At 70.9% G+C, this 56,138-nt stretch carries 65 protein-coding genes and 4 pseudogenes; 45 read left to right on the top strand and 24 right to left on the bottom strand.

Annotated features, from left to right (window positions below; all coding sequences use genetic code 11):
* The first annotated feature begins 14 nt into the window (after nt 1–14).
* Nucleotides 15–362 carry a MarR family transcriptional regulator gene (locus ACFZB3_RS48580; RefSeq protein WP_391390027.1) on the top strand — a complete coding sequence of 116 codons (348 nt, stop codon included), beginning with the start codon at nt 15–17 and terminating at the stop codon, nt 360–362.
* A gap of 261 nt (nt 363–623) precedes the next feature.
* Here the strand turns inward: ACFZB3_RS48580 and ACFZB3_RS48575 are convergent, their stop codons facing one another.
* The 19 genes and pseudogenes from ACFZB3_RS48575 to ACFZB3_RS48485 all read right to left on the bottom strand — a co-directional run bounded on the left by ACFZB3_RS48575 (nt 624) and on the right by ACFZB3_RS48485 (nt 15,136).
* Entirely contained in the window at nt 624–1,646 is a 1,023-nt protein-coding gene (locus ACFZB3_RS48575; protein WP_391390025.1) for a SpaA isopeptide-forming pilin-related protein, read from the bottom strand.
* 37 nt (nt 1,647–1,683) lie between these two features.
* On the bottom strand, nt 1,684–2,469 hold the full coding sequence (locus ACFZB3_RS48570; RefSeq protein ID WP_391390023.1) for a DUF317 domain-containing protein: 786 nt from the start codon (nt 2,467–2,469) through the stop codon (nt 1,684–1,686).
* 59 nt (nt 2,470–2,528) lie between these two features.
* Nucleotides 2,529–3,017: a hypothetical protein gene (locus ACFZB3_RS48565; RefSeq protein WP_391390022.1), complete on the bottom strand. Its 489-nt coding sequence runs from the start codon at nt 3,015–3,017 to the stop codon at nt 2,529–2,531.
* Nucleotides 3,018–3,048: 31 nt separating this feature from the next.
* Nucleotides 3,049–3,918 (bottom strand): DUF317 domain-containing protein, encoded by an 870-nt coding sequence (locus tag ACFZB3_RS48560; RefSeq protein WP_391390020.1) that lies wholly within the window; start codon nt 3,916–3,918, stop codon nt 3,049–3,051.
* A 29-nt stretch (nt 3,919–3,947) separates the two neighbouring features.
* On the bottom strand, nt 3,948–4,568 hold the full coding sequence (locus ACFZB3_RS48555; protein ID WP_391390018.1) for an HAD-IA family hydrolase: 621 nt from the start codon (nt 4,566–4,568) through the stop codon (nt 3,948–3,950).
* Entirely contained in the window at nt 4,565–5,707 is a 1,143-nt protein-coding gene (locus ACFZB3_RS48550; protein WP_391390016.1) for an MFS transporter, read from the bottom strand. Before ACFZB3_RS48550 ends, ACFZB3_RS48555 begins: the two co-directional genes overlap by 4 nt.
* Nucleotides 5,704–6,927, bottom strand: a complete 1,224-nt coding sequence (locus ACFZB3_RS48545; RefSeq protein ID WP_391390046.1) for an ATP-grasp domain-containing protein — start codon at nt 6,925–6,927, stop codon at nt 5,704–5,706. Before ACFZB3_RS48545 ends, ACFZB3_RS48550 begins: the two co-directional genes overlap by 4 nt.
* Before the next feature lie 215 nt (nt 6,928–7,142).
* Nucleotides 7,143–7,444: pseudogene (locus ACFZB3_RS48540) on the bottom strand (hypothetical protein).
* A gap of 31 nt (nt 7,445–7,475) precedes the next feature.
* Nucleotides 7,476–8,711 (bottom strand): MFS transporter, encoded by a 1,236-nt coding sequence (locus ACFZB3_RS48535; protein ID WP_391390014.1) that lies wholly within the window; start codon nt 8,709–8,711, stop codon nt 7,476–7,478.
* On the bottom strand, nt 8,708–9,211 hold the full coding sequence (locus ACFZB3_RS48530) for a regulator (RefSeq protein ID WP_391390012.1): 504 nt from the start codon (nt 9,209–9,211) through the stop codon (nt 8,708–8,710). The genes ACFZB3_RS48535 and ACFZB3_RS48530 overlap by 4 nt, the downstream gene beginning before the upstream one ends.
* Nucleotides 9,208–10,050: a winged helix-turn-helix transcriptional regulator gene (locus ACFZB3_RS48525; RefSeq protein WP_391390010.1), complete on the bottom strand. Its 843-nt coding sequence runs from the start codon at nt 10,048–10,050 to the stop codon at nt 9,208–9,210. The genes ACFZB3_RS48530 and ACFZB3_RS48525 overlap by 4 nt, the downstream gene beginning before the upstream one ends.
* Nucleotides 10,051–10,092: 42 nt before the next feature.
* On the bottom strand, nt 10,093–10,506 hold the full coding sequence (locus ACFZB3_RS48520) for a hypothetical protein (protein ID WP_391390008.1): 414 nt from the start codon (nt 10,504–10,506) through the stop codon (nt 10,093–10,095).
* Between the two features lie 10 nt (nt 10,507–10,516).
* On the bottom strand, nt 10,517–10,960 hold the full coding sequence (locus ACFZB3_RS48515; protein ID WP_391390007.1) for a hypothetical protein: 444 nt from the start codon (nt 10,958–10,960) through the stop codon (nt 10,517–10,519).
* Nucleotides 10,957–11,439 (bottom strand): hypothetical protein, encoded by a 483-nt coding sequence (locus tag ACFZB3_RS48510; protein ID WP_391390005.1) that lies wholly within the window; start codon nt 11,437–11,439, stop codon nt 10,957–10,959. The genes ACFZB3_RS48515 and ACFZB3_RS48510 overlap by 4 nt, the downstream gene beginning before the upstream one ends.
* A gap of 187 nt (nt 11,440–11,626) precedes the next feature.
* A complete protein-coding gene (locus ACFZB3_RS48505) occupies nt 11,627–12,373 on the bottom strand; it encodes a hypothetical protein (RefSeq protein WP_391390003.1) in 747 nt (248 codons plus the stop codon).
* A 17-nt stretch (nt 12,374–12,390) separates the two neighbouring features.
* A complete protein-coding gene (locus ACFZB3_RS48500; RefSeq protein WP_391390001.1) occupies nt 12,391–13,080 on the bottom strand; it encodes a hypothetical protein in 690 nt (229 codons plus the stop codon).
* Nucleotides 13,081–13,099: 19 nt separating this feature from the next.
* On the bottom strand, nt 13,100–13,585 hold the full coding sequence (locus tag ACFZB3_RS48495) for a hypothetical protein (RefSeq protein WP_391389999.1): 486 nt from the start codon (nt 13,583–13,585) through the stop codon (nt 13,100–13,102).
* Entirely contained in the window at nt 13,582–14,133 is a 552-nt protein-coding gene (locus ACFZB3_RS48490; RefSeq protein WP_391390043.1) for a DUF4913 domain-containing protein, read from the bottom strand. The genes ACFZB3_RS48495 and ACFZB3_RS48490 overlap by 4 nt, the downstream gene beginning before the upstream one ends.
* Nucleotides 14,134–14,380: 247 nt before the next feature.
* Nucleotides 14,381–15,136, bottom strand: a complete 756-nt coding sequence (locus ACFZB3_RS48485) for a DNA methyltransferase (RefSeq protein WP_391389997.1) — start codon at nt 15,134–15,136, stop codon at nt 14,381–14,383.
* 519 nt (nt 15,137–15,655) lie between these two features.
* Between ACFZB3_RS48485 and ACFZB3_RS48480 the strand changes: the two genes are divergently transcribed.
* From ACFZB3_RS48480 to ACFZB3_RS48365, 24 genes and pseudogenes are all read left to right on the top strand, one after another.
* Nucleotides 15,656–16,786: an NlpC/P60 family protein gene (locus ACFZB3_RS48480; RefSeq protein ID WP_391389995.1), complete on the top strand. Its 1,131-nt coding sequence runs from the start codon at nt 15,656–15,658 to the stop codon at nt 16,784–16,786.
* A 125-nt stretch (nt 16,787–16,911) separates the two neighbouring features.
* A complete protein-coding gene (locus ACFZB3_RS48475; RefSeq protein ID WP_391389993.1) occupies nt 16,912–17,277 on the top strand; it encodes a hypothetical protein in 366 nt (121 codons plus the stop codon).
* Between the two features lie 265 nt (nt 17,278–17,542).
* A complete protein-coding gene (locus ACFZB3_RS48470) occupies nt 17,543–17,857 on the top strand; it encodes a DUF6112 family protein (protein ID WP_391389991.1) in 315 nt (104 codons plus the stop codon).
* The gene (locus tag ACFZB3_RS48465) at nt 17,857–18,552 is read left to right on the top strand and encodes a hypothetical protein (protein ID WP_391389989.1); all 696 of its coding nucleotides are present in this window, start codon (nt 17,857–17,859) and stop codon (nt 18,550–18,552) included. The genes ACFZB3_RS48470 and ACFZB3_RS48465 overlap by 1 nt, the downstream gene beginning before the upstream one ends.
* Before the next feature lie 37 nt (nt 18,553–18,589).
* Entirely contained in the window at nt 18,590–19,960 is a 1,371-nt protein-coding gene (locus ACFZB3_RS48460) for an ATP-binding protein (protein ID WP_391389987.1), read from the top strand.
* Nucleotides 19,961–20,040: 80 nt separating this feature from the next.
* Nucleotides 20,041–21,513, top strand: a complete 1,473-nt coding sequence (locus tag ACFZB3_RS48455) for an SCO6880 family protein (protein WP_391389985.1) — start codon at nt 20,041–20,043, stop codon at nt 21,511–21,513.
* A 63-nt stretch (nt 21,514–21,576) separates the two neighbouring features.
* Nucleotides 21,577–22,076: pseudogene (locus ACFZB3_RS48450) on the top strand (DUF6238 family protein).
* Nucleotides 22,077–22,104: 28 nt separating this feature from the next.
* On the top strand, nt 22,105–23,640 hold the full coding sequence (locus tag ACFZB3_RS48445) for a VirB4 family type IV secretion system protein (RefSeq protein WP_391389983.1): 1,536 nt from the start codon (nt 22,105–22,107) through the stop codon (nt 23,638–23,640).
* On the top strand, nt 23,637–24,203 hold the full coding sequence (locus ACFZB3_RS48440) for a hypothetical protein (RefSeq protein WP_391389981.1): 567 nt from the start codon (nt 23,637–23,639) through the stop codon (nt 24,201–24,203). The genes ACFZB3_RS48445 and ACFZB3_RS48440 overlap by 4 nt, the downstream gene beginning before the upstream one ends.
* Before the next feature lie 268 nt (nt 24,204–24,471).
* Complete coding sequence (locus ACFZB3_RS48435) at nt 24,472–25,041, top strand: hypothetical protein (RefSeq protein ID WP_391389979.1); 570 nt, start codon at nt 24,472–24,474, stop codon at nt 25,039–25,041.
* Between the two features lie 96 nt (nt 25,042–25,137).
* Nucleotides 25,138–25,629, top strand: a complete 492-nt coding sequence (locus ACFZB3_RS48430; protein ID WP_391389977.1) for a hypothetical protein — start codon at nt 25,138–25,140, stop codon at nt 25,627–25,629.
* A 94-nt stretch (nt 25,630–25,723) separates the two neighbouring features.
* Nucleotides 25,724–25,969: a hypothetical protein gene (locus tag ACFZB3_RS48425; RefSeq protein WP_391389975.1), complete on the top strand. Its 246-nt coding sequence runs from the start codon at nt 25,724–25,726 to the stop codon at nt 25,967–25,969.
* Nucleotides 25,970–25,976: 7 nt separating this feature from the next.
* Nucleotides 25,977–26,519 (top strand): hypothetical protein, encoded by a 543-nt coding sequence (locus ACFZB3_RS48420; protein WP_391389973.1) that lies wholly within the window; start codon nt 25,977–25,979, stop codon nt 26,517–26,519.
* 73 nt (nt 26,520–26,592) lie between these two features.
* A complete protein-coding gene (locus tag ACFZB3_RS48415) occupies nt 26,593–27,594 on the top strand; it encodes a hypothetical protein (RefSeq protein ID WP_391389971.1) in 1,002 nt (333 codons plus the stop codon).
* A complete protein-coding gene (locus ACFZB3_RS48410; protein ID WP_391389969.1) occupies nt 27,591–28,325 on the top strand; it encodes a hypothetical protein in 735 nt (244 codons plus the stop codon). The genes ACFZB3_RS48415 and ACFZB3_RS48410 overlap by 4 nt, the downstream gene beginning before the upstream one ends.
* Entirely contained in the window at nt 28,322–28,849 is a 528-nt protein-coding gene (locus ACFZB3_RS48405; protein ID WP_391389967.1) for a hypothetical protein, read from the top strand. Before ACFZB3_RS48410 ends, ACFZB3_RS48405 begins: the two co-directional genes overlap by 4 nt.
* A gap of 187 nt (nt 28,850–29,036) precedes the next feature.
* Nucleotides 29,037–29,483 (top strand): hypothetical protein, encoded by a 447-nt coding sequence (locus ACFZB3_RS48400; RefSeq protein ID WP_391389965.1) that lies wholly within the window; start codon nt 29,037–29,039, stop codon nt 29,481–29,483.
* A 106-nt stretch (nt 29,484–29,589) separates the two neighbouring features.
* A pseudogene (locus ACFZB3_RS48395) lies at nt 29,590–29,732 on the top strand (glycosyltransferase); the annotation flags it as partial.
* 949 nt (nt 29,733–30,681) lie between these two features.
* Nucleotides 30,682–31,785: a hypothetical protein gene (locus ACFZB3_RS48390; RefSeq protein WP_391389963.1), complete on the top strand. Its 1,104-nt coding sequence runs from the start codon at nt 30,682–30,684 to the stop codon at nt 31,783–31,785.
* 321 nt (nt 31,786–32,106) lie between these two features.
* Nucleotides 32,107–32,328, top strand: a complete 222-nt coding sequence (locus ACFZB3_RS48385; RefSeq protein WP_391390041.1) for a hypothetical protein — start codon at nt 32,107–32,109, stop codon at nt 32,326–32,328.
* A gap of 193 nt (nt 32,329–32,521) precedes the next feature.
* Complete coding sequence (locus tag ACFZB3_RS48380) at nt 32,522–33,664, top strand: AAA family ATPase (protein WP_391390039.1); 1,143 nt, start codon at nt 32,522–32,524, stop codon at nt 33,662–33,664.
* Entirely contained in the window at nt 33,661–35,460 is a 1,800-nt protein-coding gene (locus ACFZB3_RS48375; protein WP_391389961.1) for a hypothetical protein, read from the top strand. Before ACFZB3_RS48380 ends, ACFZB3_RS48375 begins: the two co-directional genes overlap by 4 nt.
* 34 nt (nt 35,461–35,494) lie before the next feature.
* Entirely contained in the window at nt 35,495–35,992 is a 498-nt protein-coding gene (locus ACFZB3_RS48370) for a hypothetical protein (protein ID WP_391389959.1), read from the top strand.
* A gap of 99 nt (nt 35,993–36,091) precedes the next feature.
* A complete protein-coding gene (locus tag ACFZB3_RS48365) occupies nt 36,092–36,517 on the top strand; it encodes a hypothetical protein (RefSeq protein WP_391389957.1) in 426 nt (141 codons plus the stop codon).
* Here the strand turns inward: ACFZB3_RS48365 and ACFZB3_RS48360 are convergent, their stop codons facing one another.
* On the bottom strand, nt 36,518–37,168 hold the full coding sequence (locus ACFZB3_RS48360) for a hypothetical protein (protein ID WP_391389955.1): 651 nt from the start codon (nt 37,166–37,168) through the stop codon (nt 36,518–36,520).
* Between the two features lie 124 nt (nt 37,169–37,292).
* On the opposite strand from ACFZB3_RS48360, the gene ACFZB3_RS48355 reads away from it, so the two are divergent.
* The 8 genes from ACFZB3_RS48355 (at nt 37,293) to ACFZB3_RS48320 (ending at nt 42,043) form a co-directional block, all read left to right on the top strand.
* Nucleotides 37,293–38,051, top strand: coding sequence for a hypothetical protein (locus tag ACFZB3_RS48355; RefSeq protein ID WP_391389953.1), 759 nt, complete (start codon nt 37,293–37,295; stop codon nt 38,049–38,051).
* A 182-nt stretch (nt 38,052–38,233) separates the two neighbouring features.
* Nucleotides 38,234–38,701: a hypothetical protein gene (locus ACFZB3_RS48350; protein ID WP_391389951.1), complete on the top strand. Its 468-nt coding sequence runs from the start codon at nt 38,234–38,236 to the stop codon at nt 38,699–38,701.
* Nucleotides 38,698–38,823 (top strand): hypothetical protein, encoded by a 126-nt coding sequence (locus ACFZB3_RS48345; RefSeq protein ID WP_391389949.1) that lies wholly within the window; start codon nt 38,698–38,700, stop codon nt 38,821–38,823. The genes ACFZB3_RS48350 and ACFZB3_RS48345 overlap by 4 nt, the downstream gene beginning before the upstream one ends.
* Before the next feature lie 265 nt (nt 38,824–39,088).
* On the top strand, nt 39,089–39,463 hold the full coding sequence (locus tag ACFZB3_RS48340; protein WP_391389947.1) for a hypothetical protein: 375 nt from the start codon (nt 39,089–39,091) through the stop codon (nt 39,461–39,463).
* The gene (locus ACFZB3_RS48335) at nt 39,460–40,263 is read left to right on the top strand and encodes a DUF317 domain-containing protein (protein ID WP_391389945.1); all 804 of its coding nucleotides are present in this window, start codon (nt 39,460–39,462) and stop codon (nt 40,261–40,263) included. Before ACFZB3_RS48340 ends, ACFZB3_RS48335 begins: the two co-directional genes overlap by 4 nt.
* A 28-nt stretch (nt 40,264–40,291) precedes the next feature.
* Entirely contained in the window at nt 40,292–40,648 is a 357-nt protein-coding gene (locus ACFZB3_RS48330; protein ID WP_391389943.1) for a hypothetical protein, read from the top strand.
* Nucleotides 40,639–41,457 carry a DUF317 domain-containing protein gene (locus ACFZB3_RS48325; RefSeq protein ID WP_391389941.1) on the top strand — a complete coding sequence of 273 codons (819 nt, stop codon included), beginning with the start codon at nt 40,639–40,641 and terminating at the stop codon, nt 41,455–41,457. Before ACFZB3_RS48330 ends, ACFZB3_RS48325 begins: the two co-directional genes overlap by 10 nt.
* Before the next feature lie 73 nt (nt 41,458–41,530).
* A complete protein-coding gene (locus ACFZB3_RS48320) occupies nt 41,531–42,043 on the top strand; it encodes a hypothetical protein (RefSeq protein ID WP_391389939.1) in 513 nt (170 codons plus the stop codon).
* A 392-nt stretch (nt 42,044–42,435) separates the two neighbouring features.
* Here the strand turns inward: ACFZB3_RS48320 and ACFZB3_RS48315 are convergent, their stop codons facing one another.
* Entirely contained in the window at nt 42,436–42,858 is a 423-nt protein-coding gene (locus tag ACFZB3_RS48315; RefSeq protein WP_391389936.1) for a BrxA/BrxB family bacilliredoxin, read from the bottom strand.
* Nucleotides 42,859–42,909: 51 nt separating this feature from the next.
* Here ACFZB3_RS48315 and ACFZB3_RS48310 point away from each other — a divergent pair, with 51 nt between their 5' ends.
* From ACFZB3_RS48310 to ACFZB3_RS48285, 6 genes are all read left to right on the top strand, one after another.
* On the top strand, nt 42,910–43,410 hold the full coding sequence (locus ACFZB3_RS48310; protein WP_391389935.1) for a DUF317 domain-containing protein: 501 nt from the start codon (nt 42,910–42,912) through the stop codon (nt 43,408–43,410).
* A gap of 30 nt (nt 43,411–43,440) precedes the next feature.
* Nucleotides 43,441–45,231, top strand: coding sequence for a TraM recognition domain-containing protein (locus ACFZB3_RS48305; protein WP_391389933.1), 1,791 nt, complete (start codon nt 43,441–43,443; stop codon nt 45,229–45,231).
* Complete coding sequence (locus ACFZB3_RS48300; RefSeq protein WP_391389931.1) at nt 45,228–45,686, top strand: XF1762 family protein; 459 nt, start codon at nt 45,228–45,230, stop codon at nt 45,684–45,686. The genes ACFZB3_RS48305 and ACFZB3_RS48300 overlap by 4 nt, the downstream gene beginning before the upstream one ends.
* Before the next feature lie 117 nt (nt 45,687–45,803).
* Nucleotides 45,804–46,565: a hypothetical protein gene (locus tag ACFZB3_RS48295; protein ID WP_391389929.1), complete on the top strand. Its 762-nt coding sequence runs from the start codon at nt 45,804–45,806 to the stop codon at nt 46,563–46,565.
* A gap of 26 nt (nt 46,566–46,591) precedes the next feature.
* A complete protein-coding gene (locus ACFZB3_RS48290) occupies nt 46,592–47,437 on the top strand; it encodes a hypothetical protein (RefSeq protein ID WP_391389927.1) in 846 nt (281 codons plus the stop codon).
* A 165-nt stretch (nt 47,438–47,602) separates the two neighbouring features.
* The gene (locus tag ACFZB3_RS48285) at nt 47,603–47,803 is read left to right on the top strand and encodes a hypothetical protein (protein WP_391389925.1); all 201 of its coding nucleotides are present in this window, start codon (nt 47,603–47,605) and stop codon (nt 47,801–47,803) included.
* A gap of 49 nt (nt 47,804–47,852) precedes the next feature.
* On the opposite strand, the gene ACFZB3_RS48280 is transcribed toward ACFZB3_RS48285, so the two are convergent.
* Nucleotides 47,853–48,227 (bottom strand): hypothetical protein, encoded by a 375-nt coding sequence (locus ACFZB3_RS48280; protein WP_391389923.1) that lies wholly within the window; start codon nt 48,225–48,227, stop codon nt 47,853–47,855.
* Between the two features lie 5 nt (nt 48,228–48,232).
* Here ACFZB3_RS48280 and ACFZB3_RS48275 point away from each other — a divergent pair, with 5 nt between their 5' ends.
* From ACFZB3_RS48275 to phoU, 5 genes and pseudogenes are all read left to right on the top strand, one after another.
* Nucleotides 48,233–48,670, top strand: a complete 438-nt coding sequence (locus ACFZB3_RS48275; protein ID WP_391389921.1) for a hypothetical protein — start codon at nt 48,233–48,235, stop codon at nt 48,668–48,670.
* Complete coding sequence (locus ACFZB3_RS48270) at nt 48,667–49,926, top strand: DNA cytosine methyltransferase (RefSeq protein WP_391389919.1); 1,260 nt, start codon at nt 48,667–48,669, stop codon at nt 49,924–49,926. Before ACFZB3_RS48275 ends, ACFZB3_RS48270 begins: the two co-directional genes overlap by 4 nt.
* Nucleotides 49,926–51,044: a DnaB-like helicase N-terminal domain-containing protein gene (locus ACFZB3_RS48265; protein ID WP_391389917.1), complete on the top strand. Its 1,119-nt coding sequence runs from the start codon at nt 49,926–49,928 to the stop codon at nt 51,042–51,044. The genes ACFZB3_RS48270 and ACFZB3_RS48265 overlap by 1 nt, the downstream gene beginning before the upstream one ends.
* 272 nt (nt 51,045–51,316) lie before the next feature.
* Nucleotides 51,317–51,418 (top strand): annotated as a pseudogene (locus ACFZB3_RS48260) (IS5/IS1182 family transposase); the annotation flags it as partial.
* 291 nt (nt 51,419–51,709) lie between these two features.
* Nucleotides 51,710–52,375, top strand: coding sequence for a phosphate signaling complex protein PhoU (phoU, locus tag ACFZB3_RS48255; protein WP_391389915.1), 666 nt, complete (start codon nt 51,710–51,712; stop codon nt 52,373–52,375).
* Nucleotides 52,376–52,510: 135 nt separating this feature from the next.
* Here the strand turns inward: phoU and ACFZB3_RS48250 are convergent, their stop codons facing one another.
* Complete coding sequence (locus tag ACFZB3_RS48250) at nt 52,511–53,713, bottom strand: IS110 family transposase (RefSeq protein ID WP_391389913.1); 1,203 nt, start codon at nt 53,711–53,713, stop codon at nt 52,511–52,513.
* Between the two features lie 406 nt (nt 53,714–54,119).
* Between ACFZB3_RS48250 and ACFZB3_RS48245 the strand changes: the two genes are divergently transcribed.
* Nucleotides 54,120–55,196, top strand: a complete 1,077-nt coding sequence (locus ACFZB3_RS48245) for a DUF317 domain-containing protein (RefSeq protein WP_391389911.1) — start codon at nt 54,120–54,122, stop codon at nt 55,194–55,196.
* 179 nt (nt 55,197–55,375) lie between these two features.
* Here the strand turns inward: ACFZB3_RS48245 and ACFZB3_RS48240 are convergent, their stop codons facing one another.
* Nucleotides 55,376–56,095 (bottom strand): DUF5655 domain-containing protein, encoded by a 720-nt coding sequence (locus ACFZB3_RS48240; protein ID WP_391390037.1) that lies wholly within the window; start codon nt 56,093–56,095, stop codon nt 55,376–55,378.
* Nucleotides 56,096–56,138: the final 43 nt, after the last annotated feature.

The following is a 56,138-nucleotide window of genomic DNA, read 5'->3' as shown; positions in this document are numbered from 1 at the left end:
CGATACAGACGGCTGTGCTCCGCCGCGACCTGCACGTACTGAGCGCCCGGCTGGCCACTCACCCCTTCTGGCGCTCGGCGGCCGGCCGGTCGCCGGCGGCCCGGGTCGACCTCCGGCGGCACGTCTGGGCCCTGGAGGAGGCGATGGACAACCTGACGGATCAGCAGGAGCGCATCGTCGAGTGCATCAGGGGCCACGAGGGGACGCCGTCGATGAGGGAGATCGGCGAGAGCGTAGGGCTGGCCAGCACGGCGTCGGTCGCCTACCAGCTGGAGCGTCTGGCCGAACTCGGCGTCATCAAGCGCGGCCCGGAGGAGCGTGATGGCCGGATCCGCCGCCGCCCCATCACTCTCTGCTGGTGACCAACGCGTCCCCAGATGCACCCATAGCACCGCAATACGCCCCAGTGCTCCAACGCCTCCTCCGGAGCCGAAGACCGTACGGCCGTGGCAGGCAGCGACTGGCGGCTGCCCTCGGGGTTGGCGGGCTTCCTGGCGCGCCGGTCTCACCCGTCGGCAAAGCCGATCATGACGGACCAGCCCGCCAGGACTTGGACGACAGAGCCCCGGATTCCGGGCTGTGGAATCCGGGGCTCTGAGTCATGGAGCGGGGTGGAGTGCGGGTCAGCTCTCGGTGGAGTCATCTGTGGGGCTCTCCGTGTGGGGGTGGCGTGCCAGGAGGAGAGCGCCTCCGCCTGCTGCTGTCAGTACGGCTGCGCCGCCGATCAGCCACGGTGTGGCGTCGGCTCCGGTGTGGGCGAGGGAACCTGTCGGCGCCTTCGGCGTCGAGTCGCCGACCGACGTCGCCGCGACGGATGAGGAGTCGGGCTCCGGTGTGTCGCTGCCCGAGGCCGACGGCGTGGTGCTTCCGGTACCGCTTCTTGGCCTATCCGGACTCGGCGGGGAGTCGGTGGGCTGGTGCGTCGGCTTGTCTGAGGGATCGGGCTTCGGATCGGTGGCCGTCTTGGCGTTGGTGACGGTCACGGTCACCGGGGCTCCGGGACCTGCGGTGAACGTCTTCGTCGGCTTGTGTAGGCCGTAGCCGGCGGGGGCCTTGATCTCCTTGACCCAGAACTGCGTCCTGCGGCTCGACACGGGCAGTTCGCCGGGGGCCGTGCCCTTGGCGCCGGTGGTCAGGGTGAGCAGCGTGGAGGTGCCGGTGCCGATGTTCACGGTCGCGCCGGGCAGGAGCTTCCCCGTCTCGTCGTCCTTGGCCTGCAGGAGGACCTTGGCGGTCTTGAACGGGTCGGTGATCGTCAGCCGGGTGGTCGCGCCCGGGGTGACGATGACGTCCTGGTCGGCGACGACCTCGTGGAGCGGGCTGCCGGTGGCCGTCTGCTTGAGCCGGTAGACGCCCGGCGCGAGGCCGGGGAAGGTCAGCTTCCCCTGGGCGTCGCTGTGTCCGCGTCCGGCTTCCTGGCCGGTGGAGCCGAGCAGCTGGAACACCGCACCGGGTACAACGTCGCCGGCCGTGTCCTTCGTGGTGATCTCGACGCTGCCCGCGTCCAGGGCCGGGGTCTCGGCGGGAGCGGCGGAGACCGAGGGGGTCGCCTCGGAGGGCTCGGCGCTCGCGGCCGGCGCCCAGTTCAGGATGCCGGCCGCCGCGACGGCGACGCCAGCAGCGGATCGGGCGCGGCGTGCGTGCACGAGGAAGAGGACTCCTTGGGACTGGGGACGGGGAAGGTCATCGAGTGTGGCCGGAGACCGGGGCAGGAAGCGGCGGGGCGACAGGGGTGGTGCCGTTCGGCTGCTTGCCTGTCGGGGTGGCGACGTAGAGGGCGCGTCGGGTCTGGACGGGGACGTCCTGGACGGTGCGGTGCAGTGGGTCGGTGGAGATGAGCGAGGCGGTGAAGGCCGCGACGAGCGTGGTGGGCGTCCGGAAGGAGAAGTCGGCCTTCCAGTGCGGTTCGCTGGGGTGTCCGCCCCAGGCTCGCCAGGCCGGCCCGTTGGAGCCGCTGATGTCGTAGCGGTGGCGCACGCCGCCGAGTCCTTCCGGAGTGAGGAAGGTCTGTGTGCCGTCGGTCTTGACGTCGTGGCTCCAACCACGGGTGAGCAGCGGTGCGTACACCTCGTGTAGCGCCGTCTCGTCCTGGAACAGCCGGTCCTGGTCGCTGTGCCGGTCTTCGAGGTAGAGGTCGAGCAGCTCGGTGTGGACGTCGTGGACCAGCTCGGCGGGGATGGTGGCGTCGAAGGTAATCCACCAGTCCGATGGGAGGGACGGGGCCCTGTGGGCGGTGATCATCCACGTGCCCTTGCCGGGCTTGTCGGGCTGGGGGTCGTAGGTGGTCTGCAATCGCAGGCACGGGCTGAACGCGGCTGCCGGACCGTGCTCGGTCTGGGCGAACGGCCAGCCCTCGTCGTAGGGGAAGGCCCACGTGGTGCGCGGGTCGACGACGCCGGGCCCGGCAAGGTGGCGGGGAAGGACCTGCACAGGGTGGGCCGGGTCGAGGTTCTCGAAGGGGTGGGTCATCACGGGCAGGGCTCCTGCTGAAAGGTACGGAACGGCTGGGCCGGTGGTGTGGGCCCGGCTCAGCGGGCGCGGGTGCCGTTGCGGGTGGCCAGCGCGGCGGGAGCCGGTTGCGCAGATCGACCTGCGGCGCGGCTCGGGGCGGAGGTGTTCCAGGCGCCGGGGAACCAGACGGCGGTGTACTGCTCGATGGCGTCGCGCAGTCCGGTGGTGACGGCTCCCTCCCACGGGGGCCGTCCGGGGCGGTGGTACGTGCCGAAGGTGGCGTACTGCTTGGTGTTCGGCGGGGTGTTGGTCGCTTCGTCGCGGCGGTGGAAGGTGCCGTGGTGGAGGAAGCTGAGGGCGACCGCATCGATCTCGCCGCGGTCCCGGTGGATGACCGCCAGGCGCAGGCCGCCGTAGGTGTCCGCGTGGATGGTGCCGGTGAAACTGATCCGCAGCCTCAGCGGTTGGCCGGGGACGGGGGTGGCGAAGTAGGTGTTGCCCACGACGGTGTGGTCGTGGAAGGGGAGGAACAGTTCGGCGAAGAACTCCGGGGCCTGCAGGGACAAGATCGATCTCCAGTAGGGGGTGGGCTGGGTTCTATCGGCGAGGGCCGGGCAGGGCTGGTCGGCTGGTGGTGCTCCAGCGCGGGATGCTGGACGCGGGGAGCGCGGCCGGGCGGCGGGACGCGGCGGCCCGCTGCACATCGAGTGGGGTGGGGGCCGGCGGTCCGGGCGGAAGGATCGGGGTGAGCTGGGCCAGGCCCTCGATGTAGCTGAAGGTGTCCTCGCGCCACCGGGGCAGTGGAGCCGGATCGGCGACGCACGCGGTGACGGCCGTGAGCAGAGCGACGGGGGTGTCGGTGCTGGCCGTGGCGTACCACAGGGGCCGGTTGGTGGAGTTGCCCGCCCACATCTGCCAGCGGGCGTCGCGCGTGGTCAGTTCGGCTTCCGGGTCGAGGTCGCCGGTGGTGAACTCCAGGCCGGCGAGTGCGTCCGGGGCCTGGATGGCGAAGACGCCCCAACGGGGGCGGTCGATCTCCCAGCCCCCTTTCAGGAGGGGCACGACGGCGAGGAAGGGATCGTGTTCGTCGCTCCCGGAGACCGGCCGGGCGAGGTAGGCGTCCGGTCCTTGCTGGTACGCCGTGGCGAGGGCGGTGGTGAATGCCTGGACGAACTCGGTGGGGACGCGGTCGTTGAAGCAGACGCCCCAGGTCGGCGGACCGAACGGGTCGCGGTAGGCATTGATGCGCCAGAGCCCGTCGTCCTCGCCCTCGGGAAGGTAGCCCAGGCGGACCTTGCGGTCGGGTGCGTTGACGTAGACGTTGCCGAGGTCGTCGTGGTGGAAGTCCCAGCCGAGGTCGGTGAGGGGGGCGAGGGCGGGGTCGCCGATTCCGGTGGTGGAAGCGAGGTGGCGCGGGGAGACGAAGACGTCTCCGTCGATCGTGCGCAGGTCGTCGTGAGAGGTCACAGGTTCCTGAAGGGGAGGGCGCGGATGGTTCAGGCGGCGAGCATCAGGGATTCCTGGAGGGCGTCGCTGGAGCCGGTGTAGTGCAGGGTCCGCAGGCCCGAGCGGGAGGCGGACTGGCAGTTGTCGGCGCGGTCGTCCACGAACAGAACGCGTCGTGGATCGCGAGCTCCGGTGACCCGTATGGCGTGTTGGTAGGCGGCGGGGTCGGGCTTGCACACCTCAAGGCTGGCTGAGTACAGCGCCTGGGTCATCAGGCGTCGCCACCCGTGGGTGTCGAGGACGGTACTGAGATGGGCGGGTGCGTTGGACAGCAGCACCATCGGCAGTCCGGTGGCGTGGGCGCGGCGCAGGACGGCCAGGACGCTCTCGTCGGTCTCGGTCCACATGTTCGTGTCCGCGGCGAGGAGTTCGCGCAGCAGGCGGGGGCCGGGGTGGGCGCCGAGGACGCGCGCCCAGTACGCCAGGTCGCTGAGCTGGCCGGCGTCGTAGAGGTCGCGGGCGTTCCAGAAGGCCCGCTGGAAGCCGGCGAGATCGTCTTCGGGCCAGGAGGCGGTGCGGGCCAGGCTCAGCCAGTGGGCGCGGGTGGGCTGTCTTCCGATGACGCCGTTGTAGTCGAGGATGACGGCGTCGAGGCTGGTGGGGTGGGTCAAGGGGCGGTGTTCTCCAGGGCACGGCGAGCGAGGGCGGCGAGAGCGGCTGCGAGGAGGGCGGGCAGCAGCAGGGCCGTGGGCAGGGTGGTGAGGCTGGCGAGGGCGCCGATGAGGGCGGGGCCGGCGAGCAGGCCGAGGTAGCCAGTGACGGACACCGTGGCGACGGCCCTCGGACCGTGGCTCCCGGCGGCGGTGATCAGGCAGGGGACGGTGCCGGACAGGCCGAGCCCGAAGACCGCCCATCCGGCCAGCGCCGCCGGCACGCTGTCGGCCAGGACACCGGTGGCCAGGCCGGTGGCGGCGACCACCGCGCCGGCGCGGACCACGGCAGGGGCGCCGAAGCGGGTCGTGTGCCGGTCGCCGGTCAGCCGGCCGATCGCCATGCCGGTGCTGTAGAGGGCGAAGGCACTCGCGGCGAGGGCCGTACCGGCGTGCAGGGCGTGCACGTGCACGGCGGCCCAGTCAGCTGCCGCTCCCTCCCCCAGCAGGCTGGCAGCCGCCAGCGCACCCAGCAGCCACACCCTCCCCGTCGTACGGTGCCTTCCCTCGTGCGGGCTCAGGGGTATGGGGTCGGTGCCGCTCACCGTCAGGGTGCGCGGCACGGCCGCGAGCACGCCCACCGTCAGTGCGGCACCGACCGCCAGGAACAAGGTGCTGTGGCCTGTGCCGGCGGTGGTGGCGGCCAGGGCGGCGCCGCCCAGCGCGCCGATCGAGTACGCGGCGTGCAGGGACGACATGATGGGCTTGCCGTAGGCGTGCTGGCAGCGGACGGCCCCGGTGTTGGCGGCGACGTCCAGGACCCCGTGCGCGGCGCCGAAGGCCAGCGCCGCGGCAAGCAGCGAGGCCAGCGTCCGGCATTGGCCGAGCACGGCGAGGGCTGCCGCCAGTGCGACCGCTCCGCCGATCAGGAGCACGGGAAGGCGTCCGGGCCGGGCGAGCCGGCCTCCGGCCTGCAGCCCGGCGACCATGCCGGCAGCGGCGGCGAGCAGGACGAGGGAGAGGCTGGCGGTCGTGAGGTGGGCGGCGTGCTGGACGGCCGGCATCCGGGCGCCCCAGACCGCCATCACCACACCCAGACCGAGGAAGTAGCCAGTCAGCACGCCACGGCTGCGCCGGAGGGATACGTCGCTGTGGCTCATGCAGGGCGCCCTCCAGCGACACGCTCGTCGGCCGGGAGGGGCTGTACGTGGATCCGGGTGCGGCGGACCGCTTCCTCGGCGCGGGCCTGTGCGAGGTCTGCGCTGGGCGCGGTGGTGATCAGGTAGCCGATCCGCGCGGTCCACATGTTGCCGCCGTCGGCCGGAAGGAGCAGTTGGTCGCCGACCTGGCGTTGGAAGTGCACGCGGTGCAGCCAGTCCGGGGTGGCGTCGAAGCCGAGGTGGAGCAGGGTGCCGGAAGTGTCCGGGTAGAGCAGTTGGATCGCGGCGGCCGAGGATCTGGTCGGGGTGAGGTCGGGGGCCCGGCCGCAGGCGATGTCGGCGGCGGCGCGCGGCAGGTCGATCCCGGTCGCGAGCCGGACGAGGTGGCCGATCATGTCGCCGCCGATCCGCCCGTTGACCTCGACGAGCCGCGGCCGGCCGTCGACCATGCGCATCTCGACATGGCTGACGCCGTCGGTGATCCCCAGTGCGCGGATCGCGGCCCGCGCCGCGGGGGTCACGACGTCGAGCAGCGGGTCTGCGGCGTCCACGCAGTGGGCCAGTTCCTCGAAGAACGGCGGAGCGCTGACCGTCTTGCGGGTGACCGCGACGACGGTGGTCTCGCCGCGGTAGGTGACGCACTCGACCGACGCCTCGGGCCCGTCGAGATACTCCTCCACGAGCACGCTGGTGGACTCCCGCCCGAGCCCGGCCGCGTGGTCGGCGAACGCGAAGGCCGCGGTGAGCTGTTCGGGGGTGTCGGCGCGGATCACGCCGATACTGGCCGCGTGCGCGGCGGGCTTCAGCACGAGCGGGTAGCCGATCCGCCGGGCCGCCGTCTCGGCCTCGGCCAGGGTCCGCACGCTCACCGAAGCGGCCGATGGAACGCCGTGGCGTGCGAACAGCGCACGGGAGGTGGCCTTGTTGCGGCACGCCTGCATGGCCTCCGGGGCGGTCGTGGGCAGGCCGAGCTGGCGGGCGAGGCGGGCCACGGGCACGAGGTACCACTCGGTCCAGGTGAACACCCCCGCCAGGTCGTAGCGTTCGGCCAGAATCCGGCCGGCGGCGGACAGCGCGGCCTGGTCGGCCGGGTCGCAGAGGACGACGCAGTCGCGCAGGTACGGCGTCTCCCATGACGGTTCTTCGCTGGTGATCAGGACCACGTCATAGGCGGCGGCCACGGACTGAAGGCAGTACGCGCGGTATGCCTCGGCCTCCATGTCGGCTGCGGCAACGACGAGGACGACGGGGCGGTCGGACAAGAGCAAGCTCCTTGGGTGCGGAGGAGGGAGAGGCGCGGGGAGAGCAGGCGAACCGCGGTGGCACCGGGACAGGTGCACGGTCGGCCCGGAGGGGTGGGGCCTGGGGCCGAGGGCGCTCACGCAGGCGGTCTTCGGCCGGCGGAGGGCGCGAAGGAGGTGGAGTGGAAGGGGTGTCAGGCAGCGCGGCGGCGGCGCAGTTCGAACACGTCGGCCCAGTGGGGGTGGTTGTCGATCAGGCGGAGGGCGTAGAGGGCGGTGTATTTGTTGTTCAGCCCGGATACGCCGTACGGAAGTTGGCGGCGCAGGTCCTCGAACAGGTCCTTCAAGTTGACGCGGGTGGCGCCGGCGGCCAGGCGGCGGGCGGCCATGGGTTCCAGAGCGCAGTAGACATGCGGCTTGTGGGCGTCGAAGGCGGGAGCTGCTCGGTGATGGTGCGGCCGGTCGCGCGGTGCGACCCGAGGGCGGCGATGGACATGAAGTTCTGCACAGGCTGGGGCGCAGCGGGTTCAGGTGCGCAGGGCGGGATCGGTGCGCAGGTGGGCGAAGGCGCAGAGCAGGCCGAGGGCCTGCAGGACCGCGCAGGCGGTGATGACGTGGCCCAGCGCGTCGGGCGGGGTGAGCGCGGTGAGCACGCCGGCGACGGGAAAGGGCAGCAGGAGGATGAGAATCGTCGCCGACAGGGTGCTGCCGAAGCTGTCCGGAGGGATCAGCCGGGAGCGCAGAGTACGCAGGACGACCGCCAGGCCGCCGTCGGCCGCCATGAGGACGGCGACCAGGACCAGGTAGGACAGGTAGTCGGGGGCCTGGGCAGCGGCGAGGCAGCCGAGCGAGGCGAGGGCGGCGCAGGTGGCGCCGACCGGCCACAGGCCGAGGCGCTCCAGGGCGAACCGACAGAGCGTGACGCTGAGGAGCGTCGCTGCGGCAGCGGCGGACCAGACCAGGCCGACAGCGGTGGTGGACTGCCCGAAGTGCTGGACGACGATCACGGGGCCAGCCGCCTGGAACAGGCCGGTGGCCAGGTTGGACAGGGTCAGCCCGGTCACGAGCCAGCCGAGCGCGGGCAGCGAGCGGATGGTGCGCCACCCGGCGAGCAGTCCGGCGCCGGACTTCCCCTTCTGCACACGGGCCGGTGCCACAGGCGAAGGCGGGGTGCGCAGGGCGAGCAGCGCGGCAAGCAGCGACAACACGGTGATCACCGCAAGCATCAACGGCGGACCGGCGAACAACAGCACGCCGACGAGCGCCGGACCGACCAGGGTCGCCGTCTGGTCGATGGCGAGCAGGACGGCCTGCACACGGTGGGCCCGCTGTCCTGCTCGGCGTCCGGCGGCGGCGCCCGCGGTCTCGGCCGCGATATAGCTGAACTCGGTGAGTACGCCGGTCGTTGCCGCCAGCACCATCACGGTCGCGCTCGCTACGGTGCCGGACGGGTGGAGGTAGAGCAGGATCGCGCCAGCGGCCAGAGCCAGCGCCCGGCCCAGGGCGGCCCGGTGGAAGACGACCGAGGCACCGCGCCGGTCGACAACCGATCCGGCCCACCCGAACGCAGCAAGCCGCGGGATCCATTCCAGAGCGAAGGCGGCACCTGTCAGCGCGGCGGATCGCGTCGTGGCCAGGACCAGCAGCGGGATGCCGTAGGTGGACATCGCGAACGCCAGCGCGTCCGCCGTGCGCGGCAGGTAGATGCTGCGCAGCAGCCCGCCGGTGTGACGCGCGTACCGGGGTGTGACCGCTGTGCTCACGCGACCGGCTCGGGTTCGGACACCCTGGCTACCTGGGGGTTGTCGGCCAGCCACCGGATCAAGAGCATGTGGAGACGGCCCAGACCCGCCGCGCCTCCGTCGCCGACCAACGAGGACGGGTTGTCGGCGGGCTCGGCGGTGAGCGATGGTGTCAACAGGTCGAGGACGTGCCGGATACGGCTGCTGAACTCGCAGACGGGGGCGGGGACCGTGTGGCGCCGGGCCCAGCGGGCCATCGCGTCGTACAGATCGGCCAACTCCGTTCCGGTCTGGGTCAGTTCCAGACCGGCGCCGGGCGTGATCCGGATGAGACCGTGGGCGTGGGCCGTGTCGGATGCGCTGCGCAGTTGGTGCGCGGAGAGGTCGGACAAAGTTGCGGCCAGCCGTCGCGGCGGTATGGCGCCGTTGTCGTCGATCTCGGTGACCAGACGGACCAAGGGCCGCGAGGCGAGCAGGTCGACAGCGCGCAACGCTTCGGCAGAGGTAATGGCGGTGCTCATCGGCGCGGGCCTCCCACCGGGATGGCTGCCTTGGGATGGGCGGTCGCGGCGTGCGAGAAAAGATCCCGGTTGTGCCAGGCCGGAGAGGACTGGGGTGTCCGAGCGGGCGGGATAGCGGTGGAGGCCGGCCTCGACTGGCTGCTGATCCATGGCCTCGGCGCGGGCTTCGCCTGCGAGTGCCCCCAGACCGGGTGCTGGGCGGCTTCGTCGAGGGGCTGCCCGGCGGACCAGGCGGACAGGGCGCCGAGCACCGGGCCCAGGCCATCACCAGCTGCGGACAGCCGGTAGGGCCGGCCCATGCCGTCGGTGTCGGCCAGGCCGTCGGCGACGAGCTGCCGCAGCGGCGGGTAGATGTTGGTCCAGTCGCTGCTGGGCATCACGATCCGGGCCAGGGCCCGGCCGCTGACCTCCTCGCGGGACTTCAGCACCCACAGGATGGCGGCGGCGTGGCGCCGGGTGAGGAGGGTGAGGCTGTCCTCGATCTGCTCGATCGCGGGCAGCGGGCCGTCCGGCGTCTCCAGATGCTCCTCGGCCCAGGTGACGATCATCGGCAGCACCGGCAGCAGAGCGGCCCCACGCTGGGTGTGGCCGTAGGTCACATGCCGGGCGTCATGCTCAGCGCGCTCGACAAGACCGGCGTCACACAGCGACTTGATCTTGGGGTGGAGCTGGCCGCTCTGCAGCCAGGACATCTTGGCCGCCAACTCGCTGTAACGCAGCGGCCGACCCCAGAGAGCCAGCAGGATCCTCACGTTCCAGCGCGGGGTGATCATGGCGAGGGCCTCGGTGACCCGCGCGATGTCGGCGTCGGTGTCAGGGGGCAGAGCGGTGGTGGCCAAGGGAGGAACTCCTGGGTGATTGAGAAGGGGGGCGCCTGCGAGTCAGCGGCTGTGCACCGGGCTCGGCGCCGCATGAGGCGGAGCCGGGGCAGGCGGTGAGGGAGCCGGCGGGACAGACGCCGGGGCCGGGGCGCGGGCCAGGCTCTGCAGGACAGCGGCGACCGCAGTGGCTTGGACGTCGCGGACGGCGACGGCTTCGGCAAGCCGACGGGTGCCATCGAGGAGGTGGGACACCTCGTGCGGGCCGATCTGCCGCTCGGGATGGACGAGCCGGGCGAGGTGGCCGCGGTGGACGTCGATGCCGCGCTCGGCGAGGGCGAGGCCGTCGTACATGCCGAGCAGGGCGGAGAGCATGCCGGGCGGCTGGTCGCGTGCGTGGGCTGCGAGGTCGGCGAGCGGTGCGCCGTACAGGTCCTCGATCCGTCCGGCTATGTCGGTGGACGTGAGGCGGGGCAATCGGGGACTTTCACGGTCGGCGGGCCCGGGCCGCCCCGGCACCCGGCGGTGCCGGGGCGGCGGAAGAAGGCACGGCTACGGTGGCCTTGAGCTGCGTAGTGCGGACGGGACGGGCCTGCTGGGCGGGCGGGGGCATGGTGCGCAGCAACTCGCCGAGGGCGGCGCGGTAGCTGTCGCGGGCGTCGAGGGCTGCCTCCAGCCACTGCGCATCGAAGCGGAGCTTGTCCGCCGATAGCTCGCCCATGTCGCGGTCCGGGTCCATGTCCCTGTGCACGCGGTCGCGTACGCGGGCAACCTGCTCCTCCGTCAGGGCGAGGAAGGAGCGCAGTTCTAGGGCACGGGTGAGCGCCGGTGAGGCATCGCGGCCGACAGCCGACTCATACAGTTCCGGAACCGGGGCCCCGAAGACTTGCTGCAGGTCTGCGTCCATGGTGCTGGCCCTGTCCCGGCTCAACGCACGGGCCTTCCCGGCTGCCCCGCCGACGCGGGTGCCGGTGTGCCCGCAGGCCGGTGGGGGACCCTGGTCTGCACCGCCTGCCCGGTGCGGGGGCGCAGGCGGGCGAGCCGTTCGGCGGCGGGACCCTTCTTCCCCGGAGCGTCCGGGTCGAGGAGCCACCGCATGACCATGGCCCGGCCGTCGCGGGTGGTGACGGCCGCGTTCACGCGGTGAGCGAGGCCCATCGTCGGGTCGTCGACCTCACTGGGCTGCGTCTCCAGCGCGGCAAGAAGGTCGTTTTCCGCGCGGTCGACCACGGACTGGGCCTCTGCGAGGAGGCCGTGCCACTTGACGACATCGGTGGCGGCAGGATTCGCCAGGGGCGCGGCGGCGACCGCGGCCTTCAGCTGGCCGATGTCCATGCCGAAGCGCGCTTCGATCCGTTCGGTGAGTACGCCCAGGACATCCTTGACGTCATCGGATATGCCGTCGGACAAAGCGAAGACTCCTGTTCTGGGATTCGGGGTGGAGCGCATGCGGAAGAAGCCTCCGAAGAGACGTACGGATTTCGTGGATTGGCGCTGCGGGGAGGTTGTCCCAGCGGCTATAAGAATCCGGAGAATCTCCGGTTTGGCTAACCGGCGATCGTCGGCTATGTTGCGCCGCCCGCGTGGGGCTGAGCACTCAGCGCGAACGGCCGGGCGAGGGCGAGGCAGCGGCCTTCGCCACACCGGCCGGGCGGCTGGCGGCGGCCGTCGGACGGACCGGCGGGAGAGGACCGGCCTCGCCCATGAGGCGGTCCTCGCACCACTGCAGGGCCTCACCGGCCGTGTCGAAACCGCCCTCGCGCAGGGTGTGCGTCCACGTCTCGGTATCGACCTCTTCGACCACGACACGGAACGGCGACGGGGCACGCTCGTCCAGCGCTCGCAGAGCCACAACAACGACCATGTCGTCCAGGTCGTCGCTGGTGTAGGAGTAGCCCATGGCGTAGTGGTCGCCGTCGTCGGCGAGGCGTCGCCCCAGTGCTCGCGTGGCCTCGTCCGCCGGCGGCGGGCCGCTCAACTCGGAGTCGAGGCCGATGGCATCGGGCGGGCAGCCCCGGTGGATGAGCCAGGACTGCGCCATCGCGGGCAGCGGCAGCGGTCTCTGCTCGAAGGTGAACGTCTTCTTCTCGTGGTCCCGTTGCAGATAGACGGCAAGCACCTGGGGCAGGCCGGGGTGTCCCCATGTCGCGGTACGGTCGAACAGGACGTAGTAGCTGTGAGGCCCGTCGTGATGTTCGGCCATGAGGACGAGCATGTCCTCGTGGACGCCGACGTTGCGGTAGAAGTCGAGGTACTTCTCCTCGTCGGCGTCGAGGTCGTCCAGATCGAAGTCGACCTGGGGGATGGGCTTTCGGAACGGCGCCGGTTCGGTGGGAGACAACAAGGGCCTTTCGGTGAAGATCAACGTCGCTGCGCCGGAGTCGGCGGCGATGTGCCGGGTGGAGCTGGGACCTTCGGCGCCCGCGTCGCGGGGATCCGGCGAGCGGCGAACAGCGCGGCTCGTCCGGCGTCGGTGAGCGTGACCGGCTGGCCGGCGTGCACGGGGTGGCCCGTGTCCCGGACGACCAGACCGGTGTCCTCCAGCCGGAGCATCTTGGCGTGCGGGATGTGGGTGCCGGAGGCTGTCGTGACGCTCATCTGGCCGGTGAGCAGGTGTTCGTAGAGCTTGGCTCCGTCGGCGATGGCGAGCAGCGCCGCCTGGTCGTCGGTCGAGAGCTGCTTCGCGTCGGGCGCTGCTGTGGCTTCGATGGGTTTCAGGGCGGCGAGCACCGCCCGGGCGGCGGCGTCCCGCGCGGCGGCGGCCTCTTCCAGCTGCTCCACGGTGCGGTCGATGCGTGTGAACAGGGCGTCATCGACGTCGAATTCGCCGCTGGAGAGGCGGTTGAGGATGCGCAGGTAGAAGGTGACGCCGGTCTGGGCCGTGTCCAACTCCCGGTGCCTGTCGACCAGATGGGCGTGGGGCTCGTCGAGGACACCACGGTCGCGGAAGTCCCACAGAGTGTCGATGTGGTGGCCGGTGACTGCTTCGATGTGGTGGTCGAGCGGGGAGACCGTTCGCCGAGCTGCGGGCGGTGCGGGTTCAGGGGGCATAGGCGACGCTCCGTTGCGTTCAGCGGGCGGGATGGTGCGCAGGGTTGGGCGCGGGACGGGGCAGACCCGGTGCCGCGATGGGCGGCCGGGCGGGCCGGGGCACAGGAGTGCGGGTGGTCAGCTGCGGGGAGCGGGAGCGAGCCGCGTGGGTGCGGGCGCTCAGCGGCCGACGGGCCATCCCCAGGCGGCGACCGACCTCGTCGTAGACGTCGTTGCCCGCGCGCGGCCGGATCGCGACGACGTGGATCTCCTTGTGGAGAGCGGATCCCGCAGGCGCCGGGCGGACGGCGTAGACGACGCGCCAGTCCTTGCGCGAGTCCACGAACAGCTTCCTGAAGCCCTCCAGGTCACCGTCGAGACGCAACCCGAAGCGCTGCGCGTTCACGACATCCTGCAGATAGACGAGGGCGAGGTCGCGGATATCGCCGGGTGCCTGGAGAAGATCGGTCAGCGCCCGGGGATCGAAGCTCAATCCGAAGGCGGGCTGTCCCCCTCCCCCGGTCATGTCGCCAGCTCGTACGACTCGGACGTCCCGGCGGCCTCCTCAGCGGTGACCCTCTCCACACGAACGGACGGCGGCGGGCCGGGCAGGAGTCGGTGCGCGGGCCGGTCGGGTGAGGTCATGCAGGCAGACAGCGGGCCGCCCGGCGCGCGGATCGCTGCGACCGCGTGAGTGAGGAAGTCCCGGTGCCACACGAACATGCCAGCCAGCCCGGCTTCGGGATCCTTGTGCTGCTGGTAGGCGAGCCACAAGGCATGCAGCCAGGCCACGACGTCGTCGTGCTCCTGCCACTGCAGGCACCAGGGCGCCGCGGTGGTGACCTCCGCCCCGTAGACCGGGAGGAAGAAGTCGTCGACCCAGTCGGACAGGGCGTCGAGTTCGTCCTCGCGTTCCTCGCCGTCCAGTTCCAGGATCGGGCGGGGCTCCGGCGGAGCGGCGGGAGCCGGCCCGCCGAGCCCCGGCATACCGAAGGCCGCAAACGGGGATCCGCCCGGCACGGGGGCGGACGCGAGATGGTCGAGCTGCTGGGCCTGCTGCGCCGACTGCTCCATGAGCCGCCGGACGCTCGCCTCGATCCCCTCCAGTTGCGGGTCCGGAATGCGAACCGGTTCCAATTCCCCGCCGTCTGCGGGTTCTGCGGATTCAGGCATGAAAAGTACGGCCTCCTACGAGACGCGAAAAGACAGACAAGCGGGATCCTTGACGTGCGGCCCGCCAGCGAGCTCAAAACATGCCGGTGGACTCCGGCGAAGGCTGAGAGGATGCGCGGGTTTCCGGAGCGGAATTGGCCGGAGTCGCTTAGACGGTGAGAACCACGTCGTCCTGGGTGAGCGTTTCACGGAGGGTTTCGGTGAGCCGGTCGGCGGCGATCGACGCGTAGTGCTCGGTCTTCTCCACGCCGATGAAGTCGCGGCCTTCCAGCAGGGCGGCGACGCCCGTGGAGCCCGAGCCAGCACAGAAGTCGAGGACCGTGCCGTCCTCGGGGCTGATCTTGACCAGCTCGCGCATCACCTCGACCGGCTTCTGCGTGATGTGCTGGCGCTTGGCCCCCGAAGGCTGCGAGGCACTGTAGAGGCCGGGCAGGTAGACGGGGTTGCGGGAGCCGTCGATCGCTCCCTTGGACGCCCAGACGATGAACTCACAGTTCTGGGTGAACCGGCCCTTCTGGGGCCTGGCCTGCGGCTTGTGCCAGGCCAGCACCCCGCGCCACAGCCACCCAGCCGCCTGGATCGCGTCCGTCGTGATGGGGAGCTGGCGCCAGTCGGTGAACAGCAACGCGGTGCCGCCACTCTTCGTAAGGCGGTGGGCCTCGGTCATGATCTGCGTCAGCCAGAACCCGTACGAGCGGCCGTCCATGTTCTCGCCGGTGAAGTCCGGCAAGGCGTGCTGGGCGTCGGCGGAGGTGTACTTCTGCTTCGCGGAGCGGGTGGTGCGCTCCTTCGCCGTCCGACCCCCCGAGTTGTACGGCGGGTCAGTGATGACGGAATCGACACAGCCGTCCGGGAGGCCGACGAGAACACTCAGGGCATCACCCTGGTGCAGGGAAAAGGGCAAAGAGGAACCCCAATTCGGGTACGGAATCACAGAGGGAGCTACCCGTCTCGCACGGGAGTCCTCGCGGGCCGGAAGCGGGCATGCAAAAGCCCAGGGCCACGGACCGAGGAGGGCGAGAGGGAGTCCAAAAACTGTAGTGGCGAATCCGTCGACGGCCAAGAAGTGCGTTCCTGAGGTGCCGGATTCCGGCACCTCACGCCGACTTTTTGGTCAACCGCCGATCCGCGCCTACTGTTTTGGAACCGCCCAGCGCACACCGCCGCTGGCTCACCCCCCGCCACCCCTCACGGAGGCAGCCCGTGCCCCGGCACACCTAGCTCACGGCCCGGCCTCGCAGAGCGAGCAGCAACTCGCCCGCGCCGGCCCGTCCCGATCGCCCTCCCCGGCCGCCGTGTCCTTCCCACACGCCTCGCGCTCGCGGCTCGCCGGACACCGAATCCCGAAGGACACGTTCATGACCATGACGTCTCGCTACCCGCCCCGGCCCCACATCGCTGACCGTCGCGTGGTCCGCACGGGTTGAAGGCGCTCGCCGCCGGCATCGGCGTCGTCTTCCTCTCCCCGATCCTGATCGCCGGCACCGGCATGATGCTGGCCTCCGCCGCCGACGCCGTGCAGAGCAGCAGTTCCCTCAGCACCTGTCTGACCGACATCGACACCACCAAGGTCGCCGAGCAGGTCACCAAGATCCTCAATGGCGCGTCCGGCAAGGACGTCCACGTCGAGGGCCTGGACATGCCCGCCGAGCAGGTCCCCAACGCGGCGACGATCGTGGCCACCGGCCTCTCCCTCGGCGTCCCCACGAAGGGGCAGATCATCGCGCTCGCCACGGCGATGCAGGAGAGCCGGCTGCGCAACCTCAACTACGGGGACCGCGACTCGCTCGGCCTGTTCCAGCAGCGCCCTTCTCAGGGCTGGGGCAGCGCCCAGCAGATCCGCGATCCGGTCTACGCCTCCGAGCAGTTCTACCAGCATCTACTCAAGGTGGACGGCTGGCAGCAGATGACCCTCACCCAGGCCGCCCAAGCCGTGCAGAAGTCCGCACTGCCGGACGCGTACGCGCAGTGGGAGAACCTGGCCACCGCACTGCAGGCTGCCATCGCCAAGACCTTCCCCGGCAGCAACGACGCGCACGGCAAGGATGCGGACCAGGCCGAGCAACCGGCGACCGGCACGAGCGGCTGTACTGCGAGCGAGGACGGTTCCGGGTTCGGCCGTATCCCCGAAGGGAGCGTCCCCAAGGGCTACAAGATCCCCGCAGGCGCCGATCCGACGGCGCGCAAGGCCATCACCTGGGCGATGCAGCAGCTCGGCACGCTCTACCAGTGGGGCGGGTCCTGCACCAACGCGCACGGCCCCGACCCGATGGGGCGCTGCGACTGCTCCAGCCTGGTGCAGCAGGCATACACCCACGCCGGCGTCACCCTCACCCGCACCACGTACACGCAGGTCAACGAGGGCAACGCGGTCTCACCCGCCCACCTTGAGCCCGGTGACCTGATCTTCAGCCGCGGCACCGCCGCCCGGCCCGAGCACGTCGGCATGTACATCGGCTCGGGACTCGCGATCGAAGCGCCGCGAACCGGCAAAACAGTGCGCATCACCGCGCTCGCGGACTGGGACATCCTCGCCGCACGGCGCGTCATCTGACCCCCGGTACGCCCCGGCGCACCGCCCCCGGCCGGGAAGCCCCTGGGCTTCGCCAGCACTTTCACGGCCGAACCCCGCAGGACCCGCGGTCCTGACCACCCCATTCCACAGTACGGAGCATTGCCTTGACACCCCCTCACCGCGCCCAGCGTGCCATCGCGGCAGCCTCATTGGCCCTGGCCGTCGCCGTCGGCGGCCTGGCCACCGCCTCCACGGCACAGGCGTACGACACCGACACCACCACGATCAGCTGCAGTGCGGTCAAGGTCCGCAAGGCTCCGTCGAAGACGTCGACGGTCGTGGGCATCGGCTACCGGCACGACAAGGTCCTCTACGACCAGTTCGCGTACAAGAAGGCCGAGAAGACCTGGTACACCCGCGGCACCGTGACCCGGAAGTCCGACGGCAAGAAGATCCGCGGCTACATGATCTACAACTGCGCGAACCCCTACCAGACCAACCCCGCGCCGAAGCCGTCGATCCCGAATTAGAGCACCCCGGCCACCGCCCCGGAGCGTGACCTACTGCTCTGCCGCCGGCAGGGCAGTCCCCGGCCTGGCCGGTGGTGTCACCCCGGCCTCTGCACACCATCTGCGCGTCCTTGTGCACGTCAAGCCGCCGTGCCGCCGATGTCCACCCGGCCGGCCGTTTCCCACACCGTCGTCGGCCTTCCTTCGCGAGGCAGTCGCCTCGCGCCTCCCCCTTCTCCCGTCGGCCCCGCCTAGCCGTCGTACGCAAGGAGCCCCTGCCACACCTATGTCCGTCCCTCTCGCAGACCGCGTCATCCAGCTCGCCTACGACCCGGGAATCACGCCCAAGGGCGGCGGCCTGCCCGGCCTGAGCGTGGTGAAGAACGTCGTCAACTCGATCAACCTGTTCGGGATCATCGCCGTCGTCGGCGCCCTCGCCGTCTCGCTCAGCGTGTGGGCCTGGGGACACCACACCGGTGGTCACCAGGCCGAGGCCAACGGCAAGAAGGGCGCGGTCGTGGCCGCCGGCGCCGCCCTCGGTCTGGGTGCCGCGAACGGGATCATCGCCTTCTTCTCCGGACTGGGGTCGCAGGTCCACTGATGCGAAGCCAGCTCCCCTCCCTTTCGCTGTCCTCGTACGGTGCGAGCTGGCCGGTCAACCGGCGCATCGCGATCGTCACCTGCGCCATCGCCGTCCTGCTCGCCCTCGCCTCGATCGTCGCCGCGGTGACCGGCAGCGGGAACGGCCACCCAGCTGCGGGCACCGCCGCGCCGGCCCCGGCCGGCAGCAGTCCGTCCTCCGCCGAGACCTCCCCGAAGCCGTCGTCCGGGACCGGGCCGTTGTCGAGGCCCCCGCAGATCGCCGATCCGGTCGCCTTCGCCAGGGCGGCGGCGCAGATGCTGTGGTCCTACGACACCCGCGCAACCAGCCGCGACCAGCAGCTCGCCGGCATGCGCGCCTGGATGACCCGGGAGGCCAAGTACGCCGACTGGGCCTCCGTTGCCGGCCAGGTTCCCGATCCGGTGCTGTGGTCGCGGATGGCCGACCAGGACCAGCACGCCACCGCCCACGTCACCGAGGGCCACTACCCCTCCGCGTTCAAGCAGGCGCTGGCCGACGACCCGTCCGCGATCACCGAGGCGTACATCTACGTCGTCACCGTCAACGGCACACAGCAGGTCGCCTGGAAGAAGGGCGGCAGCGGGGCCGAGGAACGGGCCGTGACCCTCGCCATCCAATGCCGCCCGAACCACGACTGCACCCTGGCCGCTATCGCACCGAGCGTCACCCAGTGACCCGCGCCTGAGAAACGATAAGGAGGAGTGACTCCCCGTGGGTTTCTGTGACTACCCCCTGGCCGACAAGCTGTGCGACGTCGGCGACGCGGTGGATTTCGCCTCGGATCCCGGCAAGGCCATCGGTGACTGGATGGCGAAGTCCGCCGGCGAACTGGCCGCCGCCGCAGCCGATCTGGCCGCCGAGGCGGTCGACACCACCACCAAAGTGGACCTCAACGCGACGTGGTTCGTCGACAACTACGAGACGCTGCTGCCGCTGGGCCTGGTCCTGCTGGTCGCGACCTTCTGCGCACAGCTCGTGCGGGCCGCCGTCCGACGTGACGGGCAAGCCCTCACCCAGGCATTCACCGGCACCGCGTCCGGCGTCCTGTTCGCCTTCTGCGCCCTCTCCTTGACCACAGTGGCCGTCGAAGTGGTCGACGCCGTCAGCGACGGCCTGTTCAAGACCGCCCACCTGGACATCGAGTCGGCCGTGCGCCGCATCGTGGAGGTCAACCAGATCGGCTCCCTGTCCGGACTCGGCTGGCTCGTCCCGGTCGTCGCCGGCCTCGGCGCCGCCATCGGCGCCATCCTCTACTGGTGCGTGATGATGGTCCGCAAGGTCGGCATCCTCGTCATGGTCACCCTCGCCGTGTTCGCGTCCGCCGGCGGCGGCTGGGAAGTCGCCCGGCGCTGGCGCAAGGGCTGGATCGAAGCCACCGCCACCCTGGTCGTCTCGAAGCTGCTGATGACCGTGATCTTCGTGCTCGGTATCGCCGCCATGGGCAAGACCGAGGCCAAGGACGGCATCGCCGCCCTCGCCGACGTCATGTCCGGCATCGTGATCATGGTCCTGGTGCTGCTGTGCCCGTACGCGGTCTTCAAGTTCGTGCACTGGGCAGCCGACGGCACCGACGGCGAGTCCATCCACCGTGCCGGCGGCGCCGGAGCCCAGATCGCCAGGGCACATGCGGAGAAGGCCGCCCGCAAGGCCGCCGCCTCGGCGGCGACCGCCGGGACCGGTGGCGCTGCCGCCGGCGCAGATGCCGCACCGCAGGGCCCAGACGCCGGCGGCGGTTTCCCCGGCGACATCGCTTCCAACCCGACCGGCGCCGAGGGCAAGGAGGGATCGCGGAACGGCGGAACGGGTGTCTCGGCTGGCGGCGACGCGATCAAGTCCGGCCTGGAGAAGGCCGTCCAGCCCGCGCCGACCAGTGAGTCCGACGACACCAGCGGCCAGGTGGGAGGCAGACCGGGACCTGGCGGATTCGCCACGAGTGCCGCGTCTGGGCCGAGCGGCGGATGGCAGTCAACTCCGCCGGCCACGACCCCGCCGCCGCAGGGTGCACCGCCGTCCTCCGGAACGCAGAACGCCTCGTCAAGCGGGGCGAGCGGCCCCTGGCTGCCGCCTCCGACCGGCCTCTGATTCTCTGACCGACTCCCGGGGGCGGGATGTGCAGCTCGCTCCCGCCCCCGGGTTCCACCCGCGTCTCCAGGACTCGCTCCTTGACTGATCCCTCCGTCGCCCCGGTCACGGTGAAGTTCCCGCACCGTTCCCGCCGCGGCATCCTCCTCGGCCTTTCCTGGCCCCAACTCGCCCTCGTCTCCTGCACGTTGACGCTGCTGCTGATGACGGTGATCTCCACCGGGCTGCTCGGCGCCGTCGCCCTGGCCCCGCTGTGGGCCACGGCCGGTGCCCTCGTCACGATCCGCCGGCACGGCCGCTCGCTGATCGACTGGGCGCCGATCGTCGCCCGGTACGCACACCGCCGCCGCACCGGCCAGACCCTCTGGCTCGCCCGGCCCGTCACCCGGCCCCGGCAGGACGGCGTCCTCCACCTGCCCGGTACCGCCGCGTCCCTGAAGGTGGTCACCCCCGGCGACTCCGCGAACGGCGCCGCAGCCGTCCACGACCCGCACCGGCAGACCCTGACCGCCGTCGCCCGCGTCACCAGCCGTGCCTTCGTTCTCCTCGACCCCGCCACCCAGAACCAGAACGTCACGGCCTGGGGGCGCGCGCTCGCGGGCATCGCCCGCACCGGGCACATCTCCACCGTGCAGGTGCTGGAGCGCACCGTTCCCGACAGCGGGGACACCCTCACCCGGCACTGGCTGCAGACCGGGCAGCCCCAGGCCCCGGTCGCGGGGCAGATCTACTCCGAGCTGGTCGCCTCGGCCGGCCCCGCCGCAGCACCGCACGAGACCTATCTCGGCATCTCCCTCGACCTCAAGGCCGCCCGGCGCCTGATCAGCCAGGCCGGCGGAGGGCTGCCCGGGGCGTTCACCGTCCTGGAGCAGACCACCGCCTCCATCGCCCAGGCCGCCCGCAGCGCCGGGCTCCAGGTCACCGGATGGCTGAGTGCGCGGGAGATCGCCGCCGTCATCCGCACCGCCTACGACCCCAAGGCCCTCGCCGCGCTCCAGCACTGGTCCGAGACCGGTCGCGCCGAGGCCGACCCAGCCGCGGCCGGGCCCGTCGTCCAGTTCGAGGAGTACGACCGCCTCTCCACCGACAGCGCACGGCACGCGACGTACTGGGTGGAGAACTGGCCTCGCACCGAAATGGGGACCGGGTTCCTGCACGGGATCATGTTCACGGCCGGCGTGCGCCGCAGCCTCTCCCTCATCTATGTGCCGCAGGGGCTCGAATCCGCGTTGCGGGACGTCCAGCGGAAGAAGGCGGCGATCATCGCCGATGCCAACGAAAGGGCCCGCCGGGGGCAGGTCGACAGCGAGGAAGACTCCGTCGAGTACGCCGACGTCAAAACCCGCGAACGCCAGCTCATCGCCGGGCACGCGGACGTGGCCCTGACCGGCCTGGTCACCGTGACCGCCGAGACCGACGCCCTCCTGGAGGCCGCCTGCGCACAGATCGAGACCCACGCCGTCACCTCCGGCGTCGACCTGCGTCGCCTCAACTACCAGCAGCCGGACGCTTTCGCGCTCGCCGCGCTCCCGCTGGCCCGCACCGCCCTGTGAGCCAGGGCCGTCCCCGGCCTCCGGACCCTTATTCATCCCCGACGGACCGCCCATCGCCGCCCCCTGCCTCCCGGCAGGAAGGATCACCGCCCTTGCCCCCTCGCACACCCCCCCAACGACGCGCACCCCTACCTCCGCGCCGCGAGCGCCGGAATCCGCCACCACAACCGGTCCCTTGCCTCGCCGGACGCGGCCCCGCCCCGCCCCGGCGAGCGGACCGTCTGCACCTGGACGTGCTCCACGCCCACCTCGCCGCCCTGCTCCAGCTCCTGGACCGCCTCGCCGAAACCACCCGCCCGCCGCACCCCGCCGCCGGCCGTCACCTGGCGACCGCGCACACCCGCCTCTGGCAGGCCACCAGCGAGGTCCACTCCGCCTTCCACCTGCTGCCCGCCGACACCGCAGCGGAAGAAGCCGAGGTCAGCGCGTGCCATCCCGAACGGCTGCCCGAGGGACCGCCCGTGCTGACGATCTGCCAGCGCCACCTCGCCGCCGGGCATGTCCTGCGCCGTAAGACCACCCCCACCGACCTCCGCCCGCACACCACGGCCTGCGCGCGATGAACACCACCCGCAGAATCGAGGGCCTCCGTTGAGCCACCGGCCCGCCCTACGGGCCCGCCGCGCCTCCGCCAGCCCGCTCTTCACTCCTCACGGCGCCGACCGTGCCAGCCGCAAGGCCGCGCGTCGTCAGCTCGCCGAGGCCACCGCCAAAGCCCGCGCCGAAGCCACCGCCCACCAGAGCGGCAGCACACCCGCCGAGCATCAGATGCCCACCGCGCTCCACCCGCCAAGCGGGCGCCCCGGGCCCGCCTCCGCCCGCGGGAAGCGGCTGAAACTTCCCGCCCACCGCATGACCACCGCCATCGCGGCCGGCGCCTATCCGTTCCTCGCTGAGGGCGGACTCGGCGCCGAGGGCATCTACATCGGCCGCGACGTCCACGCCGAAGCCAGTTTCGTCTTCGACCCGTTCGCGCTGTACGGCTGCGTCGAGGGATTCACCAACCCCAACCTGCTGCTCGCGGGCGTGATCGGCCAGGGCAAAAGCGCCTTGGCCAAGTCCTTCGCGCTGCGCTCGGTCGCCTTCGGATACCGCGTCTACGTACCGTGCGACCCGAAGGGGGAGTGGACGCCGGTCGCGCAGGCCCTCGGCGGCCGGTCCGTCGCCCTCGGTCCCGGACTGCCCGGACGCCTGAACCCCCTGGACGCGGCGCCACGCCCGGCGAGCGTGGCCGAGGCCGACTGGGTCGGCGAGATCCGCAAACGACGCCTGCTCCTGCTCGGCTCCCTGGCCCGCACCGTCCTGGGCCGGGACCTGATGCCCATGGAGCACACTGCCCTGGACGTCGCCCTCGACGCCGTCGTCACCCACGCCATGGCCCATGGCCGCACCCCGCTCCTCGGCGACGTCGCCGCCACCCTCAACAACCCACTGACGCTCGACGAGGCCGCCGGGATGATGTCGGGCCAACTCGGCGACGCCGCCCGCGACCTGGCCCACGCGATGCGGCGCCTCGTCCACGGCGACCTGGCCGGCATGTTCGACGCCCCCTCCACCGTCGCCTTCGACCCGACCGCGCCGATGCTCACCATCGACCTGTCCCGCCTCGGCGGCAGCGGGGACGACACCGCCCTCGTCCTCGCGATGACCTGCGCGAGCGCCTGGATGGAATCCGCCCTCTCCGACCCGTCCGGCGGCCGGCGCTGGATCGTGTACGACGAGGCATGGCGCCTGATGCGGCACGTCGGCCTGCTCCAACGGATGCAGGCCCAGTGGAAACTCAGCCGCGGCCTCGGCATCGCCAACCTCATGGTCATCCACCGGCTGTCCGACCTGCTCACCGCCGGCGACGCCGGATCACAGGGCCGGGCCCTGGCCGAAGGACTCCTCGCCGACTGCAGCACCCGCATCATCTACCGCCAGGAGACCGACCAACTCCACGCCGCGGCCTCCCTGCTCGGCCTGACCTCCGTCGAAATGGACGCCATCGCCCACCTCAACCGAGGGCGCGGCCTATGGAAAGTCGCCGGACGATCTTTCATCGTGCAGCACCTCCTCCACACGTACGAGCTGGCACTCTTCGACACCGACGCCCGAATGCATATAAAGAATGCAAAAGACTCATGACACCTGATATCCAGCGTGAACTGATCCCGCGCGCCACCACCCTCCACCTCATCGACGCGCTCAACGCCGTCAGGGGCAAACTCTCCGGCGGGTCCGAGCAGTGGGAGTTGCTGGACGACACCGGTCATGTCCCGGCCTCGCCGTCCTTCACCGCGCTACTCCGGCACGTCACCGACGCACAGGCGCTCGCCCGTGATGTCGTCCAGCTGACTGCAGACTTCGCCCGGACCACCTCCAGTACGAACCGTGCCGGCAGCGCCGTCCTCGCCCATCTGGCGTCGGCGGTCACCCTGTCGAGCCAGGCCGTACCGCACTTCGCCGAGACCGCGCAGACCGCGCTCTCACTGCCCCGGTCGCACAGCGAGAACGACAGATACTCCCGGGACAACCGCATGGTCATCGAACACGCGACGGCGCGTTCCTATCTGCGGCGCGCCTCGGAGTCGCTCGGTGACGCAGTACAGGAACTCACCGACCACCTCGACTTCCACCGCTTCCTCCTCACGCCCTCCCACCGCCAGAGCCCGGTACCGCCGCCCAAACCGGACGGTCGCCACCGCTGACCCGAGCCGACCCCCACCCCTTCAAGGAGTCCTCTGAACCGCCCCGCCCACTTCAGCGACGCCGACTGGGCCGACTACCAGCAGTGCCAAGCCGAGCACGACGACCTCATGGCACAGAGCGGCCAACGCGAAGCCCAGATGGAGCACGGCCTCATCGCCGTCTGCGACGAGTACGAACTCGATTTCAGTCCGGTGCCGAAGCCGCAAGCCGACCCCGCTCGCCGGATACCTCCGCCCCACCGCCCGCCGGCCTCCCGCAAGAGGAACCGTGGCCGCTGACCAGCAGAGCACTCCAGACTCCCGCCGCGCGGCTCCGCTCGCGCCGCTTCCCGACCACCGCGACGTGAACACGCCGTGGTGGCAGGAGTTGTGGCGTCGCCACGCGCACATCACCACGCCGTTGCGAGAGCGCGGGCTGGAGTGCGACATCGAGTTCGGCCTCAGCGCCTACATCGTGCGCGTGGCCCTTCCCGACGACAGCTACCTGATCATCAGCCCGCCGCAGGAGCCGCCCTCCGAGCGCCCGCCCGGAGACCCCGAGGGCTGGATCGTGACCCGCGAGCACCCCGACGACAAGAGCCTCTTCGAGGTCCTCTACGACTCGGCTCCCTCCGACGACCCCGGTGCCTCGCAGCAGCCCGAGGCCCGCCACGGCGGGAGGGCCCAGCCTTTGGTCGAGGCTATCGACCATCGCCTCGGCCGGCTCGGGCTGCTGCCCCATCCGGCCTCGCCCACGGCCGTCGGACTCGGCCTGCAGCACCTGCCCGGCATGCCGCCCGCGCTGGAGTCGGGAATCAGCGCTCCAGCGCATTCGACGCCCCGCCCTCCTCGGCGCTGACCCTCCACGCCGATAACGGGCAGCAAACCCCCAGCTACTCCGGAGTCTCCCCTGCAGCATCCCGATTTCGAGCTGTACGACAACGTCGGCCGCACCGTGGAGCAGATCCGTGCCCACCAGACCGGCTCGGCCACCACAGACGACCTGCGCCGGTGGGCCCGGCGCGATGCGGAAGCCTTCCGCTCGCAAAGTCCGCTGCCGGCCGCGACCTTCCCCACGCCGGACCTGAGCCCGTACCGCCAGGCATTGGACACCGCCGACTCGCCGGCGGAGTTCAGCACCGTCCTCAACGCACTGCTGGACGCGGTCGAGCCGTTCCTCGCAGAGGTCATCGACCACCTGGCCCTCAGCGCCCGCTGGAAGAACCAGAACCGCGGCGCGGAGACCGGGTCACCGCCGAAGCTGCTCCGCGACGCGGCCAGCCGCATCGCCTCCGCACTCGCCATGGCCGCCGAAGCCGACCTGAAGATCCTCCGGGCGCACTACGACCCGCCACCGGATCCCGACCCGCTCACGCAACGCGCCCGCACAGCCCGCGGAACACTGCCGCCCCCGCCCCCGGCTGCGCCGGGCGGCCCCAGCCGATGACCTTCACGAAGCCCGCGCCGGAGACCGCTGAGACCCTCACCCTGATCTTGTACTCCTTCGGGATCGTGGGCGCCCCGTACGCGTCGGTGCCCGCATGGTGCTGTACGGCTGCCGGTTCCAGTACCGCCCGCACGAAGCCGCGTTCGTCCTGCCCGACTCCTGCAGCACGAGCGACCACGCCCTGCTGATCGAGACCGCCGTCCGGCAGCTGACCACTCAGGGCATCGGCGTCAACTTCCGCCACGCCACCCCCACCAACCGACGCCCGGCATGCCGCGCCCCCGCGCCGGCCCTCGGCTCCGGGCCGACAGCGGGCACACCGTCCGCGGCCCGGCGGTAGACCTCTGTTGCCTGCTGAAGCTGCCAGCGACCTCGACGAGCGGATGCTGCTGCACGACGTGGCCGACCGGCTCAACTCCATCGCCGACCAACTCCCGCTGCCCGACCAGATCCGCGCAGACCCGGTACTCAGTGACCTCCTGGACGACGAAGTCCGCCACCTGGCCCGTCTGCTGGGCTACCTGGCCGGCCAGCACGCCGTGCGCCACCGGGCTGCCGCCCGCTACCCCTACCAGGTCACGGCCGCCCAGCGCCGCCTCGCCGGCGGCCTCGCCCGCGCCGCCGAGCCCACCGGCGCCGCGCTCGCCTCGCTCGGCGCCGCCGTCCACGTGCTCGGCAGTCTCGCCGACCTCAGCCACCAAGCACCGAGCCCCGGCCAAGCCCGTGCGATGAGTGCCGGCCACCAGCGTCTCACCGTCTGCATCGCGGAGACCCGTACGCATCTCGCCGAGGCCGCGAAACACCTGCGGACCGCCGCCGACACCCGGCCCTCACCCTCTGCCGCACCACCCGTACCTGCGGTATCGGCGGCCCCCACCCGAACCCACTGACCGTACGCACCCGGAGCACCACATCCCCCAGCACACCCTCGCCCGCCGCACCGTCGCCCTGCTCGCTGCCGCCATGGCGGCAGCTCTCACCGCCACCGCCTGCACGACCAAAAACGACGCCAGCACCACGGTCAAGACCGCCCCCAGCGCTTCGCCCTCACCGACTGCCCTGCCGGCGCTGACGAAGAAGGAAGCCCTGGCCCAGATTGCCCACTACTCGAAGATCAACAACGAGGCGAACAAGCACCGCAATCGGGCACTCCTGGACACTGTCGAGGACGGACCGCTGTACGCAATGTCGGTGGCCGACTACAAGGAAACCGAGGGCCTGCCCCAGGCCGAACGCGAGCCGTACAAGCCGTGGTCCTACGACCTCGCCGCAACCGACGTCTACGTCCCCCGCTTCCGCTCCGGCCAGCAGCGGTGGTTCGCCGCCGTCGCCCGCAGCGGCAAGAAGAAACAGTACGTCCGGGTGATGGTCCTCGCCCAGCATGCGAGGACGAAGCGGTGGGAGATGGTCGCCGCGGTCGACCTCGACGACCCGAGGAAGTTCCCGAAGATCTCCCTCGACGCCGACGGCTACGCCACCGCCCTGGACGCCAACGCCAGCAAGAACGTTGCAGCGCCGGTCACCACCCTGCGCACGGCCGTCGGCGACAACTTCGCCACGGGCGGCGACCTGAGCGGAAGGAAGGTCTTCACCTCGTCGAAGGCGTCCGCCCGGCAGATCAAGGCGCACGACAAGACGGTGCACAAGTTCGGCAGCCACGGCATCACCGCGTTCTCGGCCGCCGTCCCCGAGTTCACCGGCAGCTACGCGTTGAAGGCCGCCGACGGCCAGGCCCTCGTCGTGTTCGCCCATACCCACACGCAGCGCGACACCGTCTTCTCCGCCTTCGAGATCACCCCGGAGAAGAACGACCGCGCCTGGCTCGGCACCACCAACAGCCCCTACTTCAGCTACGAGTTCACCTGCTCCGACGTCGCCGCCGTCCCCGACACGCCGGGCAAGTCGACGCTGCTCGGCTACACCTGCCGCCGCACCGACGCCCACGGCATGACCGCCTCCTCGTGACAAGCAGCACCGACGACCACTCCCACGAGGAACCTCCCGTGCATCTCACCGAGTTCGCCCACGCTCTCGCCGAACGGCTGCCGGGCTGGCAGCCCTCCCCCCACACGGTGCTCGTCGCCGACGACCCGGCGGGCGCACGGATGTGGGACAGCGGCCCCATGCCGTACACGGCCTACGAAGCCGACGCCCGGCGCACCGTACTCACCCACCACTGGGGCCTCCAGCTCTACATCCTGCCCCGCCCCCACCGCCTCAGGCAGTACCTGGTGCTGCCGATGCTGCCCGCGAACACCAGCTACTGGCATGTCCGCGGCATCCGGGCCCCGCGCGGCATCGCCGTTCCCGACGACCCGATCCGGGCCGCATCCGCCCTGCACCGCCGACTGCTGCTCGCCTACCGGCTCGCCGCCCCCACCGCGATCCGGCGCAGCAGCCCCGGCCACATGCAGGTCCACGTCGCCTTCGACCACCAACAGCGCCCCCGGATCCGCTCCGGCTACCTCGGTGCCAACGCCGAACTCCTCGCGCACGGCGGGTTCCTCCTCGACCCCGCGACCGGCGAGTGCCACCTTCCAGACGCCCTCAGCCCCCAAGAAGTACGGCGCCACCTGATCACCGGCCTGCAGCGCCTGCGGCACCAGAGCTTCCACATCACCCAGCACACCAACGACGGACCACGCACGCACCCGCCCCTGCCAGGAGCAGCCGCTTACAGAGGAAAGCGCCGATGAGCCTGAGCAACGACGCCTTCGTTCACGCCCGCCTGACCACCTGGCAGCGGCGCATCACCGAGACCGCCGCCGCCCTCGTGCCTCCCGAGGCCGACAACGCGCGGGCCGCCATCACCCCCACCACCGACGAACTGGTCGCCGTGCACAACCTCGCGACCGGTCTCCTCGCGGATCTTCGCCAATCCGCCGACAGCCCGCTCGCCGCCACGACCGTGGGACGCGAGTACCTGGCGCAGTTGGCGACCGCACTCGTGCACACCAACCGGGCCGCCACCCATCTGAGCACGGCACTCACCGGACTCGCCGACACCCACCGCCTCGCCTACCGGCATGCCCCCGCCGCCATGGCCGAAAACCAACTGGCCCTGACACTCGGGCACGCGGCGGCACTGCGCAGTCTGAAACGGGCGCTGCAATCCGTCACCGGTCCCCTGCCCAGGCCCGCCCCGACGCCGGGCGTCGCCGAGCAACACCAGCGGGCCACCGATGCCTCAGGCCACCAGTCTCCACGCCGCCGGCCCTAGACCTGTGCCGCCAAGTCCTTCGCGTCCTGACAGTTTTGGAGTACCTCTGTCCACCCGCTGTTTCATCGCCCGGCCCACCGAATCCGGTTACGGCGGCATCTATGTCCACCTCGACGGTGATCCGAGCCAGAAGCTCCCCCTCCTGCTCGCCGCCTACCGATACCGGTTCGGTCACGACGTCGAGGCCATGACCCGGCACCTCATCGACGACGTGGCCGTCGGCTGGGACGAACTCGGCACCGACCTCCTCGACGACGCTCCGCCCGCACTCCTGAACGCGCTGACCGGCGGCGAGCACTGGCCCAGCCGAAGCCTCGACCACCTGGTCACCCCGGACGGCTCCCCGCCGGTCCGCATGTCGGTCACCGACACGACCGCCGACGAGCAGGACATGCAGTGGGGGTACGTCCTGCACAAGGAGGGTGTCGAGGTGATCAGCCTCCTGCACGAGGACATCGGCCTGATCGTGAGCTGGTCCATAGACCCGCGCACCGCCTTCAACGACCACCCGGCCGCCTGGTCTTCCCTCGACGCCCCGCCCTCCCTCCGGACACCGCGCGGCAATCAGCCCCACAGCGCTCCGGCCACAGCGCCGGCGAAGGCCGGTACCCCGCGTACCGCCGCCCGTCGCTAGGTACCCCTTGTCTTCCGGGAGCCTCTTCTGGCCCCACACCACGACCCTCATCACGGTCGTCATCGCCAGCCGCCTTCGCGAAGACCGGCTGGACTGCCTGAGCGCCATGCGCGACAGCCTCACCCGGCAGTCCGTGCCGTGGGAGGCAGTGATCGCGCTCGACGGAGCATCGCCCGACCGCCTGCTGGCCCCGCTCGCACGGGCCCCCGCGTGCGCACGCTAACGCTGCCCCGTCCGGCCAGCGCCGCCTGGCCGAGTCACGGCCAAGAGCGCCACTCCCTGCTGCGGGACGGCCCTGTTGTCCGCCCGATGTCCCCCTGTTCTCCCCGGAAACTCTCCTGTCGACCAGTTCCTTCATCGCCCGCCGCAGCACCGACGGATACAGCGGCATCGTCGTCCACTACATCGGCCAGCCGAGTCACAAGGTGCCCCTGCTCCTCGCCACGTTCCAGTACCGGTTCAACGGTGATGTGGACGCCATGGCGCGGCACCTCATCGACAACGTCACCCTGGGCTGGGACACCCTGGGTACCGATCTCCTCGACGGTGCACCGCCCTCGCTGGTCACCGAGCTGACCGGTGGTATGCAGTCTCCCAGCAGGGCCCTCGACAACTTCCTGATCACCCCGAACGGCTCCCCGCCCACCCGTAACACCATCACCCCGCAATCAGCCGCTGAGCAGGACTTCGAGTGGGGCTACGTCCTGCGACCGAGGGGGCATCGAAGTCATCAGCGTGCGGATCCAGGCCGAGTGGGGGCCGCTCGTCCCCTGGGGCACCGACCCCCGCACTCGCTTCAGCGATCACCCTGCCCACTGGACCTTCGAAAAGCCGCCTCCGGTGATTGCACGCGCCGGTGCTGTACGGCCCGCGAAACCCGTCTCCGGGACCGTGTCTCGGCGCAACACCACGCGCCGTTGAACCGCCCCGCACCGCCACCATCTCAGCGGTGCACCGCTGAGCGTCACCCGAAGGACTCGCTTCTGCCTCACCACTTCCACTTCGGCTCCGTACCGCCGGCCACCTCCCCGTCGTCGGCCCGGCCATTTCCGCCGATGCCGACATACGCTCCGACCGTCTACCTGACGGCCATGACCGGCAGACGGTCCCAGTGACACCCGCGAACGGTTCGACCCGCGAAAGCACCTCGCCGGCAGCTGTCGAACTGGGCAGCGCAGCAGGCGACTTCCGATTACGGATGGCGGTCATCGACTGTGAGACCGAGGCGGCGCTTGCTATGACACGCGACCGCTACGGCCGTACCGTCCACGCCGGTGCCGCGGCAGCAGCACGAGCCCGCCGCGACGAGTCAGCGGTCAAGGCGTACGCCACCCACCTCGCCCCGCACGCCGACACTCTCCTCGATGCCGCCCGCCGTGCGCTCAACGGGCTGCCGCCCGCCCGGCACCTGGCCGGGTGGCGGGCCGTCCTGGACTGCCTGGCTGGTTCGGCCACCGTGATCCGCCAGGCTCTCGACCACCCGGCCGACCCCGGCTCCTCGGCAGAACGTACTCAACACGGGTTGCTGTGGCCGCACCTCACCGCCTGGGCGGACCACGGCTCGATCGCCAGCGACCTCGCCGACCAGCGCGACAGCCGGCACCCCACGGATCCGCTGGCCGGCGAGAACCAGCAGAGGTGGACCGAGAGGGCCCAGGCCGCGCAGCGGCGCGGCGAGCTGGATCTGATCGAGTCGTGGTACGCCGCCGACGGGCAACCGATCACCCTGGCCTACCTGGTGGAGGACGACGACTCGACGGTCATCGCACTGCGCGGCGATCCGGGTGTACCGGGCTGGCAGGTGATCGGGCACTTCCCTAACGAGTACGAGGCGGGCAAGGCTCTGCCCGCGCCGGTCCCGCCCGGCGTGCTGCGCCCGGACGTCTCCCGGTTCAACCGCCCGCCGTCAGCCCCGGAACTGTCCCTGCAGGACCTCATCCGAGACGTCGTCGAAGGCCACACCGCGGGTGACGCCTCCAACGCCCTCCTCGGTGCCGTCCAGCGTGGCTACACCGCCGGCCCGATGGTACGGCTGCAGGAACTCCTGGAGACGAGCGCCCAGTTCGCCGGCGCGCTGGAGAACGCGCAGGGCCGTCAGATCGGAGCCCGCCTCTCTGCGCTGGGCCGGCAGATCGAGTTCCTCACCCGCGAGGTCGAAGCGGCGGCCGAGGACCTGGGCGCGACCGTCGCCGTCCTGCCCCCGCACCGCACCCCCGTGCTGCAAGCCCGTCCTCGCCCGGCCGTGGACACCACACCGCCCACGCCACCACCCCGCGCCGGCACGGCCGCCCGCCACCGCTGAACACCGGCAGCACAGCCGACGCAAGAGGCCCGGATCAGGGCGCAACACACCTACTTTCCAACCTTTTTGAGAAGATCGAATCATGGCCGTGTTGGTACACCCGGCTATCGGAACGTGCGGAAAGGCGAGTCAGGTAGCTGCGGGGCGGTGAGGGCCGCCCTGGAGCATGTCGGCAGTCATTGCCCATCGTTCGTGGTCCAGCCACGCACCGTTGATGTGCTGGAAGCTCCGGGCCCGCCTCGCCTTCGCCCAACACCCCACCGCTTTCACGCCACCACCGATTGGAGACCCGCCTTGCCCGACGCACCAGCAGAGCCGTTCATGACGATCCGGCACACCATCACCGGCGAGATCACCACCACCGGCTACAACGCCGCCGCCCGGCGGATCCTGCTCCAGGCCGGCTTCGAAGAGACGCCAGGCTGCACCTGCCGGGCGACAGAACCCGGTACGGAGCGGACGCACGGGCCTGCTCGACACCCAGCGAGCTGCTCGTCGCCGGCCACCCCCTGCACCTGGACCGAGCCCTCGGCCGGCCGGTGAGCGCCGACGGTACGACCCGGTTGGCCCGGTCGCCGACGTCGGCACAGTCCGTGATCCCTCCGAGAGCGGCCAGCCCTTCCCGCGCATCGCCAACCCCGCCCGCACCCGCACCTGTTGAAGGATCCTCGTTTTGACCACACCCGGAACGCCTACCAGTCCAGCGCGCACCAAGGGCGGCGAACTACGGGCCAAGGTGGCCCGACTGCTGGCCGACCGGCCGTCGGACACGCTCACCATCGGGGACATGGCCAGGCATCTGGGCCACTCCCACGGCGCCGTCCGCAACGCCGCCCTCACCCTGGTGCGACGCGGCGAGGCCGACCAAGACGGAACCGGACAACCGGAGTTCCGGGCGAACGCGAAAACCGCCGCAGCCGCGCAGACCGCTGTGATCAGCCCACCGGGCACCCACGCTCCCCGCGCCCAGGCGGCCACGGCCCCCACGACCATTCCCGCAGCAGCCACGCCCAGGCAGACCGGCCCGATCCGCCGCGCGGGGGGCCAGCTCTACCACCCCCGGGAGCTGGCCGATCTGCCCGACGTCGAGGCGTTGAATCGCCTGCGCGACGCCGACGTGCCGGTGCTGCTCTACGGCCCTCCGGGCACCGGCAAGACGAGTCTGGTCGAGGCGGCGTTCCCGGACCTGCTCACCGTCGCCGGTGACGGCGACACCACGGTCGGCGACTTGGTCGGCGAGTACACACAGGACGACGCGGGAGCCTACGTCTTCCAGTACGGTCCGCTGGTCACCGCGATGACCGAGGGCCGCGCCCTGCTGATCGACGATGCCACCTTGATCTCACCGAAGGTCCTGGCGGCGCTGTATCCCGCGATGGACGGGCGCAGGCAGATCCAGGTCAAGGCCCACAAGGGCGAGACCATCAAGGCCGAGCCGGGCTTCTACGTGGTGGCGGGCCACAATCCCGGCGTCCACGGGGCGGTGTTGACGGAGGCGCTCGCGAGCCGGTTCAGCGTGCAGATCCAGATCGGCACGGACTATGACCTCGCCCTGGCCTTGAGGATCGATGCCCGGGTGGTCCGGGTCGCCCGACACCTCGCCCGCCAAGTCGAACTCGGCGAGCTGGGCTGGGCCCCCCAACTGCGGGAACTGCTCAGCTACCAGAAGACCGAGGCCGTCCTCGGCACCAAAGCCGCGCTCGCGAACCTGGTCGGCATCGCTCCTGTGGAGGATCGCGACGCCGTCGCCGCTGCCGTCATCAAGGCTGCCGGCGTCAAAGAGGTCGCGCCCCTCACCCTCGGCAAGCAGCTCCCGGCCTCGGCCGTCCGGCAGCCCCCGGGCAGCACCGGCTCCGCGCACCGGGGCCGCTCGCGATGAGCGCCCACCACCACGTCCAGTCCCCCGCCACCACGCCGGACGACGACGCCGACCTCGCGCGATGGGACGACGACGGCGCCCCGCCCGCGCAACCCCGTTCCTCCCCGCACTTGTGGCTGCGCGTGGGAGCCGAACTCGGCGATCGGCTGGTCGCCCTCTCCGGCCGCCAGGACCTCCTCGTCACCTGCCGCCCCGGCACGCGCAGCGGCGCACCGGCCGCGTTCTTCCCCGCTCTGGGCGAGGTCGAGTTCGACGCCGGCCTGTTCGCCCCGCTGAAGCCCCACGAGATCCATCCGCGGATCGTGGGCGACGAGGAGCGGTATCCCGCCGCCTGGGGAGTGTTCGTCCACGAGGCCGCGCACGCGGCCCACTCCGACTGGACGGCCCCAGCCGGAGCGAACCCCCGTGTCGTCGAGGCCGCGCTCCTGCTGGAGGAGAGCCGTGTCGAAGGCGCACACCTGATCACGCGGCCCACAGACCGCACGTACCTGCGCACCAGTGCCCGAACCCTGGTCATGCCCGACATCGCCCACCCCACCCTCCAGGGCATCGAGCACGCCGCCGCCGTGGCGGCCCTGGTCCTCGGCCGCCGTGACGTCGGCATCCTGGACGCCGGCGAGACCCGGGCCGTCGCCGATCTGTGCGAAAAGGTGCTGGGCGCAAACCTGCTGGCCACACTCACCCGCATCTGGACCGCAGCCCACCAGTGCGCCGACCACGACGCCACGACCATGCTCGCGCACGCTCAAAAATGGTGCGACGCTCTGGACACCGCAGCCCCCGCCCTGCCCGTGCCGAAGAACCTCACCGATCTACTGTCCGGCGCCGTGGGCATCGTCATGGACAGCACGGCAGCCACCGACGCCGCCGACCTCGCGGCACAGGCCGCAGCGGCCAACGCCATGGCCGCCCAGTCCAAGGCACAGGCTCAGGACCGCGCCCAGCGGGCCGACCAGCGACGCAAAGCCGCCGCCACCGCCAAGTCGGTCTTCAACGCCCGTGGCACCACCGTCACCCCCGACGGCACACCGGCGCCCTACGGCAACCCGGTCACCGGCACCCGCAGGCCCACCGCCGCCGAGCAGAGCGCCGCCGCGCGCCTGAGCCGCGCCCTGCGTGCCGCCGCCTACCGCGAGCGGACCGAAGAGCGGACCACCAGCCCCACCCCGCCCGGCCGCCTCAACATGCGCGCGGCCCTCGCCCGCGACGCCCAGCGCGCGGCCGGGTCGGCCCCCACCGCGGAACCGTTCACCCACACCCGCCGCCACAACTCCCCCACCCCACCGCTGCGTGTGGGTATCGCCGTCGACGTCTCCGGCTCCATGCGTGCCGCCTGCGCATCCGTCGCGTCCGCTGCCTGGATCGTGGCACGCGCAGCAGCCCTGACCGACCCCGACTCCCTTACCGCCACCATCGCCTATGACCAGCACCTGACCGCATTGACCCGACCCACCCACCGAGCACCAGAGCGCGTGACGACGTTCAATGCCAACGGCGGCCACCACAACCTCGGCGACGCCATCGACGCACTCGACCACGGCCTCGAACTCAGCCGCCCCGGCGCCGGCCGCCTCCTCGTGATCGTCACCGACGCCCGGTACAGCAACGACGAAACCGCTCAAGCCGTCACCCGCGTCAAGCAGCTCACGACCGCCGGCTGCGCCGTACTCCAGCTCACCCTCACCGCGAAGTCCCACCACTTGCCGGGGACCACCTTGCTGCACCTGCCCCAGCCCTCCAGCGCTCCCGTCGCCATCGCCGCGGCGGCCACAGACGCCATCCGCAGAACACGCTGAGACGACACAGAAGACAGAAAGCAGGAACAAACACTTGACAATCCGTACGACCTGGACCGTGGAGCACGCCTGCTCCCACAGCGTGGATCACGATCTGTCCCATCGTCCTGCCGACCAGCGGGCGGGCTTTGCCCGCTGGCTCGCGTCGAAGGACTGCACCGACTGCTGGAAGGCTGCGCGCGACGCCGACTCCGAGTCCAAGGAGGAGTGGCTCGCGGCCAAGCGGGCCGAGGAGCAGGAGGCGGCCGTCGCGTGGGCGCAGCAGTTCGGTATGCCGCAGCTGGAGGGCTCGGAGAAGGCCCTGGAGTGGGGCGAGCGGTCCCGCCACCAGCTGATGACGGCCGCGTACACCGCGCTCGTCGTCGAGGGCACGTGGGACGAGGCGGACTGGGCGGAGCTGGAGGAGAAGGCCCGCGCTGTCACCCGGGCCGGATGGTGGATCGACCAGCGCGATGCCGAGGGCACTGACCTGTTCGAACTCCTGGAAGCTGCCGGTGAGGCGGACCGTGTGACGGAGAATCCTTTCCGCTGACGGCGGGGCAACATAGCCGACCAACGCCGGTTAGCCAAACCGGCGTTCCTGCGGACTATTGATGTTCCCACCCCGCCAGCAATCGCGTGGAAGGAACTCATGTCCCAGCCCCCTCCCACCTCGGCGTTCGCGCCGACGCCCGACCCGCTCACGCCCGACCGGGACATCACCCACGCCCACTTCCAGGCCGGTGACACCGTCGTCGTCCTGAAGGGGGTGGCCGGCGGCGAACTGTGGGGCGACGCGATGCGCGTCGTCGCCCCGTCCTGGCACACCCCGACCGACGAGGACGGGTGGCGGCTGCGGGATGCGACCGGCGGCGCCCAGTCCTACGTCACCGCCCACCCCCGCTACCTCGTGCACCTCGCGCGCCGCTGCCCGGACTGCCTGATCCACCTGCGGGCCATGGAGGGAACGCTCCTGCCACGGTTCGCCGGCCGCGACGAGCTGATCGACTGCGGCTGGTACACCACCACCGCCCTGGGCCAGCTCGTGCACATCACCGACATCCGCAGCGGCCGGTGATCAGCGTCGGGCACAACGCCTTCCGATCTCCTTAGGAGAAACGTCTCCCTGCCCCGCACCGACCGCTTCCTGGACATCCGCCGCGACCCGCACTCCGACGAACTCCTCGCCCGCGGCGGCGACTCCGAGGCACACAGCATCCTCCAGCGCGCGGGCTTCGTCGCCGTCGTCCGCCTCCACGAGTGCTACCACCGGGCCCCCGCCGCACTCGCCAAGGACGACGAGTCCCGCCTCGCCACCAACGCCGTCGCACGCCTGCGGGCGGCCGGATATCACGTCGACTGCGACCCGCTCTTCGACTCCGATGCCCGGCCCGTCCGCTATCCCGCCCTCGGTGCCTCGGTCTCCCGCCTCGCCAAGCGTCTCCGTGAAGCCACCGACACCGACGAAGCAGCCGCCATCCTCACCGAACTCACGGCGCCTCACGACGGCGTCCTCGCCGGGCTGGATGACACCCTCGGCGCCCTGGCGGAGTTCTTCGACGGCCTCGGCAACCCGTCCGATCCCTACACCACCCGGCGCCTGCGCTACCTCGCCGACGAATACGTACGCGTCATCCGCTCCGACCTCGCACACACCCGCGAGCGGCTGGCCGACCGGTACGCCCCTCACCCCGGCCGCCGGGCCTGCGCCGAACAGGTTCCCGACCACGAGACCGAACGCTCCGCGGTGTGCGCCTGCCCACCGCCGCCGCGTGCGCTGCCGGCCCCGGCGCCACCGCCCGTCAGTGCCACCCGCCTGCGCCGCTGATCCCCTGCAACTGCCCAAGGACACCATGCACGACCACGACACCTCCGAGCGCCTCGCCTCGTACGCCGACGTCCTCGCCGGAGAACTCCCCGATACCTGGACCAGCTCCTACCTGGAGCCGGACGCCAAGGACGACCTCGCCGAACTCTCCGACCGCATCTGGGACCTTGACCTGGTCGCCGCCTGTCTCGCCGAGCACCCCCTGCAGGAGGCCGCCCTCTTGAGCCGACCCGACGGCGCGCAACTCGTCCTCCTGGACCGGCACGACGAGCGCGGCGGATTCCTCATCGCCGCCGTCGCCCCGCACACCCTGCCCGACGAGGCGTACCGCGCCGTCGCCGAGCCCAACGGCATCGCCCTGACCGACGACCCGTTCCTGAGCGCTGAGCAGGTCGCCGGCGACCTGCTCGCCCGCTACGACCGCGCCCTCGCCCAGGCCCGCTACAACGCCCTGGGCGGCATCCAGTCCTCCCAGTCCGACCGGGTCGTCCTGACCTGGCAGCCGGACGGCAGCATCGCCACCGCCCCCGCCGACAACCGCGCCGGCGCTGTCCTCACTGCCCACGGCTTCGTCCAGGACCCGCAGAGCGGCATCTACCGCCTGAGCGGTGACGACACCCAGGCCCAGGCCCAGATCCTGCGCGAGATCGGCCCGCGCCTGGACGCGCTCGGCATCAGCACCGCTCTCCAGCATCCCTCGGGCCGGACCGCGCCCACCGCCGCGCCCGCTTCCGCGCCGCCCGTCCCGGGTGGTCTCCGCACGCCGACCGTTCGGTCTCGGTGACGCAGGCGGAGCCCGACTTCTGGGTGCTGGAGTACGTCACGATCACTAAGGATCCCCGCACCGGCCTGGTCGTGGCCATTGGCGGTACCGAGTAGCCCGCGGACATCCTTCAGCGAACCGGCGGCTTCGTCTCCGCCCCCGGACCGCGCGGGGACTATCACCGGCTTCCGCACGGCCTGCTCGTGGAGCAGCAACGCCTGAAGGCGACCGCTGCCTCGCACGCTCTGCTCGCCGCCGGGCACAGTGTCCACCTCGACCCCACGCTGAACATGCTGGTCGCACCGGACGGTGAACGTGAGGCCGCCCTGCGCTACCTGGCGGGGCTCGCCGAGCGGGCCTCAGCCGCCGCCACCAGCAGCGAGGTGGCCGAGGTCCTGACCGAGGTCGCTGCCCCCGTCCACGGGCTGCTGCCCCTCGTCAGAGAAGTCGTCGTCAGCGCCTGGATCGCCGCCGGCGACCTCCAGGAGGCCGCGCCCGCCGGGGAGCCCGATCCCCTCGCACTGCTCGGAAGAACCGCCGCCTCCATGAGAGAGGCCGCTCTCGCCATCCTCCACGCCCGCAACCACGCCGCACGCCCTGCGCAGCGGCCGGCCACTGCCTCACCACCGCCGGCGGGCCGTGCCCTGCCTGCGGAATCGCGCCGCCGATGACCGCGAAGAACCTCATGGCCAACCTGGCCGACGGATGCGGCGCGGACGTCGAGATCTGCATCAAGGCCCTGACGACCAATCGGTTCCCCCTTGCCTGCGACGTCGGCCGCCGTACCTCGTAAGGCGCCCGGCGCGGTCCCGGCACCGCCCTCCTCACCGCCCCCGCCCCGGAGAAACCCGTAGCAACCCGCACACCCCCACCGATCAGCAACCGGCTCAAGCCCCGACTCGCCACGGCCCTCTTCCGCCGCTATCTGCGCGCCTGCATTCCGACCGGCCCCGACCCCGCCTCCCCGCTGGCCGGCGCCCGCCCGGAGGCCATCCTCGCCGAGACACAGCGCGCCGGACAGCGCCGCCGCCACTGACCGTCCACCGACCCGGAGGAGCATGACCCACCCCACCCCCGACGCGGTGAGACTGGCCGACACGATCACCCGCCAGCTCGCCAGCCACCTCTCGCAGCTTCCCCCGCCCCAGGCCGCGCAGGTCATCGCCCGCGTACTCGACCCGGACAACGGAGTCCTCGGCGGCGTCACCCACCTCGTCGCCACCGGCAGCGTGTTCGCCAAGGACCAGGCAGAGCGCGGCGCGCTCCCCGCGGAGGTGTGGCTCGCCCTGGGCCGTGCCTCGAACGAACTCGGCGACATCGCCCTCGATCTGGACGAACACACAAACACCCTGCAGCGCGTCGGCGCCCAGCCCGCCGCTACGGCGGCGAAGCCTCCGGCACCCGCACCGCTCGTCGTCCGGCGCCACCGGTGAAGAAGAAGCAGTGGCACGGCTGGGGACCCGGCGAGCAGGCCGAGCAGCACTACCTCGTCCAGCCCCGTGCACTCGCGGGCGGCGGCGATGTCCGGCACGTCTCGGAGTTCCTGCGCGCCTCCGGCTGGCGCGACAAGTCCCAGACGGGCGTCCCCCTGTACATGGAGAGCCGGGACCGCACCGTCCGTGTCGCCTACGACCCGTACAGCCTTCCCGGCGGATGGACCATCCACGGCCGGGCAGAGGGGGCGAACGGCGAGTGGTCCGCCCACCTGGGCCAGCAGACCCCGGTAGAGATCCTCGCCGGTCTCACCGACGCCCTCACCCGCCCCCGCTCCGCCCACGCCCCCAACATCTGGGCCCCGCTGCAGGAGCAGGACTGGCACACGCGGTTCGAGGGCCAGGACTACACGGCGACGAGCCCCGACGGCACCGCGTGGATGCAGTACCGGCAGAGCCCCGACGGGGCGGCGATGTGGTGGACCGGAGCGAAGGACCAGCAGGGCAACGGCTGGACGGCCAACTTCACGCCGAACACCCCGATGCACCTGGTGCAAGCCTTCTCTGCCGAACTCGCCAGCCCGGACCCCGTGATGCGCCCGCGCGGACGCGTGCCGATGAGCACGCAGATCCGTACCTGGTCAGTCTCCGTGAAGCCCTCCCAGCTCAGTGCGTGGCAGCAGCCCCGCATCACGGCGGCCCGCGCAGCCACCTGGGCCCGCATCAGCGCCCATAGCACCAGGCCACGCACCGCCGCCCGCCCCTACACCCCGGCCGGTGGCGCACGCACCCGCCGCTGACCGCGACCGTCCCGCCCCGAGGAGCCCGATGCCCGCACTCACCCCGGACACCGTCCACACCCTGACCGAAACGCTCGCGGACCTCACCGAATACCTGCGCGAGAACCCCGACCCCGCAAAAGCCCTCGCCCTCATCGAGCCCCTCCTCTACGAATACACCGGCCTGCCCGTGCAGTTCGCCGACACACTGCGTGCCCTCGCCCGCGCCGTACAGGAACACCTGGACACGCCGCGCACCACACAGGTCGCTCTCCTGATCATCAAGTTGCGCACGGCGGCGTGGGAACAGACCGACCAGCACAACCTCCACTACGTCCTGGACGATCTCCGCGACCTGTACGGCAGTCCCCACGGGAGTGAGCCGGGGTGCTGCCGGTGGCACTGAGCGAACGGCAGCTCGCCGCGTTCGCCGACAAGCACGCCTGGCAGATCCCGTTCGACACCAGCCCCCGGCATCTCGCCGGTCCCGGAGACGCCCGCCACGTCACCCACGGCCTGGCCGCCGCCGGATGGAGCACGGTCTCCGACCCGTTGAGCGCCGAGATCGTCCTGCGCAGCCCCGACCTTCGCCACCGCCTCCAGTTCGACCCGCAGTCCACCACCTCCGCGTGGTGGCGGGTACGGGCCGAGCCCACCGACACCGAGCCGGGCTGGTACGCCGAGTTCGGTGAACTCGTGCCCGCCGAGGTCCTCGCCGGTTTCACCGACGCCCTCATCACCCCGACACCCCGGCAGGACCCGTGGCAGCCGGTGGCTTCGGCGGGCTGGACCCGCGACGCAGACGGCACGGCGTACTCGCCGGACTCCATGTGCCACATCGAACTGCGCCCGTTGAGTGAATTCAGCGCCCGGCCGTCCTGGCATGTCGAGACCCGAGAGCCCGCCCGCGGTGAGTACCCCGGCCCGAGCATCTGGCACGCCTACCTCGACGAGCGCGTCCCCGCACACCTCGTCGGATCGTTCCTCTCCGCGCTTGCCGACCGCAGGCCGCTCCAGCGAGGCATGTACGACCGCACCGGCCACTTCAACGCCGTACAGGAACCCAGCCCGCTGCGCCCGCAGCAGGTGGTCGACGCGCACACCGCGCGTATCGAATCGCTCCGTGCCCGGGCACGCGCCGCCCGCCGCCAGCAGACGAAACCCGCGACGGCCCCGGCGCACACCAGCACCGCGCAGCCGGCCGCACGCCGCTGAACCGAGAGGATCCCTCCCCATCTCCCGAGACCACCACGCACACCGCGACTCGCTGCGCCACCTCGACCGCTACGTGAGGGACAGCCACAAGGTCCTCGACGCCTGGGACGCCTACTCCGACGAGCACACCGACCTCGACGGCCGGCCCTACGACGACCACGCCTACGGCCTCCGCAAGAGCCAGCGCGACGCCGACACCGCCGAAGCGTTCGAGACGCTCCGCTACGGCGCCCGGCGCCTGCTGGCCACCGCCGAGACCCAGCTGACCCAACTACCGAAGAACACGGTCCAGAGCCGCTGGGTCTACCAGCTGGGCGTCCTGGGCGACGCCCTGGACCGGCTCGACGAGCTGCACGAGCGATGGCTGACCACCCGCGACGCCCTGCCCACCGCCGCCAAGCCCGGCACCACCGAATTCGACAACGCCTTCGCCGAGCATCACGCCGAATCGTGGAGCTACCTCGACGACTGGGCCACCCACGGCACAGCGCTCCGGGAGATCAACACCTCAGCCCCCAAGGCCCCTTCACTCCTGGCCCCCGCATCGGCCCTCGCACCCGTCCGGCGGACCCTGGCCCGGAAGTGACCATGCCGCCGACTCCCGAGACCGTCGAGGTCGACTTCATCACCACGCGCCACCTCGCCGGCGACGACCCCGCCTGGATCACCGTCGCCCTCCAAGGCGACGACCCCCTGATGCCCGTACTGCTCTCCAGCCCCAACCAGAAGGCCCTCCTGCGCCTGGAGCCCGACCCCGACGACCAGTGTGGACCCTGCACCACGTCGCCGAGCCGGACCGGCTGGTCAGTGCCTGTTCCAAACCTGTACCAGCAGGTCAAGGGACGTGCGCCAGAAATGGGGTCTTGTCCAAGCGTTCGGGGAACGGTCACCGTGTCCGTTCCCCGAACGGACTCCCTGAGGAGTCGGGTGTGGGGACTCCGCTGCCTCGGATTCCAGATGCGGTGCAGTCGGGCGTGGTTACTCGCAGTGCTCGTCGAATGCGTTGCACAGGTCGGCGGCCACGCTCCGGGCGTCGCGTCCCTCGATGCGGTAGCGCGGGATGAAGTAGACGAGTTCGCCGTCTTTGAACAGGGCGAACGACGGTTCGGACGGCGGGATGTCCGGGAAGTAGGAGCGCATCCGCTCGGTGGCTTCCAGGTCCTGCTCGGCGAAGACGGTCACCAGCTTGTCGGGGCGCTTGGAACCGTCCTCCAGGGCGAGGCGGACCCCGGGGCGAGCCATGCCGGCCGCGCTACCGTACACCGCGTTGATGGCCACCAGGGTCACGCCCGCCTGGTCCGCCATCGCGGCGTCCACGTCCTTGGCACTGAGCAACTCCTTGAATCCGATCTCGGTCAGCTCTTCCTTCATCGGCTTGACCAGCATCGGTGAGTACGGCATCCCAGATCCTTACGTAGCGCGATTGATCCACCACTTAAAGTAGCCGGTGCGGTGAAGTGCGGCATCCGCACATCAGCCCAGATCGGAGGCTGTCGCACGGCTCGGCATCGTTCATCCGCTCCGTGGCCCGAGGGATTAGGAACAGGCAGTCACGGTACGGCGACAACGGCCTCGCCTCCCCCCGACAAGACGGCGTACGCCGAGCGGCTGGGAACAACATCTGATCCAGGAGCCTGGTTCGTCACCGTCACCCTCGCCATGCATCAGAGGGTCGGGCAAGCCGGCTTCGGCGCTCACACCCCGCCACGCCTCGTCGCCGCGTTCACCGCCGCGCTCGCCGACCCGAAGCCTGTGCACCGCATGGACAGCGGGCGCAGCCTGGCGACGCTCGACCCGGACGTCGCCGCCCGCCGGACGACCGACGTGCTCGCCGCGTACGTCGCCGACTCGCTGGAAGAACGCGTCCACTCCCTCGCCGCCCGGCACACCACCTCGCCGACGGTCCCGAACTCCGCGCGGCAGGCGCCGCCCAGGCACGGCCTCAGCCGCTGACCCTCACCTCCCCCCGGAAGCACGTAGCCCTTGCCCCCTTCCTCCTCCAGGAGCAACACCGACGGATACGACCTCGTCCTGCGCCTCATGCTCGGCGTCCTCACCGTCGTCGTCCCCCTCGCCCACCTGGCCTGGCTGTCCGGCAACGTCACCGCCTACCTCACCGGCACCAGCTGGGCCCCCTACCAGCCGACCAAGGCCCTACTCAACCCCGAGCAGGTCTGGCCCGACGCAGGAGAAACGTCCCTGCTGATCGGCGCCCGCATCGTCCCCGTTCTCCTGTTCCTCGCCCTCGGGGCAGGGGCGGGCGTCCTGTGGGCCCGGCACAAGAACCGAAGCGGCGGCCGGAAGAAGATCACCGCCATGGCCAAGGCCCGGGACATCGAGCCGCTGATGGCCAAGGCGATCACCGACAAGGCCCGCTCCCTGCGCCCCAGTCTGAAGGACGCCAAGCACATCGAGGCGAAGGACACCGGCATCCTTCTCGGCAACCTGCAGGGCAGCCGCCACGAGGTGCGGATGGGGTTCGAGGACGTCGCCGTCGCGATCATGGCCCCGCGTTCCGGCAAGACCACCTCGCTCGCCATCCCGTCCATGCTCGGCGCACCCGGCCCGGTCCTGCTGACCTCGAACAAGGCCGCCGGCGACGCCTTCACCACCGCCTACGAGGCAAGGGCCCGGGCGGGGACGGTGTGGACCATGGACCCGCAGCAGATCGCGCACGCCGAACGCTCGATGTGGTGGAACCCCCTCGCCAGCGCAACCACCCTCGACGGGGCGAACCGGCTTGCCGGACACTTCCTCGCCGCCAGCGTCGATGCGTCCCAGCAGAGCGACTTCTGGTCGAAGGCCGGCAGCAACATCCTGTCCCAACTGCTGCTGGCCGCAGCGCTCGACGAGCGCCCGATCACCGACATCATGCAGTGGCTCGCCTTCCCCGCCGACCGCACGCCACTGGACATCCTGCGCGACCACAAGTTCACCGCCGTCGCCGCTCAGCTCAAGGGCACCGTCGAAGGCCCCCCAGAGACGAGGGACGGCATCTACGAGACCGCCCGGCAGTACGCCTCCGCGCTCCTGAACGCGGAGATCGCCGCGTGGGTGACCCCGCAGAAGGACGTCCCGGAATTCAGGCCCGGGCAGTTCGTCACATCCACCGACACGCTGTTCCTACTCAGCAAGGACGGCGGCGGCGGTGCCTCAGCGCTGATCGCCGCGTGCGCGGACTCGGTGATGCGGGCCGCGACCGCCCAGGCCGAACGCGCCGGCGGACGCCTGGACCCGCCGATGCTGGCGATCCTGGACGAGGCCGCCAACGTGTGCAAGATCAGCGACTTGCCGGACCTGTACTCCCACCTCGGCAGCCGCGGGATCATCCCGATCACCATCCTGCAGTCCTACCGCCAGGGCCAGAAGGTCTGGGGGGACGCGGGCATGGACGCCATGTGGTCCGCCTCGACCGTCAAGGTGATCGGGTCCGGGATCGACGACCCGGACTTCGCCGACAAGCTGTCCCGCCTGATCGGCGACCACGATGTGGAGACCACGTCCACCTCGCACTCGGAGTCCGGCAAAAGCACGTCGGTGTCGATGAGGCAGGAGCGGATCCTGCCCGCCGACGCGATCCGCGCCCTGCCCAAGGGCACCGCGCTCTGCTTCGCCACCGGCATGCGCGCCGCCATGCTCGATCTTCGGCCGTGGTACCGCGAGCCCGGGGCGGAGGAGCTGTCCGCGGCGTCCGCCCGCGCGTCACAGGCGATCACCGCCCGCGCCGTCGCGAAGCACACGCCGACGCAGTCCGACTTCGGGAAGGCCGTGTGAGCAGCACCCTGCTGCACCTGGTGCCGGTCCGCTCACGGCAGGCGAAGGAGTTCGTGCGGACCTGGCACCGCCACCACCCGCCGCCCGCAGGGCAGATCTTCGCCGTCGGCGCCGCCGACGAGAACGGCATCCTGCGCGCCGTCGCGATCGTCGGCCGGCCCGTGGCCCGCCACCTCGACGACGGCACCACCCTCGAAGTCACCCGGACCGGCAGCGACGGCACCCGCAACACCAACTCCCTGCTCTACGGGGCATCGTGGCGCCCGGCGAAAGCCCGCGGATACCGGCGCCTGATCACGTTCACCCAGGAAGGCGAGAGCGGCGCCTCCCTGCGCGGCGCGGGCTGGCGCCTGATCGCCAGCCGCCCGCCGAGGGCCGGATGGCACACCCCCTCCCGGCCCCGGACCGGCCACGGCAACGACCACGTCGCCCACTTCCTGTGGCAAGCCCCTTGAGCACCCCCCGCAAAAGAACGTGAGCACCGACCCGACCGGAGCAGCCCTGCCCACCTTCGACTGGACCGAACAAGCCCCGCCAGCCACCCGTCCGGCCCCACCGGTCCGGCGGCGAGCATGACGACACCGCCCGATGAGGGCCTCCTGTTCGACGTCGCCGCCCCGCCGACTCCGGTCGAACGGCTGCTGCTGCTCGCCGACCAGTACGTGCAGCACAACGACATGCTCGACCGGCTCATGCGGGCCGCGCCGCCGCGGTCCGAGCCCCATGCCCACGGCGCCTCGGCCCAGCGCCTAGCCGCCGAGACCCGCACCGCAATCAAGGCAGTCACCGACGAACGCCTCTTCCGCAGCCACGACCTGTCGGACTCGGTGCTCCGCCTCCAGCAGCTCGCCTTCCTGAGCAGCGCCTCCGCAGACCAACAGCTCCCCACGGCACGCACACTGACCGCCTTGGCACCCGAAGCGGCGATGAGCTGCGCGGACACCCTCGCCTTCGAGATCCGACACCGCCGCGGAAGCACCCCTGAAGCCCCGGAGCAGCCGCTGCCCCGCACGCAGCGCACCGCCTTGTGGGAGATCGGCTGCGGGAACGTCGTGGCCACCAACTCCCTGGGCCGGCAGTACGTCCACTTCCGGGACGAGCGCGTGCTGATCGGCACGCTGCGGGCACTGGAAGCGGACGGTCTGGCCGAACGCATCCCGAAGTCCGCGCCCTCCGCCTACATCGACGGACCACTGCAGGACCGCGTCCGCCTCACCGCCGCCGGCACCACCGCTCTGGCCGCCGCGATCAGCCGCCCGCCCACCACCAGCGCGCCCGGCACAACTCCTGCGACCGTCCCCGCCGCCGCGCAGCAGGCCACCCGAACCCGCTGACCGACCCTCCGGAGCCACACCACCCCATGCCTCCGCTCGACCTGGCAGAACAAGGACGACAACTCCACTCCCTGGCCGATGCCTTCGATGCCCTGCACACCCGCGTCCGGGACGTCTCCTACACCCCCGGCACCGACGCGCTACGACAGATCAGCCCTCTCCTGCTCAAGGCCCAGGAGCTGACAGCCGCTGTCCTCGTCCGTCTGAGCACGCTCGACTCCAGCATCTACATCGACGTCGCCGGGAGCCGCTCCAGCCTGGAGCGCCTGGCCTCGGTCGCGGTCGCCTCCACCGTGGCCGGCAACGACCTCGCCAGCGCGCTGTTCGCCAACCCCTACGAAGGGGCACCGTTCGACGGCTATCCCGCCGACGACGCCCCTACGCGCACTGCCCGCCACGCCGAGGCCCTCCCGAAGATGACCAGGCACCTCGCCGACGCCTGCCACCAGCTCGACCTGAGCGCGACCGGATGCCACTACGTCGCCACCGGCATCACCCACGCCCTCCGCGACACTCTCGACACAGCCGGCTCGGCCCAAGAGGCTGCCGTCCCTGCTCTGACCGGCACCCAGTACGACGCCCTCAAGTCCCTCGCCCGCGGCAACGGGATGCTGTACGAGGGTGCGCGGCGAGGGCTGGGCGTGATCCGTGTGGCGACCGCGGACGGCACGCGTATCTCGATCGCCACCTTCCGGGCCCTGAACAAGCGCGGGCTCGTCGGCCGGGACTTCAGCACCCGGCTGTCGCGCGGGCAGAAGATCACCGTCACCAAGCAGGGACACCTGGCTCTGGCCAGTCCGCGCCCCACAGCCGCGGCCGGCCCCGCTCGGGCCTCCGCCACGCCTTCTGCCGTGCGCGGTGCACGTCGGTGACGCACTTCGCGCCCCAGGACCGCGTCCTGGTCTCAATGCGCCATCTGGCAGGCGCCGGGATCGACCGGCTCGCCGACGCGGTCGGCCCGCTGATCCACCTGTTCGGCTGGCCGAGCGAACACGACCGTGCGGCCGGGCGCATCACCGTCAACAGTCCCGACAACAATGCTCGACCAGGTCGACCTCACCGACGACGAGCGCGAAGCACTCGAAGGTGACCGCGCCGCTGTCACCGCTCTGGCCAAGAAGCTCGCCGACATCCCGACACCCGCAGGGCCCACACCCAAGGAACTGGGGACTGAGTCCGCCTTCATACCCCTCACCCAGCTCACGGACACCGTCTCCCGAAAGACGGATGCCAGCTGAGTGCGGCTGGCCCTTCCAGCAGCTCACGATCGCGTCCGCGTCGTTCGTCTCAGGGCTGGGCGTCCACCTCTGCGATGAGCTCCGCCACAGTGACACCCGGTCTTACTCGGACATCGAAGTTGTAGCCCTGATCACAGAACACCAGGTCGACCACATCGGGCATCAACCGGCGGAGCAAGCAGGCGACCTGCGCAGAGTCCGCCAGTGCCGCATCCAAGTACACGCCCGTTTCATCCTCCGGTAGGAACACCTCGCCGGGACCTTCATCCGTGCAGAAGCTCCAGCTGAAGGCACATACCTCACTTCGCCATGTCGGGTCGGATTCGGCCTCCGCCCAAAGATCCGTGATCGCGGAAGTGACGGCGGCTGAGCTGACCCTCCAAGTGGTGGTCGAGCCATCGAAGAACGCCATGAACGCAGCCATGCCGTGTGTCTACCACGCCCATCTCGACATCCCACCAGCCGCCTCGGGCTGGTACCTCCTACTCCAGACGAAAGGCTACGAGCCTGTCTCGATTCTCAATAACTTGCCCGTTCCATGGAAATGCCAAATGGAGGCATATTCGGGACACATCCCCATCCGAGTGGGCGGACGTCGTCGAATTCGACGCGGCCATCCGGCAGGGCAACGCCCGCGCCAACGCGGCGGGCAGCCGACTGCTCGGCGAGGCTTTTCTGCACCGCTCCCGCGTCCCCCTGAGCCAGGCACCGATCGACCACGTCACCGCTGCGGAACTGGCCGCTCCGCCCATCGGGGTGGACGAGGCCAACGTGCTGGAGAACGGCGTCGAGGACGGCTGCTCGCCCTGGGCGTGCCGTGGGGAGGCTGATGCGCTGACGCAGGACGACTTCGGGCTGGCCACGTGATACTCGACCTCTTCGCGGGGCCGGGCGGCTGGAGCCGAGCGCTGGGCGTTCTCGGCGTCCGCGACGTCGGTCTGGAGTGGGACGAGTGGGCGTGCAGAACCCGCGCTGCTGCTGGGCAGTTGACGATCCGGACTGATGTGGCGCGGTATCCGACGTGGCCCTTCCTCGGCCGCACGCGCGGGCTGATCGCCTCCCCGCCGTGCCAGGCGTGGAGCATGGCCGGCAAGCGCCTCGGCCTACTCGACCAGCCGTTGGTGCACGCGGCGGTCGAGGACCTGGCCGCCGGGCGTGACACCCGTGAGCGTCTCCTCGCCGCGTGCCGCGACGAGCGTTCCCTGCTCGCGGCCGAGCCGATGCGCTACTTGTACGCCCTGAACGCGGTGGGCGAGCCCGACTGGGTCGCCATGGAAGAGGTGCCGGACGTCCTGCCCTTGTGGAAGCAGTACGCGGCCGTCCTGCGCGGATGGGGGTTCTCCGTCTGGTGCGGGGTCCTCAACGCGGCCGACTTCGGTGTTCCGCAGACCCGAAGGCGGGCGATCCTGCTCGCCTCACGCGTCCGTACGGCGCAGCCGCCCACGCCCACGCACGCCCAAGTCGCCGAGCCGGAGTCGCTGTTCGGTCCCGGCCGCGCCCGCTGGGTCAGCATGGCCCAGGCCCTGGGATGGGGCGCGACCGACCGGCCCGTCCCCACCGTCTGCGCCGGCGGCGGGCCCGAACCGTTCCCTTCGGGCTCCCGCAAAACACTGTCCGACGCCCGGGAACGCGGCACCTGGATGCCCCGCCCGGACGGCAGCGTTCTGCAGCCCCCTCGTGAAGGCGCGGCATGGGCAGACCGGCGCGGCACACGTGAGAACCGGGTCGCCGACGCTCCGGCCCCGACGTTCACTGCCGAGGCGCATTCCTGGTCCTGGTCCCTGCGCAGCAACAACCAGGCCAACGCCACGGTCCGTCCGCTTTTCGAGCCTGCGGGCACGCTGTTCTTCGGTCATCGCGCGAACGAGTGCACCTGGGTCGCCGAGCCCGCCTCGCCGCCGGCCGTGAAAGCCGATGTGCCGGCCGTTCCCGAGCCGATCCGGATCACCGCCCGCGAGGCCGGCCTCCTGCAGACCTTCCCCGCCGACTACCCCTGGGCCGGCAACAAGGGGCGGCAGTTTTCCCAGATCGGCAACGCCGTTCCCCCGCTGCTCGCTGGCCACCTCCTCTCCCCGCACCTCGGCGTCACCCTCGACCCCGACGACTTCACCCTCGCTGCCTGATGCCCCACTCCCCTAAACCCGACGAAGGCGACCTCGACACCACCGCTGCGCCCCAGCCCGTGTTCCACGTCGAGCAGGCCCTCCTCGGCGCCCTCCTCCGCGCCCCTCACCGTCTGGACGACGTGAGCGGCATCGCCGCCGAGTCGTTCTCCACCGCCGCCCACGCCGCCGTGTACGCCGCGATCAGCACCCTGCCGCGGCCCGACCCCGCCGAGCACGCGAAGAACACCGAGTGGCTCGACCACGTGCTCGCCACGAGCCGGGAGCAAGCGCGCGGGCTGAGCGCCTCCGACCTGCACGCCCTTATCCAGGTCTGCCCCTGGCCCAGCCACGCACCCGCCTACGCCCGGATGGTCGAGGCCGAGCACGCCCGCCGCCGCCTGCAGACGGCGGCCGAACGCCTCGTCCACACCGTCCACGACGTCTCCCTCCCGCACCCCGTCCAGACGGTGCTCGCCGAGGCCGACGCGCTCGCCGCGGTCGTGGACGACATCGCCCACCGCTTCCCGCCCCGCGCAGGCGTGCTGCCTCGCACCACGCCACCCTCGCCGCCCGCCGTGCCCGACCCCGCAGAAGCCGTCGAGGAGGAGCAGATCCTCCTCGCCACCGCCACCGCCTACCCCTCAGACATCGAAGCCGTCCGGTGGCTGCTCCCCGACGACCTCACCCTGCCGCTGCACTCCGGCCTGTGGCAGTGCCTGACCGCCCTGGCCCGCCGCCACGAACCCGTCGACCCCGTCACGGTCCTGTGGGAAGCCCAGCAGCGCGGCGTGCTGGACGACGGAAGCGAACCGGGCGAGGTCCTGCGCATGCTCGCCGAACCCGCCGGTTCCGTCGAGCACTGGGGCGAGCGGGCCCTGCAGCGCTCCCTCCTGGCAACGGCCGAGCACACCGGCCGACACATCGAGGCGTACGCCGACGACCCGGCGAACACCCCGTTCCAGCTCGTCGTCGGCGCCCGCCGCGCCCTCGCCGACATCGCCGCCGTCCGCACCCGCTGGCAGCACGCCACCACAACGGTCCCGCCGCCGCGACCGCGACCGGCGCCCACCACCCGCGCCGGCCCGCCGACCACCACAGCCGCGCACGCCACCCGCTCCACACGAGCAACCCGATAGCACCCCGCGCACACCGGTGGCCGGACCCGAAGGCCCGGCCACCGGCAGAACAGACGAGACCCCCAACGTGACTCCCGCCATCGACGCCCACGTCCGCCTCGACACCCACCCCACTCACCCGAGCGCCGTGCAGGCCGTCCTGACCGGCAGCCAGGCCCACGTCGCCCACGTAGCCCTGGAGGCTGCCGAGTGGGGCGTCGCCGCCACCAACGTCCTGGTCCTGGCCCGCATCGATCACGAAGAGTCTCAATGGGTGAAGTCAAGACTTGTGTGCACGGGATTACGAACAGCTCGTCCAGCATTCCGAGACTTTGCTCACCTGGGCCGCGATCACCTTGATGCCCCGCCGTCCCACCGGCCGCCGGCGAAGCCCCGCCCTCCTGGGCCCGGCCGCATGACGCATCCGCGCGCACCCAGGTGAGCCCGGCCCGCACGTAGCCGACCGGGCTCATCGGCGAAGGTCAGGGCCACATCACTAGCTGCGACCTCCGCGCTTTGAGCCTACGCTCACCCCGGCCGGCCACGACCAGCCCCGCCCACCGGCGCGCCGCCCTATGGCCGCAAGACCCCCTTGCGTGGCGGAACACTGATGTCCCTGCTAGCGCGGGGTGTGGGATTCTGGCAGAGACGCGGACGGGGGACTGACAACGGGGAGTGGGGCTCGTATGCGCGAGGTGTACCACGAGGAACTGGCCTCGCTCGGCGAGGCTCTGGTGGAAATGGCGAACCGGGTCGGTTCGGCCCTGGGCCGTGCCACCAGCGCACTGCTGGATGCCGATCTCCAGCTCGCGGAAAGCGTGATATCCGCCCACAGCAAGGTCGAGGACCTGCAACGCGACCTCGATGATCGGGCGATCGCGGTCCTGGCACGCCAGCAGCCGGTCGCCACCGACCTGCGGGTGGTGGTCACCTCCCTGCGCATGAGCGCCGACCTGGAACGCTGCTCGGTCCTGTCCCAGCATGTCGCCAAGCTGGCACGGCTGCGCTATCCCGGGCAGGCCGTGCCGCAGGACCTGCGCCGCACCATCCTGGAGATGAGCCAGCTCGCTCAGCGTCTGATGGCGCAGGCTGCCGACGTCCTCGTCACCCGCGATCTGGAGGCCGCGCTCCAGATGGAGCAGGACGACGACCGGATCGACGAACTGCACCGCTCGATATTCCAGCACCTGCTGGACGACCGCTGGCACCACGGGGTGGAGACCGCGGTCGACGTCACCTTGCTCGGCCGCTACTACGAACGGTTCGCCGACCACGCCGTCTCCGTCGCCCGCCGCGTGGTCTTCCTGGTCACCGGTGAACACGCCAACGAACTGGCAGCGACACATCCATGACCACCCGCGCGACTACTTCCTGATGCCGTACGGCTACCGAGCGCAGACCGTCGAGCGCCAAACGACAGGAGCTCCCATCAGGGAGACACCCCTAGTGCGGGACGGTTGAGCGACAAGCCCGCATTCTGTCCGGGCTCAGACCGCATGCGCACTCGGCGGAGCAGGGGTGAACAGGCGGTCATCGCGCAGAAGCGCCCAAAGCACACTGGCTCGCCGGCGAGCCAGGGCAATCACCGCTTGGACGTGCCTGCACCCCTCGGAGCGCTTCTTGAGGTAGAAGTCTCTGCTGGGTCCTTCGCGGATCATGCTGGTCTGGGCAGACATGTAGAACACACGGCGTAAGCGGCGGTTGTACCGCTTGGGCCGGTGCAGATTGCCCGTCCGTCGGCCGGAGTCACGCGGGACGGGGACGAGCCCGGCCGCGGAGGCGAGGTGGCCAGCGTCGGCGTAGGCCGTGAGGTCGCCGGCCGCCACGACGAACTCAGCTCCGAGTATGGGGCCCATACCGGGCAGGGACTCGATGACCGCCGCCTGAGGATGGTCACGGAAAGTGTCGCGGATCTGCTTCTCGACCCGCTTGAGCCGATCATCCAACGCCAGAATCTGGACGGCCAGGTCGGCGACGAGCTGAGCGGCAACATCCTCGCCGGGTAGTACGGTCTGCTGCGACTGAGCTGCCTCCAGTGCCGCAGCTGCGACCGCGTCGGCGCCACGCACAGCCCGGTTGGTAAGCCATGCCGTAAGCCGTGCCCGACCACGGCGCCTGATCGCGGAGGCGGTCTGATGCCTGGTCAGCAGGACCAGGGCACCCTTGTGGGCCGAGTAGTCGAAGGCACGTTCCAGAGCCGGGAAGACACCGGTGAGTACATCGCGGAGCCGGTTGACCATCCGTACTCGATCAGCCACCAAATCCGAGCGATGGGCGGTCAGCAATGCAAGGTCCGCGGCCAGCTGAGCGGGCACGTCGATGGTGGCGAAATCGCGCCGGTGGCGGGCGGTCTCGGCGATAACGTAGGAGTCGCGGGCATCGGTTTTGGCTTCGCCCCGGTAGGCACCCGCCATACGGTTGACCGTACGGCCAGGCACGTAAACGGCCTGCTGGCCATGCGCGGCCAAAAGGGCGAGCAGCAGCGCCGAAGACGTGCCGGAGATGTCCACCGCCCAGTGGACCGTGTCGGCCAGTTCCAGGATCTCGGCGAGCGCGGTCAGGATCGCGGTTTCATCGTTGTCGATCTTCTTGGACCACAAGGTCACGCCGCTCCCGTCGACGACGGCGGCCCAGTGGTGGCCCTTGCCTGCATCGACGCCGGCCCAGGCATGGGCATCACGCTTGCTCACTTGCCCCTCCTCGCATCGCTCCGCGTGTTGTCAGCCCAGGAACACCCCGCCGTCATCTCCGTAAATTGCGACCGCACCAGACGCGCACATCTCAATCAGCAGCCAGGGCGCCCCAGAGAGCCGGACGGCCACTCCTCGGCAGCCACTGATGGCAAGTCGTACTCAGCCACATCCGGCCCTCCCGGGCCACTGACCAACGTACAGAGCCGGATGGCCACTCTTCGATAGCCACAGTCGGCAAGCCCTACTCAGCCACATCCGGCCCTCCCGGGCCACCTAACAACTTACGGAGCCCTACTGGGCCGACGACGCAGCCAAGCACCTGATCGCCAAAGGCATCACCGTCGAGATCACCCCTCGGCTGCAGGAAGCCATCAACGAGGAGTGGACCTGGGCGAACTACCCGATGCCCTGGTGCACCCGCAGCGAAATCCGCGAGGTCTCCAACCAGGCGCAGAAGATCCACGACGATATCCGCCACGGCCACCTCCTTATCCACGCCCACGCCCACGACGGCCACACCACCGTCGCGGTCGGCACCTACCTCCACCGGGGCGGCAAGTCCGTCTACCTCTACGGCGAGAACCACCTGCGCCAGATCGCCGACACCTTCGACTCGCCCGCGGAGGCGCTTACGGCCTTCGAAAGGGTCCACGCAGCCGAGATGCACCCCGGCCCGGCGCCTCTGACCGACACCGAACGCGCCGCCATCGAAGCGCGCTCCGTCTTCGACGTCACCACGGCCAAGTCCCAACGTTCCCGCCCAAACCCGGAGACCGTCCCCGTCTACCTGGCCGATGCCGGCGACCACGACGCGCTCCTGGACGCGTTCCTCGACGCGCACGGCGAGTTCGAGAAGTGGCGGACCTGGTCGGATGACACGACCCACGCCATCCACGAATCACAGACCCTGCGCATCGAACGCGTCCACGAAACCCCCGCCCACGAGACCGCATGGACCGTCGCCGCATACGAGACACCGGTCTCCGACCGCATGTGGGTCCTCACCGCGACCGGCGCCACCCCCGCCCCAGTGCTGCAGGATCTGCTCAACCACCTCGCCGACGGCGACGGCTGGGACACCCGCATCGGCACCCCCGTGGACGAGAAGATGGTCACCGCAGCCACGCAGCCGCTCTCCGAGGCCGGGTGGAAGCACACCGTGGACGGACGATGGATCCGCTGGAAGTCCCATAACGGGGCCACGGGCGTCCAGTTCGACGCCTTCACCGCACAAGACCCGAATCAGAACCTGGCCACCTGGAGCATCTGGGCCGGTCCCGGTCCCGACCGGCCCACCTGGACCATCACCGCGTCCCTGCACACCCCCAGTTCGCTGCTGGCCGATCTCTCCGAGACCCTCGCCCACGAGACCGGCACGCGCCAAACCCACCCGGGCCGCGAGCACAAGACCCGCCTCGCTGCCAGTGCACCGGCAGCTCCGGCGGCCACGGCCGGCCGACCCACCAGCCGCTCGCGCTGATCACCGGCCCGCAGGAGCGGGGCAACATAGCGCGGGATCGCCGGTTGGCCAAACCGGCGATCCCGCGAACCATGGACAGACCACCGCCACTGCCATGCCCGAACGTCGAAAGGCCCCCGCCCACGACTGCGGACACCACCCGAAGCTCAGCCCGCCGCAAGACGTACGGCGGCGCCGGATCATGCCGCCGCGTAGCTCGCCCGGAACAGATCCTGCGCCCGCTCCACGTCCCTCGGCGTGCGGAGCTGGACCTCCAAGTCGCCCGTCCCGTGATGGCCGAGACTCGACACGTCCCGGGTGAAGCCCGGAACGAGGTCGACGTCCTTCGGGTCAACCTTCAGGTAAACCAACAGCTTGCTGCGCTGCGGCGGGCACAGGCAGGCGAAGTTCCGCAGCCGCTGATAGGCCCGGTAGGTCTTGCGCTCCACCCTGTTCACGCCGTCCCCGAGCCCGAGCAGGACCTCGTCGACCGTTCCAGCCAACTCCGTCATCGCCGCGCCCTGGACATCGGACGCCGCCCCGGCCACCGCCCGGCGCCGCGTACGATGGGCCACCTGCATGCCTCCGCTCACGACGGCCACGGTCTCAAGCCCGAGCAGGTCGCTGCCGAAGAATCGGTAGCGGACCAGGTCGATCGAGCGCCGGTGCTCACGCACGGCGTGCACGTCGTAGCGGGTGAAGTCGCCGGCGATACAGATCAGGCGCGGCCCGCTCCACAGGACCTGGGACGCGGCCGTCACCCCGAGCCGGTCGCGGACCAGGTGCTCGAACTCGGCCCGGTGGTCCATCAACCAGGCCAGGTAGAACAGGCCCTGGTTGATGACGCCGGCATCCGTGTCGCGCTTGTACTCCACTTTACCGACCACAGGAGCTCGTGAACCGGCTCTGAACTGCGACAACTCATAGACTACATGTCCGTGACGGCGAGTTGGGGCCGTTGCG

It is taken from the genome of Streptomyces sp. NPDC008092 (genome assembly GCF_042957285.1).
Classification (GTDB): domain Bacteria; phylum Actinomycetota; class Actinomycetes; order Streptomycetales; family Streptomycetaceae; genus Streptomyces.
The sequence above is the reverse complement of the archived record's forward strand: the minus strand, read 5'-3'. Positions and strand labels throughout refer to the sequence as shown.

Bases quoted from the DNA above. Each gene is read 5' to 3' on its own strand.
- ACFZB3_RS48440 (WP_391389981.1), top strand. From the start codon at position 23,637: ATGACACCTGATATCCAGCGTGAACTGATCCCGCGCGCCACCACCCTC.
- ACFZB3_RS48390 (WP_391389963.1), top strand. From the start codon at position 30,682: ATGGCGGTCATCGACTGTGAGACCGAGGCGGCGCTTGCTATGACACGC.
- ACFZB3_RS48330 (WP_391389943.1), top strand. From the start codon at position 40,292: ATGCCCGCACTCACCCCGGACACCGTCCACACCCTGACCGAAACGCTC.
- ACFZB3_RS48340 (WP_391389947.1), top strand. From the start codon at position 39,089: ATGACCCACCCCACCCCCGACGCGGTGAGACTGGCCGACACGATCACC.
- ACFZB3_RS48385 (WP_391390041.1), top strand. From the start codon at position 32,107: ATGACGATCCGGCACACCATCACCGGCGAGATCACCACCACCGGCTAC.
- ACFZB3_RS48355 (WP_391389953.1), top strand. From the start codon at position 37,293: ATGCACGACCACGACACCTCCGAGCGCCTCGCCTCGTACGCCGACGTC.
- ACFZB3_RS48550 (WP_391390016.1), bottom strand. From the start codon at position 5,707: ATGAGCCACAGCGACGTATCCCTCCGGCGCAGCCGTGGCGTGCTGACT.
- ACFZB3_RS48345 (WP_391389949.1), top strand. From the start codon at position 38,698: ATGACCGCGAAGAACCTCATGGCCAACCTGGCCGACGGATGCGGCGCG.
- ACFZB3_RS48470 (WP_391389991.1), top strand. From the start codon at position 17,543: ATGTCCGTCCCTCTCGCAGACCGCGTCATCCAGCTCGCCTACGACCCG.
- ACFZB3_RS48490 (WP_391390043.1), bottom strand. From the start codon at position 14,133: ATGGAGCAGTCGGCGCAGCAGGCCCAGCAGCTCGACCATCTCGCGTCC.
- ACFZB3_RS48570 (WP_391390023.1), bottom strand. From the start codon at position 2,469: ATGACCCACCCCTTCGAGAACCTCGACCCGGCCCACCCTGTGCAGGTC.
- ACFZB3_RS48495 (WP_391389999.1), bottom strand. From the start codon at position 13,585: ATGACCGGGGGAGGGGGACAGCCCGCCTTCGGATTGAGCTTCGATCCC.
- ACFZB3_RS48295 (WP_391389929.1), top strand. From the start codon at position 45,804: ATGACGACACCGCCCGATGAGGGCCTCCTGTTCGACGTCGCCGCCCCG.
- ACFZB3_RS48265 (WP_391389917.1), top strand. From the start codon at position 49,926: ATGCCCCACTCCCCTAAACCCGACGAAGGCGACCTCGACACCACCGCT.
- ACFZB3_RS48500 (WP_391390001.1), bottom strand. From the start codon at position 13,080: ATGCCCCCTGAACCCGCACCGCCCGCAGCTCGGCGAACGGTCTCCCCG.
- ACFZB3_RS48375 (WP_391389961.1), top strand. From the start codon at position 33,661: ATGAGCGCCCACCACCACGTCCAGTCCCCCGCCACCACGCCGGACGAC.
- ACFZB3_RS48545 (WP_391390046.1), bottom strand. From the start codon at position 6,927: ATGGAGGCCGAGGCATACCGCGCGTACTGCCTTCAGTCCGTGGCCGCC.
- ACFZB3_RS48465 (WP_391389989.1), top strand. From the start codon at position 17,857: ATGCGAAGCCAGCTCCCCTCCCTTTCGCTGTCCTCGTACGGTGCGAGC.
- ACFZB3_RS48315 (WP_391389936.1), bottom strand. From the start codon at position 42,858: ATGCCGTACTCACCGATGCTGGTCAAGCCGATGAAGGAAGAGCTGACC.
- ACFZB3_RS48290 (WP_391389927.1), top strand. From the start codon at position 46,592: ATGCCTCCGCTCGACCTGGCAGAACAAGGACGACAACTCCACTCCCTG.
- ACFZB3_RS48245 (WP_391389911.1), top strand. From the start codon at position 54,120: ATGCCCTGGTGCACCCGCAGCGAAATCCGCGAGGTCTCCAACCAGGCG.
- ACFZB3_RS48425 (WP_391389975.1), top strand. From the start codon at position 25,724: ATGGTGCTGTACGGCTGCCGGTTCCAGTACCGCCCGCACGAAGCCGCG.
- ACFZB3_RS48400 (WP_391389965.1), top strand. From the start codon at position 29,037: ATGACCCGGCACCTCATCGACGACGTGGCCGTCGGCTGGGACGAACTC.
- ACFZB3_RS48530 (WP_391390012.1), bottom strand. From the start codon at position 9,211: ATGAGCACCGCCATTACCTCTGCCGAAGCGTTGCGCGCTGTCGACCTG.
- ACFZB3_RS48365 (WP_391389957.1), top strand. From the start codon at position 36,092: ATGTCCCAGCCCCCTCCCACCTCGGCGTTCGCGCCGACGCCCGACCCG.
- ACFZB3_RS48415 (WP_391389971.1), top strand. From the start codon at position 26,593: ATGGCGGCAGCTCTCACCGCCACCGCCTGCACGACCAAAAACGACGCC.
- phoU (WP_391389915.1), top strand. From the start codon at position 51,710: ATGCGCGAGGTGTACCACGAGGAACTGGCCTCGCTCGGCGAGGCTCTG.
- ACFZB3_RS48280 (WP_391389923.1), bottom strand. From the start codon at position 48,227: ATGGCTGCGTTCATGGCGTTCTTCGATGGCTCGACCACCACTTGGAGG.
- ACFZB3_RS48285 (WP_391389925.1), top strand. From the start codon at position 47,603: ATGCTCGACCAGGTCGACCTCACCGACGACGAGCGCGAAGCACTCGAA.
- ACFZB3_RS48405 (WP_391389967.1), top strand. From the start codon at position 28,322: ATGAGCCTGAGCAACGACGCCTTCGTTCACGCCCGCCTGACCACCTGG.